Source organism: Janthinobacterium sp. 17J80-10, assembly GCF_004114795.1.
Lineage (GTDB): Bacteria > Pseudomonadota > Gammaproteobacteria > Burkholderiales > Burkholderiaceae_D > Paucimonas.
On sequence record NZ_CP035311.1, the window covers coordinates 1,307,927 to 1,365,597 of the forward strand.

A 57,671-nucleotide genomic window follows, 5' to 3' on the forward strand; every position below is an offset into this window, starting at 1 on the left:
CATCGACAAGGTCGAGGAACTGGTCGCCGATGCCCGGGAAAAGGGCGCGAAGGTGCTGGCCGGCGGCAGCCGCCATGCGCTGGGCGGCAGCTTTTACCAGCCGACGGTGTTGGGCGGCGTGACGCCTGGCATGCGCATGGCCCGCGAAGAAATCTTCGGGCCGGTGGCGCCGCTGTTCCGCTTCCGTGATGAAAGCGAAGCCGTGGCCATGGCCAACGATACCGAATTCGGCCTGGCCGCCTATGTGTATACACGCGACCTGGCGCGCTCGTGGCGCGTGACCGAAGCGCTCGAGTACGGCATGGTCGGCCTGAACACCGGCCTGATCTCCAACGAGGTCGGCCCCTTCGGCGGCGTCAAGCAATCCGGCATCGGCCGCGAAGGCTCGCGCTACGGCATCGAGGAATACCTGGAACTGAAATACGTCTGCGTCCAACTGTAAGCAACCGAATCGAGGAGCAAGCACCATGAATACTTTTGAATTCCGTACCGTCCCGGCGCTGCTGGTCGAATTTGGCGGCGCCCGTCGCCTGGGCGTGCTGTTGCGCGAGCGCTTCGCGCAAAAGAACCTGTGCCTGGTGACCGACGCCTTCCTGCACAAGAGCGGCATGCTGGCGCCGGCGCTGGCGAGCCTGGCCGAAGCCGGTTTCAATGTCCAGGTGATCGACGACGTGGTGGCCGACCCGCCCGACCATGTGGTGCTGAAGGCTGCGCAGCAGGCGCGCGACAGCGGCGCCGAGATCATTCTCGGCCTGGGCGGCGGCTCCTCGATGGATGTGGCCAAGCTGATTGCCGTGCTGGCAGGCTCGACCCAGCCGCTGTCGGCCATGTATGGCGTGGGCAACGTCACCGGCCCGCGCCTGCCGCTGGTGCAAATGCCAACCACTGCCGGCACCGGTTCCGAAGTTACGCCGATCTCGATCGTCACCACCGGCGCCACCACCAAGGCGGGCGTGGTATCGCCCCAGCTTTACGCCGACCTGACCATCCTCGACGCCGAGCTGACCATGGGCTTGCCGCCGAAGATCACGGCCGCCACCGGCATCGATGCCATTGTCCACGCCGTCGAAGCGTATACCACCCGGACCAAGAAGAATCCGCTGTCCGACATGCTGGCGCGCGAAGCCTTGCGGCTCTTGACCTCGAACCTGCTGAAGGCATTTACCAACGGCCAGGACCGCGCCGCGCGCGAAGGCATGCTGCTGGGCGCCATGCTGGCCGGCCAGGCCTTTGCCAATGCGCCGGTGGCGGCTGTCCATGCGCTGGCCTACCCGATCGGCGGCATTTTCCATGTGCCGCACGGCTTGTCGAATGCGCTGGTCTTGCCGCATGTGCTGCGTTTTAACGCCCCCGTGGCAGCGGCGCAGTATGCCGAGCTGGCAACCATTGCCGTGCCGGGCGCCAGCGGCAGCGACGAGGCCAAGACCGCGGCATTCATCGAGCACCTGGAAATGCTGGCACGCGAAACCGGCATCGAGCGCTGCCTGTCGCATGTGGGCATCGGCGCCGACGATATTCCGGCCTTGACCCGCGACGCGATGCTGCAGACGCGCCTGCTGGTCAACAATCCGCGCGACCTGAGCGAGGCCGACATCGCCGGAATTTACCAGGCTGCGCTGGAATGACGCAGAACACTTTTAACACCGTATTTACACAGGCGTTCGCGCCTCGAAACCACCAGGAGACCCTAATGAAGAAGACACTGAAGGCAACAGTATTGGCAGCATCGCTCGTGACAGCTTTCGGCATTGCGCCGCAGGCGAGCGCCCAGATTTCCGGCGATGTCGTCCGCATCGGCTTTATCACCGACCTGTCCGGCGTGTACACCGACATCGACGGCCCCGGCGGCGTGGAAGCCATCAAGATGGCGATTGCCGACTTCGGCGGCAAGGTCAATGGCAAGAAAATCGAACTGCTGGTGGCCGACCACCTGAACAAGACCGACATCGGTGCTGCCAAGGCGCGCGAATGGTTCGACCAGCAAGGCCTGGACATGCTGATCGGCGGCACCAATTCCGGCGTCGGCCTGGCCCTGGCGAAAGTGGCTGATGAAAAGAAAAAGCCTTACATCAACATCGGCGGCGCCACCGCGCGCCTGACCAATGAAGATTGCACGCCCTATACGGTTCACTATGCCTACGACACCGTGGCGCTGGCCCGCGGCACCGGCGGCGCCATCGTCAAGAACGGCGGCAAGAGCTGGTTCTTCCTGACGGCCGACTACGCCTTTGGCGCATCGCTTGAAAAAGACACCACGGCCGTGGTCAAGAGCAGCGGCGGCAATGTGGTCGGCCAGGTCAAGCACCCGCTGAACGCCTCCGACTTCTCGTCGTTCCTGCTGCAGGCGCAAGCATCCAAGGCGCAGATCCTGGGCCTGGCCAATGCCGGCGGCGACACCGTCAATTCGATCAAGGCCGCCAATGAATTCGGCATCACCAAGACCATGAAGCTGGCCGGTCTGCTGATGTTCATTAACGATGTCCATTCGCTGGGCCTGAACCTGACGCAGGGCATGTACCTGACCGATGGCTGGTACTGGGACCTGAATGCGGAAACCCGCGCCTGGTCCAAGCGCTACTTCGCCGTCATGAAGAAAGAGCCGTCGATGCTGCAGGCCGCCGACTATTCCTCGACCCTGCATTACCTCAATGCCGTCAAGGCCGCCGGCACGGACGATGCCGACAAGGTCATGGCACAGATGCGCGCGACCAAGGTCAACGATTTCTTCGCCAAGAACGGCACGATCCGCCCGGATGGCCAGATGGTGCACGAGATGTACCTGATGCAGGTGAAGACCCCGGCCGAATCGAAGTACCCATGGGATTACTACAAGGTCGTGCAGACGATTCCTGGCGAGCAGGCATTTACCACCAAGGCCGAAACCAAGTGCGCCTTGTGGAAATAAAAACCGATTAATTGAAGATTCTGGAGGAGATAAACATGAAACATCGCCTGATTGCGGCTGTCGCGTTGCTGTGTTGCGCGGCTGCCGTGCAAGCCAAGGACATCAAGATTGCCCACGTCTATACCAAGACGGGCCCGCTGGAAGTGTATGGGATGGAAACCCAGCGCGGCCTGATGATGGGATTGCAGTACGGTACCGGCGGCACCATGCAGGTCAATGGTAATGCCATCACCGTGATTGAAAAGGATGACCAGGGCAAGGCCGATGTCGCCCGTGGCCTGCTTGCCGCCGCTTATGGTGACGACAAGGTGGACCTGGCCGTGGGACCGACCAGTTCCGCCGTCTCGGTGGCGCTGGCGCCGATTGCCGAAGAATACAAGAAAATCCTGATCAACGAATCCGCCGTTGCCGACTCGATCACCGGCGACAAGTGGAATCGCTACATCTTCCGCACCGCGCGCAATTCGACCCAGGATGCGATCTCCAATGCCATCGTGATGGACAAGGAGGGCGTGACGATTGCAACCCTGGCGCAGGATTATGCGTTTGGCCGCGACGGCATCAAGGCCTTCAAGGAAAGCATCAAGAAGGCGAAAATCGTCCATGAGGAATACCTGCCAGCCAATACCGCCGACTTCACCGGTGGCGCGCAGCGCCTGCTGAATGCGCTGAAAGACAAGCCGGGCCGCAAGATCGTCTTCATTTACTGGGCCGGCGCGGGCAACCCGTTCAAGATCGTCGACACGATTCCGAAAAACGCCGGTATTGAAATTGCCACCGGCGGCGCCACCTTGCCGGCGCTGTATGGCCTGAAGGATTTTGCCGGCATGCAGGGTTCGACGTATTATTACTACGGTATTCCAAAGAACCCGATCAACAACTGGCTGACCACCGAGTACTACAAGCGCTACAAGACCCCGCCTGATTTCTTTACCGTCTGCGGCATGGTGGCAGGCCTGGCAATTGTCGAGGCATTGAAGAAGACCGGCGGCGATGCCAGCACGGAAAAGATGATCACTGCGCTGGAAGGCTTGAGCTTTGATACGCCCAAGGGCAAGCATACGATCCGCAAGGAAGACCATCAAGCCTTGCAGTCGATGTATCACTACAAGCTGAAAAACGATCCGGCGTTCGCCTGGGCCGTGCCTGAGCTGGTGCGTGAAATCAAGATCGAAGAAATGCCGCTGCCGATCCGCAACGTGAAGTAAAGTAGTAGCCGGCGCCGCTGGAGACCATCCGGCGCCGGTGTTTCACTATAATTATTGTCAGGGACGAGTGCGCGTATGCAAGCCTATAACGGATTGGTGGAAAAACAGTCGTTCACATTGCCGAGCTACACCACGGTGGGCGGCAGGGAGATCAAGGATCTCAAGGTGGGCTGGGAAAGCTACGGCCAGCTGAATGCGGCCAGGGACAATGCCATCCTGGTGCCGCATTATTATTCGGCCAACTCGCACGTGGCTGGCCGCTACCAGGCGGACGATGCCGCGCCCGGCTACTGGGACAGCATCATCGGCCCCGGCAAGCCGCTCGATACCGACCGTTACTTTGTCATCAGCGTCGATGCGCTGGTCAACATGAATTCCAAGGACGGCATCACCGTCACCACTGGCCCGGCGTCGACCAATCCCGCAACGGGCAAGCCGTACGGCCTGGATTTTCCGGTCGTGACGATCCGCGACTTCGTGCGGGTGCAACGCGCCTTGCTCGATTCGCTGGGCATCGTCCGCCTGGTTGCCGCGGCCGGCGTGTCGATGGGCGCCCTGCAATCCTACGAATGGGCTGCAGCCTATCCGGAAATGGTCGAGCGCGTCATCGCCGTCAATGGCACGCCGACGCAAAAGCCGTATGCCATCTGCAACCTGGAAAGCTGGATCTCGCCGATCAAGGCCGACGCCAACTGGAACAATGGTAATTACTATGGCGGCGCGGAACCGCTCGCCGGCGTCACGCAAGCCATGTTCAACGTGATCGTCGCCGCGCTGCATGCCGATGGCATCGCCGCCGCCTTCCAGTACCAGTGGGCCGATGCCGCCAGGAGCCCGCTCGATGCGATCTCCAACAACTTTCTGGTCAACCAGGCGTTCCAGGCCAATTGCGCGTTGCGCGCGCAAACCATGGTCGATGCCAACCACATGCTGTACATGACGCGCGCCAACCAGCTGTTCGTTGCCGGCACGCCCGGCAGCTCGGTCGATCCTGAACTGAAAAACATCCAGGCCAAAACGCTGGTCGTGCAGTACAGCAGCGATACGCTTTTCCCCGTGGCCGATGCTGCGGCACAAGTGGCGCGGCTGAAGGAAAACGGCACGGCGGCGGAACTGGTGGAAATTGCCTCGATGGGCGGCCACCTGGCCGGCGTCACCGAAATCGACAAGGCGAGCGAGGCCATCCGCGGCCATCTGGCGCGCTAGTTGGCGCGCATGTGCCGGCTTACATCTGCCGGAACAGGTGCGCGAACAGGCGGCTGACTGCCAGGGTTTCGCTGCGCCCGTGCAGGCGCAGCGAGAGCTTGCCGGCTTCGTCGCGCACGGCTGCAGCGATGCAGCGGGCGTTGACGACCGTGCCGCGGTGGATTTGCCAGAAGCGTTCCGGGTCCAGTTGCGGCAGCAATTCCTTCAGGCTGGTGCGGATCAGCGAATCGCCTTGCCCCGTCGCGACCGTGACGTACTTGTCCGTCGCTTCAAAATACACCACGTCGTCGATCGGGATCATGCGCACCTGGTTGCCGACGGCCGCGCGGATCATCGACAGGCGCGGCGCGCGCAGGCTGTCCAGCTGGGCGAGCATGCGTGCCAGGCCTTCATCCGCGCCACCGGTTTGCCGGGGCCCTTGCAGGCGCGCCGCCAGCCGTGACTTCAGGCGCTCGACCGTCTTGCCCAGGCGTTCGTCGCTGACGGGCTTGCAGACATAGTCGACTGCGGCCTGCTCGAAGGCGGCCAGTGCGAATTCGTCGTAGGCAGTGACGAATACCACCAGCGGGAAGGGCTGTGTTTGTGCGCCGTCCTGCGCCCCCTGGCCCCACGCATCGGCCAGTTCCTGCGCTGCTTCCAGGCCCGTCTTGCCGGGCATCTTGATATCCAAAAACAATACGTCCGGGCGCTCGTCGAGCGTCTTTTGCACGGCGGCGACGCCGTTCTCGGCCATGGCGACGATCTCCAGTTCCGGCCACAGGCGCCTGAGCGTGCCTGCCAGCGCCATGGCAAGGAGCGGTTCGTCTTCGGCGATCAGGGCGCGTATCGGGGTCATAGGATGCATCATAGCCGCGTCAGGTTGCCATGGGCAGGGTGAGGTGGGCGAGCGCGCCTGCGGGAAGGTTGGGCTGCAGGCGGAAGTCTGCCTGGTCACCGTACAGGGCGCGCAGGCGCTCGCGCACATTGTCCAGGCCCACGCCGGTGCCGGGCTGGCCCGGGGGCGCATCCAGGCCCAGGCCGGTGTCGGCGACGGTCAATTCGAGCATGCCGTCGATGCTGCGCGCCGAGACATCGATGCGGCCGCCGTCGATCTTGGGTTCGAGGCCATGCTTGATGGCGTTTTCCACCAGCGGCTGCAGCAGCATCGGCGGCAGCGGCAGATTGCGCAGTGGCTCCGGCAGGTCGAGCGCATAGGCCAGGCGCGGTCCCATGCGAATCGCCATCAGTTCCAGGTAGGCTTGCAGCAGGGCGAATTCCTGCCCCAGCGTGGTTTGCGGCGCGCGCGCGGCGGCCAGCGTGGCGCGCAGGTACTGGATCAGCTGGTCCAGCATGTGTTGCGCGCGCGGGGCGTCGAAGGCGATCAGCGCCTGCAGGTTGGCCAGGGTATTGAACAGCATGTGCGGCTCGATTTGCGCCTGCAGCAATTGCAGCTGGGCTTGCAGCGCCTGCTTTTCGATGGCGGCGGCACGCGCCTTTTCCAGGGCGGCTTGCGCTTCGAGGTATTGCAGCTTGCCGCGGCTCCAGAAAAACCAGGTGCCGAACAGGCAGGCCAGCAGCGTGACCACCAGGCTGGCGCCGGTATAGCGCATGTCGAGGGCGTGCGGCAGATGCGCGGGCATGCCGAGCAGCCATACCGCCAAGCCATGGCCGCCAAACCAGGCCAGCGGGACGGCCGCGACCACCAGCAGCAACAGCGACCAGTGCGGCTTGCCTTCGCCCCATAACACCAGCCGGCCGCCGCTGATTAGCACCACCGCCAGGATGCCGATGCACATCGAGAACACCAGGTTGGTCCCGAAGGATGAACCCAGCGGCGTCAGATAGGTAATGGCCAGCGCAATCAGCACATTGAAAGCGCCGGTGAACGCCGTGTCGATGGCCAGCCGGCGCAGGCGCGGGTGGCGGCTGGCCTGCGCGCTGATGCGCAACTTTTGGGTAGGGGTGGTCAAGCCTGCTGCTTCCTTATTTCCTGTTCGATCATGCGCTGTTTCCAGCGGCTGCCGTCGGCGCGCAAATAGACGGCCATGCCATGCATGGCCAAGCCGATGCCCCATCCGAAGATCGGGCCGAGCGGCCAGAAATGCCCGGGCGTGGTTAACTGGCTGAGCACGATCAGGCCGGTGTTGACTATGATATACACGCTCAGATGGATCCGGAAGCCGATCTTGCGTTCGACCTGGCGCGTGGCCTGGCGCAGGATTACGTTGTTGTCATCCATGGTTTTCTCCTTGTGAATGGTTAAATCAATCCAATTGCATTCATGACTGCGCCGCCTAACAGGCGTTGCGGCAACAAGGCCAGCACGCCGGCCACCGCCAGCCCGATATAGGCCCGGGTAACCCAGCGCCGGTGCGCCTGGACATTGCCCTTGTAAATGGATGCCACGGCCATGACGAGAACCACCAGCACCCAGGCCGATAGCAGGTGGATCCAGGACAGATGGCCCGAATGCCGGATCCAGAAGGAAGAAATGGCAGCCAGCGCCATCAGCAGCACCCAGACGCGGCCGAAAAGCCGGTGGCGCGGCGTGCCTTTCCTGGTTGCCAGCGTCAGTCCGCCCAGCAGCAGGGCGGCCAGGGCGGCGGCGAGATGGATTGCAATCGCTGGGGTAGGCATCATGACAAGTCTCCTGTAGGTAATCGGACAGGCGTATTGTCGGCAAACGCAAGGCTTGAAAAAACCGCAATGCGACGAAACGCCGTTTTCAGGGAGTGAAATGCAGGACCTGGCCGGGTGTTGTCGTTTTTTGTGGAAAATGCCGCACTCGGGGCAAAAAAATTGGATTTCGGCAATTCTCCATGAAAAAATGCACTACACTTTGTTTCTACACGACATAGCACCGGATAACTAAAAAGGATCCTTCATGACCATGAGACAGCTGCTGTTGAGCCTTGGCGTACTGACCGCCTCGATCGCCTCTCCCGCCTTCGCCCAGACTACCGCGCCGATCAAGGTCGGCATGAACTGCACTTATGAAGGCGGCTCCTCGGAGATGGGCATCAGCATGCGCGCTGCCTTGCGCATCGCCGTCAAGGAAATCAATGACGTGGGTGGCGTTGGCGGCCGCAAGATCGAGCTGGTCGAGCGCGACGACAAGGCCAAGCCGGATATCGGCGTGGCAGTGGCGGAAGACCTGGTCCACAAGGAAAAAGTGGTGGCCACCATCGGCTACTGCAATTCCGGCGTGGCAGCCAAGGCGGTGGATGTCTACCAGAAGGCCCGCGTGCCCCTGATTATCCCTGTTGCGACCGGCACGGCCATCACCAAGAAATTTGCCGGCGAATCCGAAAATTACGTCTTCCGTGTCGCGATGCCCGATGAAAAGCAGGTCGACTTCATCCTGCACGACCTGGTAGAAAAGCGCGGCCTGGACAAGGTTGCCGTGTTTGCGGACGACACCGGCTATGGCGAAGGCGGCTTGAAGGATGTCGAGCGTCTGCTGCAGAAACGCAATCTGAAGCCGGTTTTCGTGGCACGATTCAAGCAGGGCACGCCCGACCTGACGGCGCAGTTGAAAGAGGCGCGTGCCGCCGGCGCCAATGCGCTGTTTGTATATGCGCTCGGCCCCGACATGGCAACCGTCTCCAAGAGCCGCTCGGCAATTGGCTGGAGCGTGCAGCAAACCGGTCCCTGGACTGTCGCGTTCCGTAACCATATCGATACTGCCGGCGCTACCGCCGACGGCGCCGTCATGCCGCAGACCTTCATTCAGGACGGCGTGATGAACGAACGCGCCACTTCGCTGGTGCTGCAGTATGCCAGGCAGAACAACGTGAAAAACATTACCTGCGCGATGTGCGCGGCGCAAGCCTATGACTCGATGTTCATTCTCCTGAACGCGATGTTTCAGGCTAAGGACCTGACCGGTCCGGCCATCAAGGACGCTCTCGAAAACCTCGAGCAGCGTGTCGCCGGCGTGATCGGCATCTACCACAAGCCCTACAGCAAGGAAGACCACGAAGCCATGGATGGCTCGATCCTGGTGCTGGGCCAGGTCAAGCACGGCCTGGTGCAGTACGCTTATCCCAGCGATGTCAAGCGTTCGATCCTGGCGTCCCGCACCAAGGTGCAGCCGAAGAAGGCCATCACCCCGGTGGCAGCGACCAAGTAATTCCGGCCTTCGGGCAAACTCGCGGCACAATGAACGCCTGGCTGTGCCAGGCGTTTTTTTATTGGTGGTTCCTTACCTGAAACCCGATCATGTGGCCCTATCCTCAAGTCCTGGCGCACCGCGGCGGCGGCGCGCTCGCGCCGGAAAATACCATTGCAGCCCTGCGCTGCGGCCTGGCGCACGGCTATCGTGCCGTCGAATTCGACGTCATGCTGGCCGGCGACGGCATCCCCGTCGTGCTGCACGACCCGGAACTGGGCCGCACGGTCGCCGGCCGCGGCAAGGTGCCGGATTTTGCCGCGGCCGCGCTGCTGCGCATGGATGCGGGCGCCTGGTTTGGCCCGGCCTTTGCCGGCGAGACTGTGCCGGGTTATGCGGACGTGTTCCGTTTTTGCCTGGAACACGGCATCTGGATGAATGTCGAGATCAAGCCGGCGCCGGGCCATGAAGCCGCGACCGGGCGCACCGTGGCGGCGTTGACGGCGCAATGGCTGGGCGAGTGCGGTGCGGCGGCGGCACTGGCAGGCGGCTGGCAGGCGCCGCTGCTGTCGTCGTTTTCCTTTGACGCCCTGCTGGCAGCCCGGGATGCCGCCCCCGGCGTTGCGCGCGCCTTGCTGGTCGACGTTATTCCTCCTGACTGGCAGGCGCAGCTGGCGCAGGTCGGGGCGGTGGCCCTGCACACCAACCATAAAAACCTCACGCCGGCGCTGGCGGCGGCGGTCAGGGCGGCCGGCTATGGCCTGTTTTGCTATACCGTCAACGAGCCGGCGCGCGCCCGCGAAATCCGCGCCTGGGGCGTGGAGGCCTTCTGCACCGACCGCATCGACCTGATCGGCGCGGATTTTTATTGACCCCCCCGGCCGCCACCGTTTAATCCGCGTCAATCCCGGTCGTTACGTTTTGTTACCCGCTTTACAAGTTCTGCGTCGCCAACCGTTTGCCCAGCGGGTTAAATGTTGCATGGGCAATCTGCTCATCCCGATTCGATACAAAAGGAGAAACGATGAAAACGACGAAACTGATTCCTGTGCTGGTAGCAAGCCTTCTTGCGGTACCGGTTTTTGCGCAATCGCTGGCAGGCGCAGCCCGGGTCGACGTCAATCAGCAGGTGCGCATCGACAATGGTTTGGCGTCTGGCCAGTTGAATTCCCGCGAGGCCGCCAGGCTGGAGCACCAGCAAGGCAAGATCAGCCGGGTCGAAGCCAATGCCATGGCCGATGGCAAGGTGAATGCCGCCGAGCAGGCGCGTATCGACAAGCTGCAGGACAAGGCCAGCCGCGATATTTACCGGGAAAAGCATGATGGGCAGACCGGCAATCCCGGTTCGGCTTCCAGCCAGCGCATGCAGGCCGATGTGCAACGCAACATCCACCAGGAGCAGCGTATTGGCGCCGGCCTCAAGGATGGCTCGCTGACGACCCGCGAAGCGGCCCGGCTCGAGCGCGGCCAGGCCCGCGTCGAGCAGCGTGAAGCACGCGCCGGGCGTGACGGCGTGGTCGGCAAAGCCGAGCAGGCAGGCATCCAGCGCGCCGAAGCCCGCCAGTCGGTGCGGATTCACCACGAAAGGCATGATCGCCGCCACGGCGGCTAAATAAAAGCCCGCCGGTCTAAAAACCCGCCCGTCACCGGCGGGTTTTTTGTTTGTATATTTATAAGGTTTTGGCCTTCGGTAAGGCAGGGGTAATCACGTATAATCAAAGGTTTGCTGTGACCAGCTTCCGCCTAATTTTGCCGACAACATGAAATCATCCGAAATCCGCGAAAAGTTCCTCAAGTATTTTGAATCCAAGGGCCACACGATCGTCGCTTCCAGCCCTGTCGTGCCCGGTGATGATCCGACGCTGCTGTTTACCAACGCCGGCATGAACCAGTTCAAGGACGTGTTCCTCGGTTTCGACAAACGGCCTTACACGCGCGCGACCACGTCGCAGAAGTGCATCCGCGCCGGCGGCAAGCACAACGACCTGGAAAACGTCGGCTACACCGCGCGTCACCACACCTTCTTTGAAATGCTGGGCAACTTCAGCTTCGGCGACTATTTCAAGCAGGATGCCATCACCTACGCCTGGGAATTGCTGACCGACGTCTTCAAGCTGCCCAAGGAAAAGCTCTGGGTGACCGTGTACGCGGACGACGACGAGGCTTACGAAATCTGGAACAAGTCGGTCGGCGTGCCGGCCGAGCGGATTGTCCGCATCGGCGACAACAAGGGTGCGCGCTACGCTTCGGATAACTTCTGGATGATGGGCGACACCGGTCCCTGCGGCCCGTGCACCGAGATTTTCTATGACCACGGCCCGGACGTGGCTGGCGGCCCCCCGGGCTCGCCCGACGAAGACGGCGACCGCTACATCGAAGTCTGGAACAACGTGTTCATGCAGTTCAACCGCGACGAAGCGGGCGTCATGCATCCGTTGCCGAAGCCTTCCGTCGATACCGGCATGGGCCTGGAGCGCATCACCGCGGTGATGCAGCACGTGCACTCGAACTACGAGATCGATACCTTCGCCAACCTGCTGGCCGCAGCCAAGAAGGCCGTGGACGCGGCCGGCGGCGGCGACTGCGACAAGGATTCGCCTTCGCTCAAAGTCATTGCCGACCATATCCGCGCCTGCACCTTCACGGTGGTCGATGGCGTCATCCCCAGCAATGCCGGCCGCGGTTATGTCTTGCGCCGCATCGCCCGCCGCGCGATCCGCCACGGCTACAAGCTGGGCGCGCGCAAGCCATTCTTCCATGCGCTGGTGCCGGCCCTGGTGGCCGAGATGGGCGAGGCTTATCCGGAGCTGCGCCAGAACGAGAAGCGCGCCACCGAAGTGCTGAAGCAGGAAGAGGAAGCCTTCTTCCGCACCATCGCCAATGGCATGGAAATCCTCGACAACGCCCTGGCCTCGGGCGCGCAGTCGATCGACGGCGATACCGCATTCAAGCTGCATGACACCTACGGCTTCCCGGTGGACCTGACGGCGGACGTCTGCCGCGAGCGCGGCGTGACCGTGGACGAGGCGCGCTTCGAGCAGCTGCTGGGCGAGCAGCGCCAGCGCGCGCGCGAAGCCGGCAAGTTCAAGATGGCGCATGGCCTCGAGTACAGCGGCATCCCGACCACTTTCCATGGCTACGACAGCCTGGTGCATGAAGGCGCGAAGATCACCGCCATCTACGTTGACGGCACCCACGTGCACCATGCCAACGCCGGCGACGATGCCGTGATCGTGCTGGACAACACCCCCTTCTATGCCGAGAGCGGCGGCCAGGTCGGCGACACCGGCGAGCTGCGCAATGCCACCGCGCGCTTCCAGGTGGAAGACACCATCAAGATCCAGGCCGACGTGTTCGGCCACCACGGCAGCGTTGCCGAAGGCAGCATCGCGGTGGGCGACATCATCAATGCCCGCGTCGATGGCGAGCACCGCGCCCGGACCGTGCGCAACCACAGCGCCACCCACCTGATGCACAAGGCCCTGCGCGAAGTGCTGGGCGAACACGTGCAGCAGAAGGGTTCGCTGGTCAATGCCGAACGCACCCGTTTCGACTTTGCCCACAATGGCGCGCTGACTGCCGAGCAGTTGCGCAAGGTTGAGGCCATCGTCAATACCGAGATCCTCGCCAACGCCGCCACCCAGGCGCGCGTCATGGCCATCGACGAAGCGCAGAAGTCCGGCGCCATGATGCTGTTCGGCGAGAAGTACGGCGATGAAGTGCGCGTGCTCGACATCGGTTCTTCCCGCGAGCTGTGCGGCGGCACCCACGTGACCCGCACCGGCGATATCGGCCTGTTCAAGATCGTGGCGGAAAGCGGCGTTGCCGCCGGCGTGCGCCGCATCGAGGCGGTCACCGGCGAAAACGCCCTGGCCTACCTGCAATCGCTGGAAGCTACCGTCAACCAGGCGGCAGGCACGCTGAAGGCGACCCCGGCGGAGCTGTCGGCGCGCATCACCGGCGTGCTGGACCAGGTCAGGACGCTGGAAAAGGAACTGGCTGCCGTCAAGGGCAAGCTGGCTTCGGCCCAGGGCGATGAATTGCTGGCCCAGGCCATCGATGTCAAGGGCATCAAGGTGCTGGCGGCGACGCTGGAAGGCGCCGACGCCAAGACGCTGCGCGACACCATGGACAAGCTGAAGGACAAGCTGAAGAGCGCGGCCATCGTGCTGGCGGCGGTCGACGGCGGCAAGGTGCAGCTGGCTGCGGGCGTTACTGCCGACACCATCGGCAAGGTGAAGGCGGGCGACCTGGTCAACTTCGTCGCCCAGCAGGTGGGCGGCAAGGGCGGCGGCAAGCCTGACCTGGCGATGGCCGGCGGCACCGATCCGAGCGGCTTGCCCAAAGCCCTGCAGGGCGTCAGCGCCTGGGTTGCCGAGCGCCTGTAAGGCAGCCTGCGCGCAGGTATCCACTCCAGATGCGGCCATGAGCGAGACAGACGGCGGCTACCGGTATTGCCCAAGGTGCGCGGCGCCGCTCGTCTCTGCCGTATTGGGCGAGCGCGAGCGCCTGACGTGCCCGACCGGCCACTGGACGCACTGGGACAATCCCTTGCCGGTGCTGGCGGCGCTGGTCGAGTACGAGGGCAGCATTCTGCTCGCCCGCAATGCCGCCTGGCCGGAAAAGACCTTTTCGCTGATTACCGGCTTCATGGAGCGCGATGAAACGCCGGAAGCGGGCGCGGCGCGCGAACTGAAGGAAGAAACCAATCTCGATGCCGAGGCGGTGAGCCTGATCGGCGTGTATGAATTCATGCGCAAGAACGAACTGATCATTGCCTACCATGTGCAGGCGCGCGGGGAAGTGCGGCTGTCCGAGGAATTGCTCGAATACCGCCTGATCGCGCCGGAAAAGCTGCGCGCCTGGCGTACCGGCACCGGCTATGCCATGGCCGACTGGCTGCGCGGCCGCGGTTTTTCGCCAGAGTTTGTCGATTGGCCGTCAGCGTAGTGCCTTGTAACTTGCGGTCGGGGGCGGAGGATGCCGAATATTTCCATATGGTAAAGTTTGTTGCATTGCACTAGGCTGGATTCTTTTGCGGTAGAATCGTGGCAAGACCTCACGCCATTGTGCGAAAGCAGAATATGGAATTTCATAAAGAACTGGATGCCCGCGGACTGAATTGTCCCTTGCCGATCCTTAAGACAAAGAAAGCCCTGGCTGAAATGAAAAGCGGGGAAGTGTTACGCGTTGTTGCCACGGATCCCGGGTCGGTGCGGGATTTCCAGGCATTTTCTCGCCAGACCGGGAATCTCTTGCTCGACAAGTTTGAAGAAGAAAAAGATTTTATTTTCTACATGAAACGCAAGTAAGGCGGCATTCCCCCCGCTGCCGTGCCCCAGATACCGGCGTGATTATTCTGTCGCGCCGTCTTCCTTAAAAAAATCCTCTTTTTCCCTCTTCCCTAAACGGGAATAAATGCGTATTCTTATGCCCAATAAAAGAACGATCGTGCTAAAAATGGCTGGCACCCGGAATCCGGGGTGGGAAGCTCTTATAATCGACATGATCATTTTTTAATAATCCGATTTCTCTAAAGGTCTAAAGGCAAAGCTATGAAAGTCCTGGTTCCAGTCAAGCGCGTGGTCGATTACAACGTCAAGGTGCGCGTCAAGTCCGATGGTTCGGGCGTCGAACTCGCCAATGTCAAGATGTCGATGAACCCCTTCGATGAAATTGCGATGGAAGAAGCCGTGCGCCTGAAGGAAGCCGGCAAGGCCACCGAAGTCATCGCCGTCTCCTGCGGCGTGACCCAGTGCCAGGAAACCCTGCGCACCGCCATGGCGATTGGCGCCGACCGCGCCATCCTGGTGGAGACCGCAGCCGATCTGGAACTGCAGCCCCTGGCCGTGGCCAAGCTCCTGAAAGCCCTCGTCGACAAGGAAGGCCCGCAGCTGGTCATCCTCGGCAAGCAAGCCATCGATGACGACTGCAACCAGACTGGCCAGATGCTCGCCGCCCTCCTGGGCTGGGGCCAGGCTACCTTCGCCTCCAAGGTCGTGATCGAAGGCGACAAGGCCGTGGTCACCCGCGAAGTCGACGGCGGCCTCGAAACCCTGTCGCTGAGCCTGCCGGCCATCATCACAACCGACCTGCGCCTGAACGAGCCGCGCTACGTGACGCTGCCCAACATCATGAAGGCCAAGAAGAAGCAGCTCGATATCGTCAAGCCGGAAGACCTGGGCGTGGATGTGGCGCCGCGCCTGAAGACCCTGAAAGTGGTCGAGCCGCCCAAGCGCTCCGCCGGCATCATCGTGCCTGACGTGGCAACGCTGGTGGCCAAGCTCAAGACCGAAGCCAAGGTCGTTCAATAATCCCGCTGAACCGAATATAGATATAGGAAGACATCATGACTGCATTAGTCATTGCCGAACACGACAACGCTTCGCTCAAGAGCAGCACTGCCCATACCGTGACTGCCGCCGCCCAGTGCGGCGGTGACGTCCATGTCCTCGTAGCCGGCCACAACGCCGCCGGCGCCGCTGCCGCTGCCGCCCAGCTGGCGGGCGTGACCAAGGTGCTGGTGGCGGACGCCGCCTATTTTGCCGATGGCCTGGCCGAGAATGTCGCCGAGCAGGTGCTGGCGCTGGCGAAGGATTATTCGCACATCCTGGCGCCGGCCACCGCCTACGGCAAGAACATCGCGCCGCGCGTGGCGGCAAAGCTGGACGTGGGCCAGATTTCCGAAATCACCAAGGTCGACAGCCCCGATACCTTCGAGCGCCCGATCTACGCCGGCAACGCCATTGCCACCGTGCAGTCGAGCGACCCGGTCAAGGTGATTACCGTGCGCACCACCGGCTTTGATTCTGCTGCCGGCGGCGGCGCTGCCGCGACCGAAACCATTCCTTCGGTTGCGGACGCGGGCAAGTCGGCGTTCGTTGCGCGCGAAGTGGCGAAATCGGATCGTCCGGAACTGACCGCTGCCAAGGTGATCGTCTCGGGCGGGCGCGGCATGGGCTCGGGTGAAAGCTTCAAGATCCTCGAACCCCTGGCGGACCGCCTGAATGCCGCCATGGGCGCTTCGCGCGCAGCCGTCGATGCGGGCTATGTGCCCAACGACTGGCAAGTGGGCCAGACCGGCAAGATCGTCGCGCCCCAGCTGTACATTGCGGTGGGCATTTCCGGCGCCATCCAGCATCTGGCCGGCATGAAGGATTCGAAGGTCATCGTCGCCATCAACAAGGATGCCGAAGCACCGATCTTCTCGGTGGCCGATTACGGCATCGTCGGCGACCTGTTCGAGATCGTGCCGCAGCTGGTCAAGGAACTCGGCTGATTGGCCGCATGAAGCACTACACGAAGTAACCCAGCCGGGGTGCGCTGCCCTGGCTGGATAATAATGATTATCGGAGAAACGCATGGATTACCACGCGCCACTGAAAGACATGCAATTCGTCCTGAACGAATTGGCCGGACTGGCAGAAATCAATGCCTTGCCGGGATGTGAAGACGCCACCCCGGAAACGGTCGATGCGGTCCTGGAAGAAAACGCCCGCTTTTGCAGCGAAGTGGTATCCCCGCTGAATGTGCCGGGCGACCGCCAGCCGAGCAGCTGGCAGGATGGGCAGGTCACTACCACCAAGGGTTTCAAGGAAGCCTTCAAGGCCTATGGCGAAGCCGGCTGGCAAGGCGTGCAGCACCCGGTCGAATTCGGCGGCCAGGGCTTGCCGAAGCTGGTGGCGACCCCCTGCATGGAAATGCTGAACTCGGCCAACCTGTCGTTTGCGCTGTGCCCGCTGCTGACCGACGGCGCCATCGAGGCACTGATGACCGCAGGCACGCCTGAGCAGCAGCAAACCTATCTTGCCAACTTCATTTCCGGCAAATGGACCGGCACCATGAACCTGACCGAGCCGCAGGCCGGCTCGGATCTGGCGATGGTGCGCACGCGCGCCGAACCGCAGGGCGATGGCACCTACAAGTTGTTTGGCACCAAGATCTTCATCACCTATGGCGAGCATGACATGGCCGAGAATATCGTCCACCTCGTGCTGGCCCGCACCCCCGACGCGCCGCCGGGTGTGAAAGGCATTTCGCTGTTTATCGTGCCGAAATTCCTGGTCAATGCCGACGGCACGCCGGGTGCGCGCAATGATGTGCATTGCGTGTCCATCGAGCACAAGCTCGGCATCAAGGCCAGCCCGACCGCCGTGCTGCAGTTCGGCGACCATGGCGGCGCCATCGGCACCCTGATTGGCGAAGAAAACCGCGGCCTGGAATACATGTTCATCATGATGAATGCCGCGCGCTTTGCCGTCGGCATGCAGGGCATTTCAGTGGCGGAGCGCGCCTACCAGCAGGCAGTGCAATATGCCAGGGATCGCGTGCAGTCGCGCGACCTGGCAGGCTCGCCCGGGCCGGTGGCCATCATCCACCAGCCGGATGTGCGGCGCATGCTGATGAGCATGCGCGCCCAGACTGAAGCGGCGCGCGCGCTGGCGTATGTGACGGCGGCGGCGCACGATCTGGCGCTGCATCACCCGGACGCCCAGGTGCGCGCGGAAAAGCAGGCGTTTTACGAATACATGGTGCCGATCGTCAAGGGCTGGTCGACGGAACTGTCGGTCGATGTCGCTTCCACGGGCGTGCAGGTCCATGGCGGCATGGGCTTTATCGAAGAAACTGGTGCCGCGCAGTATTACCGCGATGCCCGTATCCTGCCGATCTATGAAGGCACGACGGCCATCCAGGCCAATGACCTAATTGGCCGCAAGACCGTGCGCGATGGTGGCGCCAATGCCCGCACCATCGTCGCCCAGGTACGCGCCACGGCGGCAGAACTGGCGGCAGCGCAGGCGCCCGACCTGCAGGCGATCGGACGGCAACTTGCTGCCGGCGCGGAAGCGCTGGACGCGGTGGTGAACTATGTCGCCGGCAATATCAAGTCCGATATCAAGGCCGTATTCGCCGGCAGCGTGCCGTACCTGAAAATGGCCGGCATCGTCCTGGGCGGCTGGCAAATGGGGCGGGCTGCGCTGGCGGCGGCGCGCCTGCAGCAGCAAGGGCAGGGCGACAAGGATTTTTATGCCGCCAAGATCGCCACTGCGCGCTTTTTTGCCGAGCATATCCTGCCGCAATCCGTCGCTTACCGAACAGAAATCGTTGAGGGGGCAAGCAGCGTGATGGCCTTGCGCGAAGACCAGTTCTAAACGGATGTTGTCGCCATAGCCAAGGCAGCCTGCGGGCTGCCTTTTTTCATGGTCCGCCCTCTGCGCCATATCAATCCCGCCTTGCGCATTCCCTCGTTTTCCGGCGTGCCTGACCTACACTGAATGCTGAGCTCTTTTCCGGGGAGTCCCATCATGAAACGTCTGGCGCTGAAATGGTTGATGATGGTAATGATGTGTGCCTGGCTGGCGCCGGCAGTGGCGGCCGACCTCGGGAAAAACGAGGAGACGGCAATCCAGAGCGCGGTGCAATTGCAGATCGAGGCGCTTGCCAATGACGACGCCGAGCGCGCGTTTGCCCTCACCACCGAAAACACGCGCAGCCGCCTTGGTTCGTCGCACAACTTTCTCAAGATGATCAAGGAGCAGTATGACCCGGTCTACCGGCATCGCATGGCCTTGTATGCATCGCCCCAGATGGTGCGGGGCAAGGTGTATCAGGTGGTGCGCCTGACCGATCTGGAAAGCCATGTCTGGGTGGCGGTCTACCTGATGCACAAGGATACGGAAGGGGCCTGGAAAATTGATGGATGCCAATTGATTCAAACCAAAACCGTTGCCATCTGATGCCCGCGGCATTGGGCCCGGGAAGGTGGCGCAGGAGAAGCAGATGACCCGCAAATATATCGATTGCCGCGAATATCCAAGCGACATGAATTGCAGTGTAATGATCAGCGCGGACAGCGATGAAGAATTGCTGGAAGCGTCGGTGCAGCATGCGGTGGCGGTGCACCAGCACCAGGATACGCCGGAGCTGCGTCAGCAAATCCGCCAGCTGTTCAAGGAAGGTTCGCCCGACATGTCCATGACCGGCGGCCTGGCTGGCCGCACGGGCATGGAGACAGATGCTCAGCGCAGCCGGCCGACGTAGTGCTGGTCGCCGTCCGGCTCTACCATCTTTCGCTCCGGCAGGGCTTGGCTGGCTTGAGGCGGTGAGTTTGCCGGAGCGGGTATCCTGGCAGGCGGCCTGGGTTCTGGCGCGATTGTCGTGCCAGGCGTCGCTGCCGCTGCCAGGCCTGCACTCAGGCGCGTCAGCAAGGGCGGCTTGGGCGGCGCCATGACAAACAAGCCATCGTCGCCGAAATAGATGGTTTCGAGCCGTTCGGCGATCCTGTCCAGGTCCGCATAGCCTGATTGTCTTGCAACCTGGATCAGATGGCGGCAGTAGGACGGATCGATGCGCATGTATTCGACATCGGTGATGCGGCCGGTTTCGCGCCGCAATGCAACGTGGAGGCGGCCCATCAGGGAAAACGCCTGGTTTTCCAGTTCCGCCATGTGTGCCATCTGATGTGCGCTCATGCTATTTGCTCCCCATGCTGAGAAATATCCAGGCCTTCACGTTCTTCCTCGGGCGCCACGCGCAAGCCGACCGTCACCTTGATGGCCGCGAGGATCAGCGCTGTTGCAACGCCGGAATACAGCACCGTGACGAAGACGCCGATCAGCTGTACATCCAGCGCCCCATACACGCCGCCAATGGCCTTGACGGCAAACACGCCGGTCAGCAGGGCGCCGACAATGCCGCCCACGGCGTGCACGCCGAAGACGTCGAGGGAATCGTCGTAGCGCAGGATCGATTTGAGGGTGGTGGCGCCCCAGTAGCAAGCCACGCCGGCAGCAGCGCCGATGGCGAAGGCGCCGGTAACGTCGACGAAGCCCGAGGCCGGCGTGATTGCGACCAGGCCGGCGATCGCACCCGATACCAGGCCGAGTACCGACGGCTTGCCGCGCGTCACCCATTCGGCAACCATCCAGGCCAGCGCGCCTACGGCGGCAGCCAGGTGCGTGACCAGTAGCGCCATGCCGGCGCGGCCATCGGCTGCCACGGCCGATCCGGCATTGAAGCCGAACCAGCCCACCCACAGGAGCGAGGCGCCGATGATGGTGAAGGTCAGGTTATGCGGCGGCATGGCTTCCCTGCCGAAGCCCTGGCGCTTGCCGAGCATGACTGCCGCGACCAGGCCGGAGACGCCGGCGTTGATATGGACCACGGTGCCGCCGGCAAAATCCAGCACGCCGCGCGCCGCCAGCCAGCCGCCCGGTTCCCAGACCCAGTGCGCAACCGGCGCATACACCAGCAGCGACCACAGTGCAGTGAAGATCAGCAGCGCGGAAAACTTCATGCGCTCGGCAAAGGCGCCGGTGATCAGCGCCGGCGTGATGATGGCAAAGGCCATCTGGAACATCAGGAACACGCTTTCCGGTACGGTGGGCGCGATGGGATGGACGCTGACCTTGCCGGCGTCCTTCAGGTAAGCCATGCCGTCCAGCATGACGCGGTCAAGGCCGCCGATGAATGCCGAGCCCGGGGTGAATGCCAGGCTGTAGCCGACGGCGACCCATACCACGGTCGCCACACAGCAGGCGGCAAAGCTGTGCGCCATGGTGCCCAGGACATTTTTTTTGCGCACCATGCCGGCATAGAAGAGCGCCAGGCCCGGTATGGTCATGAGCAGTACCAGTGCCGTCGAAGTCAAAAGCCATGCGGTATCGCCGGCGCTGATGCTGGCATGGTCGACCAGGGTGGACAGGCTCGCGGGCGGGGCGCCGGATTGCGCCAGTGCCGGCAGGCAGGCTGCTGAAAAAAGCAGAAAGAGCGCGGAAAGCGCCTGGGTATGAGGTCGTGCCATGAATCCCCCGGATGGTTGGTTTGCAGGTGCACAGTCGTGCGTATGTTTCCACATGAGCATTTTTTGTGCCATGCGACAACTAACGCCAGAACCGCGAAATCACCGGGAAACGTGCCCGAAAGGGCTTTGCCGCACCAACGGGGGGCCTGATGTTGGGGCAGCCTGTCTTAACCGTAGGCGCCGCCGGTAAACAACAGGTCGAGAGTGCGGGCCAGCACGGCAATGACACTGATTGCGCCAAGTCCGGTGGTTAATACCAGGACCAGTGCCAGCCAGCCGCTGGAGCGGGATTGCTTGCCCGAATCCGGGTTATGGGCCTGGTCCCACTTGTCGTCCGGCGTCAGCCCCAGCACCAGTGCCGTGACAAAGCCGGCAATGGCGGAAAGCACCAGCGGCGCGGCAGTCAGCAGCAGCGGTTGCTCGAACCATTGCCCTGTGACGAAGCCGGATACTGCCAGGCTGGACAGGTGCAGCCAGCCCCAGCGGTCGCCCAGCCCGTGCAGGTAAAACCGGTGCAGGCCGATGCCGCCAAAGAGCGTGGCCAGTAAAGTTGCGAAAGTTTTATTCTTGTGGCGGGATGTCATGAGGCGTCTTCGGGATGAAAGGGGCCGGCGCGGCACGGTGTGCCGGCGGCAAAGCGGGTACTTGCCAGACGGCATTGTAACGGTTCGGGCTGTTTTCCGCGCCGCTGGCGCAGCGTCTTGATTTTAAAGAGAATCGCCTTCTGTTCCCGGGAAAGCCGGATTGTCAGGAAGGCAGTTGTTTGTCGGGGCATAGTCCGCTATAATCTATGGCTTTTTCCGCGTACGTACACTTTTTGGAATTATTATGGTCGTGATTCGTTTATCCCGTGGTGGCGCCAAGAAGCGCCCATTCTTCAACATCGTTGCTGCCGATTCGCGTAACCGTCGCGACGGCCGCTTCATCGAGCGCATCGGTTTTTACAACCCGATCGCGGGCGACAAGGAAGAAGGCATCCGTATTGCCCAAGATCGTCTGACTTACTGGCAAGGCGTTGGCGCGCAACTGTCGCCGACCGTGGCCCGTCTGGTTGCAGGCGCTGGCAAGAAAGCCGCTGCTTAAGGTTTGACAGGCGTTTTGACTGGCAAGACCGCATCGGGGGTCGCGATCCCCGAAGATCTGGTGCTGGTGGGGCATATCACCGGTGCCTATGGCATTCAAGGCTGGGTCAGGATCAAGCCTTATTCGGCGGATGCCGACGCGCTGCTGCATGCCCGCACATGGTGGCTCGACAAGCCAGAAATGCGCGATGTCGAGGTGCAGCAGGCCAAGGACCATAGCGGCGATACGGTCGCCCGCCTGGTAGGCGTGGCCGATCGCAATGCCGCCGAGGCGCTCAAGGGCGCAGCCGTGTCGGTGTCGCGCCGGCATTTTCCAGCGCTGGATGAGGGCGAGTTCTACTGGATCGACCTGATCGGCCTGGCGGTGGAAAACCTGCAGGGCGAAGCGCTCGGACAGGTGGCAGACATGATGGACAATGGCGCGCATCCGATTCTGCGGGTGGCGCCGCCAGTCGAGCCGGGGCAAAAGCCCGGGCCGGAAATGCTGATTCCCTACGTCGGGCAATTTGTCCAGGCGGTGGATTTGGCAGGCAAAAAGATAACAGTGGACTGGGGCCGCGATTATTAGCAAGGCCCCGGCAGCCGGGATGGAAAGGTAAAGGGAAAAGCGGGATGCAATTCGATGTCGTCACGCTCTTCCCTGAAATGTTCGCCGCCATCACGCAATCCGGCATTACGCGACGTGCTTTCGAGCAGGGCAGGTGCGGCTTGTCGTTGTGGAATCCGCGCGATTTCACGACAGACAATTACCGTACGGTCGATGACCGGCCCTACGGCGGCGGTCCCGGCATGGTCATGCTGGCCAAGCCGCTGGAAGCTGCCATCGATAGTGCCAGGCAGCGCCAGCAAGCGCTGGGCGTGGCGCAGTCGAGGGTGATTTACCTGTCGCCGCAAGGACGGCCACTGACGCACGAGCGCGTCATGCAACTGACGGCGCAGCCGGGCCTGGTGCTCTTGTGCGGACGTTATGAAGCGGTGGACCAGCGTTTGCTGGACCGCTGCGTCGATGAGGAAATCAGCCTCGGCGATTTCGTGCTGTCGGGCGGCGAATTGCCGGCGATGGCGCTGATGGATGCAGTGATCCGGCAATTGCCGGGGGTGCTGCACGACGATGCCTCGGCAGTCGAGGACAGTTTCGTCAACGGCTTGCTGGATTGCCCGCACTATACGCGCCCGGAAGTGTATGAAGGCGTGGCGGTGCCGCCGGTACTGCTGGGCGGCCATCATGCCGAGATCGTCAAGTGGCGGCGCGAGCAGGCGCTGGCGGCAACCGCGGCAAAACGCCCGGACCTGATCGACAGGGCGCGCGCGGCAGGGCTGCTGACGAAGGCCGACGAGAGATTTATTGCGGGACTGATTTTCTCGTAGTTGCGGGACAGAGTTAAGCGAAGCGGTACTCTGTCCTCAACTGATTAAGGTGAGAGCGGTACTCTGTCCCCAACTGTATGTAACTGATTAGTAGTAGAAGTAGCAGTAAAGCGCGGATGTCCGCATCCGCATATTCAACCCCATCCTCTACCGGGATGAGTGGTGGCCCAGGCCACCCGGCGCCGGCAAGATGGTTACAGGAGCTAAAAATGGACTTGATCCAGCAACTCGAGCAAGAAGAGATTACCCGTCTCGGCAAGAACATCCCCGATTTCGCCCCGGGCGATACCGTCATCGTCAGCGTCAACGTGGTCGAAGGCACGCGCAAGCGCGCCCAGGCTTACGAAGGCGTGGTCATTTCGCGTCGCAACCGCGGTCTGAACTCGAACTTCATCGTCCGCAAGATTTCTTCGGGCGAAGGCGTCGAGCGTACGTTCCAGCTGTACTCCCCGCTGATCGCTTCGATCGAAGTCAAGCGTCGCGGCGATGTGCGCCGTGCCAAGCTGTACTACCTGCGTGAGCGTTCGGGCAAGTCCGCGCGTATCCGCGAAAAGCTGCCGAACCGCCGCACTGCGGCTGCGAAAGCCGCGGAATAATCCGGCTTGTCGTATCGATGAAAAGGGCGCCTTCGGGTGCCCTTTTTGTTTGTCGAACAAATTTTTCGCGCATCCTCTAGAATCGCAAGAGAATTGTTTATCTGGACAGGACGTCGTTTTGCCAAAGAGTGTTTTTGACCCCCGTGAAGTGGCGATCGAATCGATTGCCGGCGAAGCCGCCGTGGCGGCCGAGCGCCTGCGCGCCGACTGGCTGCGCCAGCGCTTCACGGCGCCGCCCGTCTGGACGCCGGAGCTGCATGCCGATTCGCGCCTGCGCGCTGCAGATGCGGCCGCCATGCCGGGCACGCCGGCTTCCGTGCTGATGCCGATCGTCCTGCGCGAAGCCGGCCCGACCCTCTTGCTGACGCAGCGTACCGCGCATCTGCACGACCATGCCGGCCAGGTCAGCCTGCCGGGCGGGCGCGTCGATCCGGGCGACCTTTCGGCCATCGACACCGCCTTGCGTGAAACCGAGGAAGAGGTCGGCCTGCACCGCGACCAGATCGAAGTCATCGGCATCTTGCCTGATTACCTGACCGTGACCGGCTATCGCGTCACGCCCGTGGTGTCGCTGGTGCAGCCGCCGTTCGACTTGCGGGCCGACCCTTTCGAGGTGGCGGAAATTTTCGAGGTGCCGCTGAGCTTCTTGATGGATGGCAGCAACCACCAGATCCGCAGCGCCGAACTTCCCGCACCCATCGGGCGGCGCAGCTTCTATGCCATGCCCTACGAGCGATTTTTCATCTGGGGGGCGACGGCGGCCATGCTGCGCAACCTCTACCATTTCCTGCGCGCTTGAGTTTGATTAAGATCGCATGCTGCGCTATCGTAGCGGTTGTATCGCGTGCATCAATTTACAAGAAAGCTTCCTGATGACTTTTTTTGCCATCCTTGTTGTCTTGCTGATCGAGCAAGTCCAGCCGCTGCGTGCCGATAATCCGGTCAGCGCTGCCTTGCGTACCCTGGCCCACCGCATGGAGGTGCGTTTCAATGCCGGCCAGGCGCAGCATGGCAAGATGGCCTGGTTTGCCACGCTGGCCGTCTTGGTGGTGCCAACGGCACTGATCTTCTGGCTGTGCGCCAGCCTGGGGTTCCTGGCCGAATTCGCCTGGACGGCGATCGTGGCCTACCTTACATTGGGTTTTCGTCATTACAGCCATTATTTCACGGCGATTCAGATTGCCCTCAGCTCCGGCGACGAGGAAGCCGCACGCAAGCTGCTGGCCGAATGGACCCGGCAAGACACGTCGTTGCTGAATAGCAGCGAGTTGTCGCGCATTGCCGTGGAAACGGCGCTGCTGACCACGCACCGCAATGTCTTTGGCGTGTTTTTCTGGCTCCTGCTGCCAGTCGGGCCGGCGTTTGCCGTGATGTACCGCGTTGCCGAATACCTGGCGCGCGCCTGGAATGAGCCGGAACACCTGAAGAATGAATCCTTTGGCCATTTCGCCACGCGCGCTTTTTACTGGATCGACTGGATTCCCTCGCGCCTGACGGCGATTGCCTTCGCCATTGTCGGCAATTTCGAGGACGCCATTTTCGCCTGGCGCAATTTCGCCTATCGCTGGGCGGACGAGGCAACCGGCGTCATCCTGTCGGCCGGCGGCGGCGCCCTTGGCGTGCGCCTGGGCACGCCGGCCGTCAGCGCAGCCAGCATGCTGCCGGCGGATGCCTCACTGGTCGATTCCACGCTGGAAGCCGAAGCGCCGCCGGGTGACGCGCCGCAGCCGCGTACCCTGCAAAGCACGGTCGGCCTTGTATGGCGCGCGCTCTTGTTGTGGATGCTGCTGTTGCTGCTGATCTCGATTGCCCACTGGGTCGGGTAAGGACTGCTTTTTCATATTGTGGTAAGTCATGTCATTGCGTGCGAGCATGCGATATAATGCGCCCAACGAATCCGCTACCTGACGAGCCGCCCGCATGGCTGAAAACGCCTCCCCATCCAAAGAAGCACGCGAGTTTTTTATCCAGGGTGTGACCAGTGACGGCAAGACCTTTCGCCCAAGTGACTGGGCCGAGCGCCTGTGCGGCGTGATGTCCTGCTTCGGCGAGGATGGTGCCCGCCAGGATGCGCATCTGCATTATTCCCGTTACGTTCGCCCCGCCTTGCTGGAAGGCGTCAAGTCCGTGGTCGTCAGTGAAGACTTGCGTGACATCGAGCCGCTGGCTTACCACTTCGTTCTCAATTTCGCCAAGGACAATGACTTGCGCGTCGTTGATGCCTGCCTGCTGCCCGAACCGGGGCAACGTCCCTGAGTCATCTGACGTCTGTTGCCGGTCACACCGGGCTTTACATTTACTTTCTTTGTTGCATTAAATAAGCTACCCTTGCAGGGCGAACGCTTGGCGGCATCCATCGCCAGGCGTTTATCTTGTGTCGTCCCGATCGCAGCACGAAACCCAGATCCTGCTCATGGCCGAGCCTGCTGAAAAAAAACGCTATCTGACTCCCGTGCCGCTCGCAGCCTGGCTGACCCTGGCGCTCGGCGTGGCCGTTGCCTTTTTTTTATTCCTGTCGCTGCGCGACCTTGAAGACAAGGCCCAGTCGGCGGAATTCCAGCAGCAGGCCAACCTCCGCGCCCTGCGCCTGGAGCAGGGCCTGGGCGAGGCGGTCAATGCCGCAGTGATCCTCAACCAGTTATTCGTGGTTAACGAGACGGTCAGCCGCGAACAATTCCACATTTTTACGCAGCCGCTGCTGCAGCGTCATCCCTATATCCAGGCGTTCAACTTTCATCGTATCGTTCCTGCCAGCGAACGCGCCGCTTACGAGGAAGCCATGCGGCAGAAATTCCCGGGCTTTGCGATGATGGAAATGGCCGACGGCAAACGGGTCCCTGCGCGCGCAAGAGAGCGCCATATCGTCGTCGATTACCTCGAGCCGATGCGGGGCAACGAAGCGGCGCTCGGCCTGGATGTGAGTACCCATGCGCACCTGGTGGAAAGCATGCGCCAGGCTGCCGACGCCGGCGCACCGACGGCGTCAGATCTGTTGCTGCTGGCGCAGGGCAAGGACGAGGCCCGACTCGGCTTCGAAGTGATCATCCCGGTGTACCGCAAAGGTGCGCTCCTGTCCGATGTGCAGTCGCGCAGGGATGCCTGGATCGGTGACGTCGCCGTGATTTTCAGTGTGCGCAACCTGATCGAGAAAGCGCTTGGCAGCGATGGCCTGTTGTCCGGGACGAGTCCGGATATCCGCGTCTACGCCGCCGCCAGTGCCGATGAATCCCGCCTGGCATATCGCAACAGCACCGAGGCGCCCGGGAATGCGGAAGAAGCAGGTTGGCACGCATGGATGCTGCCACACGCGGCCAAGCCGGTAGCGCATGGTTTTCTTGTCGCCGGCAAGCCGTGGCACATGGTGATAGCGCCGACGGCGCAGCCAGCCCTGTTCGGGCAATACGGCTCGTTCTATGTCCTGATCGGCGGCATCCTGTTCAGCTTGCTGGCTGCCGCCTATATCCATGCCCTGGTGACGCGGGAGCAGCGGGTGCGTCGCCTGGTGCAGGAACGCACCCACGAGGCGCATCTGGCCAACCGCTTGCTGCGCCAGGATATCGCCGCCCGGGAGCGCCTGGAAAAAGACCTGAAGCTGCGTAACCGCGCCATCGAAGCCAGCCCGAATGCCATCATCATCACCAGCGCGGAGGCGCCCGATTATCCGATCGAATATGTGAATCCGGCTTTCCTGCACATGACCGGCTACGCCGAGGAAGAAATCATCGGCCGCAGCATGCGTCTCCTGATGGGCACGGACAACAAGCAGCCGGCAATTGCCGAATTCAAGGCTGCCACCGTCGAGCAGCGCCCGGGCCATGCGACCATGCGCAGCTACCGCAAGGATGGCACCATGTTCTGGAATGACTTGTACACGTCGCCGGTGCGCGATGCCGATGGCAAGGTCACGCATTTCGTCGCCGCGCAGTACGACATCACCGACATGAAGCGCTACGAGGCCGAACTGGAAATCCGCGCCAACCAGGACACCCTGACAGGCCTGGCCAACCGCAACCTGTTGCGCGACCGCCTGGCGCAGGCACTGGCATTTGCCGCACGCTACGCGCACCCCGTATGGGTGGTGCACCTGGACCTCGATCGCTTCAAGTTCATCAACGATACGCTGGGCTTGTCGGCTGGCGACGAATTGCTCAAGCAGGTTGCCGTGCGCTTGCAAGCCTGTGCCCGCGATACCGACACGGTTGCGCGCCTGGCCGCCGACGAATTCGTGCTTGTGCTGCCACAGCGCAGCGATGAAAGCGCTGCCATCCATACGATGCAGCGCATCATGGAATCCGCAGCCGACCCCTATGTCATCGAGGGCCATGAGTTTTTTATCACCATCAGCGCCGGCATGGCGGTGTATCCCACCGATGGCGAGGATGCCGAAACGTTGATGCGCCACGCTGACGTCGCCATGTACCGCGCCAAGGAAACCGGCCGCAACAATTACCAGTTCTATACGCCCGCCATGAATGCGCGCGCGATGGAGCGCCTGCGCCTGGAGGGTGACCTGCGCGTGGCGCTGGAGCAGGGGCAGTTCGAATTGCACTTCCAGCCTCAGGTCAACCTGCATACCGGCAAGGTCCATGGCGTCGAAGCGCTGGTGCGCTGGCAGCATCCGACCTTCGGCACGGTGGCGCCGGCGCGTTTCATCGGCATGGCCGAGGAAACCGGCCTGATCGTGCCGCTGGGCGCCTGGGTGATCTGCGCCGCCTGCATCCAGGCCAAAGCCTGGCAGGATGCAGGCTTCGGCGAAATTCGCGTGGCCGTGAACCTCTCCACCCGCCAGTTCACGCAAAGCGACCTGGTCGATTCGATCTCCAATGTCTTGCGCGAATGCGGACTGGCGCCGCATTGCCTGGAAATCGAACTGACCGAGAGCATGATCATGGAAGATGTCGATCGCGCCATCGGTACCCTGCGCGCCCTGGCCGGCCTGGGCGTGCAAATCTCGGTGGATGATTTCGGCACCGGCTATTCCAGCCTGGCGTACCTCAAGCGCTTGCCGATCGACGTGTTGAAAATCGACCAGTCGTTCGTGCGCGATATTACCCTCGACCCCGACGATGCGGCGATCGTCGCCACCATCGTTTCGCTGGCGCACAGCCTGCGCCTGGAAGTCATTGCCGAAGGCGTGGAAACGGCGGAACAGCTGGAATTCCTGCGCGGGCATGGCTGCGATGCCATGCAGGGCTATTACTTCAGCAAGCCCCTGCCGGCGGATCAACTGGAAGAGCTATTGCGGTCGGGGAAGTGCCTGAAGGCGGGCGCCGCTGAAACGTCAGGCATTGGCTGAGCGGTTTTATTCCAGGAGCACGACCTGGAATCGGTAAAAAATATATTAAACAACAAGTTTTTTTACTTTTGCTTTGCTTTGCGAACAAAAGAAGACACTTTTTGCCGCTTATCGGAAAATTCCCGCCGTCAATGTCCCGAGGTAATGACATTGAATTTATCATCCACTACATTGTAAAAACGAAATAAAGGATTTTTGCCATGAAAAATTCCAGGGCGTATGGTGGTTTCACATTGGTCGAATTGATGATTACGGTGGCGATCATTGGTATTTTGGCTTCCATCGCGTTGCCTTCTTATAGAAATTATCTGGTGCGCGGCCGGATTCCCGATGCAACTGCCGGTCTGGCTGCCAAGCGGGTGCGGATGGAGCAGTTTTTTCAGGACAACAGGACTTACGTTGGTGCCCCTGATTGCGCCTCCGATGCCAATACGAGTAAATATTACACATTTAGCTGCGATGGCGCGGCAACGGCGAACGCCTTCATATTGCAAGCTGTGGGAGCGGGGCCAATGACAGGCTTTAAGTTTACCGTCGACCAGAATAATGCAAAAACGACTGAAATTACCGGTACGTCCGGCTGGACGGCGCATTCGCCGAATAACTGCTGGGTTAACAACAAGGGCGGGCAATGCTGAGGCGCATGCACATGCAGCGTGGTGTCAGCCTGATCGAGTTGATGGTCGGGTTGGCGATCATGGGCTTGTTGCTCGGTTTGGGCGTGCCTGGATTCCGCACTTTTTTACAGAATAGCCAGATTCGCAATGCTGCTGAGGCAATTCAAAATGGCCTGAGCCTGGCAAAGATCGAGGCGGTCAAGCGCAATACCAGTATCCATTTTGTATTGGGCACGGGAACAGCGTGGACCGTGTGCACCTCTGCTTCGACTACGTGCCCTGCGGCTGATGTCATTCAAGCCCGCCCGCAATCCGAAGGGGCAAAAAATGCCGTGCTGGCGGTGTCAGAGGTTGTCGCATCCACAAATGCGGCGGCAACGTCGCCAGCCTTTACAACGACCCTCACGTTCAACGGCTTGGGACGGGTAACAACTATCCCGGCCGGGAATAACGCCGTTTTTAACATCAGTAATACAACCGGCGGCGACTGCGTCACGGCAGGCGGCGAGATGCGCTGCCTGCGTGTCGTCGTGACATCGGCCGGGCAGGTGCGCATGTGCGATCCTGCCCGGCCTGTAACTACGCCCCCAGATCCCCAAGCTTGTTGAGGCGATTATGACCACGCCCCGTAAACCTGTTGCCTCCCCAAACAAGCAAGCCGGCATGATGCTGCTGGAATGCCTGATTGCGATACTTATTTTTTCATTCGGAATACTTGCGCTGATCGGCATGCAGACGATGGCGGTCAAGCAGGTTACTGATGCTAAATATCGCTCCGAAGCTGGCGTACTGGTCAGCCAGTTGTTTGGCTCGATGTGGGCAAGCAGGCAAACACCTGCAACACTACAAGACCAATTTGGCACAGACAAGCCTGCTTATGCCACCTGGGCAGCCAGCGTATCTGCTACCTTGCCAGGTGTAAACACTACGACGACCAAGCCAACAGTAACGATCACTGCGGACGGTGTGGTGACTGTCACAGTATTCTGGGCAGCGCCCAATGACGAGAAAAGCTACGCAGCGACCGGTAGCCATAAGTACGTTGCTGTCGCACAAATACGGTGAGGAAGATGCAAGTGCCACATAAAACCAAACGAGCGATACCTCACACCGGCGGTTTCAGTTTAGTTGAAATCATGGTTGCCCTGGTGATAGGCATGTTGGCTTGCATCGTGATGCTGCAGGTATTTGCGCTTTCGGAAGAGCGCAAGCGAACTTCTACAGGCGCAAGCGACGCTCAGAGTAACGGTGTCATGATGTTTTACCAGTTGCAGCGCGACATTGGGCAGGCAGGATTTGGTTTTAATTCTGCAACTGTGTTTAATTGCAATACGACCTGGAAAGTGGCGTCCGGTTCGGATATCGCTACGCCGATTCCTTTAGCGCCAGTCACCATCAACCCCCCTGCCACCATTGTTCCGGCAGGCGATGCCAATACTGATACCTTGTTGGTGATGTACGGTAATGGCAATGGCCAACCGCAGGGCGTCGAGATCAAGTTCGGCACAAGCGAATATACCGTCACCTTGCCGCTGGAATTCAAACAGAACGACCGGGTCATTGCTGCTGCAGGTGGCTGTGGTGCCGCCAGCCTGTTTATCGATCAAGTTACTCAAGACATTACGCAAGTCTCGGACAAGGTAAAAGTGGCAACGGGCTTTGCTGGCGACATGCTCTATAACCTCGGGCAGTCGCCCACGGTACTTGCGTATCGTATACACAAGGGCAATCTGACGGTATGTGATTATCTCGTAAATGACTGCAGCCTGGACGCCAAGAAAGACGATGCGTCCATTTGGACGCCAATTGCCCCCAATGTTGTCAGCCTCCGTGCGCAATATGGGCGTGATACAACCGGGACAATGGATAACATCCCGGACGTCTACCACCAGATAACACCTGGCAGCGCCAGCGATACGAGCGGCATCGCCGCCGGATGCGGGTGGGCGCGGATTCCCGCCGTGCGCCTGGCGCTGGTGACACGCAGCGGCCAGTACGACAAGGAAGAAGTGACGGCCAGCGCCCCTACCTGGGCAGCGAGCGCGGCCGACAATCCGGCCGGCAGCACAGCAGCAGCCATTAATCTTTCAGGTAATACGGACTGGAAACATTATCGCTATAAGACATTCGAGGGCTTGATGCCAATTCGCAATGTCACTTGGCTGGGAGTACCACAAGGATGTTAAGCAAAAAATCCCCAATGGCTTATTACAGGAAGCCGCTCATCAGGCAGGACGGCATTGTGTTGGTCATTGCCTTGATTGTCCTGGTGGCGCTGACATTGAGTGGCATTGCGCTGATGCGCTCGGTCGATACTGGCAATCTGATCGCCGGTAACATGGCTTTTCAGCAATCAGCTGTGCGCTCCGGCGATGTCGGGGTGGAAGCAGCGGTTACCTGGCTGGACGGGGTCAAGGGCGGCGCCGATCCTGCCCAACTGAATGCTTCGGATTCCACCAATGGTTATGTTGCAATGATCGAAAATCCGGCTTCCGGGCAATCCTGGGATGCCTTCTGGACCGCGACATTAGCCGCCAAGGCAGTCTCCCTGGCGCAGGATGAAGCCGGTAACACTGTCTCCTACATCATTCACCGCATGTGCGCCACAACCGGCATTAAGGCGGGTGCCAGTTGTTCTGACTCGGCGGCGGTAAAAGCGACGGCTGCGAATGCGGAAGAGGGCGGGCAAGTCCAGCTGAATACGACTTCCGCTGTTTATTTCAGGATCACTGTTCGCACTGCCGGACCGCGGGGGACAGTGAGCTATGTTCAGGCGGTAGTTGCAGCGTAAAAAAATAATTGAACGATCGGGAAATCTAACACTGCTTGTGTCGCTAGATGCGTTACACATTCGGGAGGCTGCGATGAATAACAAACACTATCTCAAATCAATCAATTATGTGTTGATTGCTCTAATTTGTTCTGCGGGGGCGCAGGCGGCGGAGACCGATCTTTCGACCGAACCGCTGAATACCTATTCGGCAGCATCCTCGACGGATGTGAAACCCAACATCATGTTTATCCTGGATAACTCCGGGAGTATGGATTGGGAACACATGCCGGATAATTCTGCCGACGCCGGCAGCGCAGTTCCTTTTACTTATGGCTATTACGGCTACCGCAGCAGCCAGTGCAACGGCGTCTATTATAATTCCGGCATCACTTACAAACTGCCCGTGAAAGCTGACGGCAGTGCCTATCCCAATGCGAGCTTCACCGGGGCGCTTCCGGACGGCTTCAAAGCGGCCACCTCCGGCGGCAGCAACGACCCGGTTAACCTGAGTACCAGCTTCAAGGCCGAGACGGACGGCACAGGAGTGGCTGCCTATTATTTTAGATACACGGGTACGCAAACTACTGAAAAACTGAAAAATTATTACGTCTCGACCAGTACGTTTTCCAAAGAGTGCAGCAGTGCGAAAGATACAGCGCCAGGCAATGCCGTCTTCACCAAAGTGACGGTGGCGGCGAGCGAGCAGCAGAACTTTGCAAACTGGTATAGCTATTACCGTAACCGCATGCTGATGATGAAGAGCGCATCCGGTCTGGCGTTCAAGAGCGTGGGTGACAAGTTCCGCGTCGGCTTCATGACCATCAATAATGCGACCGGCACCAAGGATTTCCTTAATATCAAGGACTTCAACAGCACACAAAAAGCGGCCTGGTATGATTCCCTTTACGCCACTAACCCAAGTGGCAGCACGCCATTACGGGATGCACTGGCCGATGCCGGGCGAATCTATGCAGGGAAATTGGCATCAAAAAATGGGGTCACAGTTGAAGACCCATTGCAATACTCTTGCCAGCAAAATTACGCCATTCTTTCCACCGATGGTTTCTGGAATACCGGTGCCGGGGCGAAGCTGGACGGCAGCACCGCAGTAGGGAATCAGGATGGTGCTTTGGCGCGGCCATATAACGATGGCGGCAATTCTCAGCTTCAAACCAAAACCAGCACGCTGCAATCGCAAACAATCACGACGCAGCCGCGCATTCGTACAAGCAAGTTGCAATCGCAAACAGTCACCCTGCAGCCGCAAATCAGCACCAGTAATCTGCAATCGCAAACAATCACCCTGCAGCCGCAAACCAGCACCAGTAATTTGCAAACAAAAACCAGAACGAATGTAAGCGCGCCTTCCATTCAGGCGCGAACAAAAGCCAACTCATCTGCGGCCTGGTCGAGCTGGACGGATGTGCCGTCATGTACTCCCGTTAGTTCTGGCTATCCGCGAAGAGAGTGCCAAGTTCCGAAGAGCACCTCTTCTGATTCGGGTGCCAGCTATACAGCCTGGTTCTACGACACTGCCTGTAGTGTCGACAATTCGGGTTCTACCCGGACTGCGTGCTCGGGCAGCGTGCCGATCTGGGGTAGCTGGACCAACACTGCCAGCTGTACTACCAACGCCAGCACGCAATGTCAATACACTGCATGGACTGGCTATGCCGACACGGCATCCTGCACCGCCGTTCCCCGGTCGACCAGCTCGCCCTATACCGTGGGGACAGCCGTGCAATGCAACACTGTGACTACGCTCGGACCATGGGTCAATGCAGCATCGTGTACAACTTCAAGCACGCAAAATTGCCAATATACCGGCTGGACTGGCTTTGCCAATGCCGCCTCCTGTACGCCGCAACCAAGATCGACCACATCGCCTTATACGGTGGGGACCGCGGCGCAATGCAATACTGTGACTGTCCTCGGACCATGGGTTGATGCAGCATCCTGCGCAACTTCAGCTTCGCAAAATTGCCAATATACTGCCTGGACTGGCTATTCCAATGTGACGTCATGTACGGCGGCGCCGCAATCGACAGCCTCGCCCTACACTGTGGGCGTCGCGGCCGAGTGTAATCCGCTTGTGACCTTGGGGACATGGACCAATGCGGCCTCTTGCACAGCATCAAGCACAGAAAATTGTCAATATACTGCCTGGTCCGCCAGCTGGTCTAACGTCGCAAGTTGTACCGAGGTTGCGCAATCGTCTGGACCGAGTTACACGGTAGGAACTGCAAGACAATGTCAAGCCATCGCTACCAGCGGCAATTCCGATACCTTGGCTGACGTGGCGGCATACTATTACAAAACCGACTTGCGCAATTCGACTGCAACTGGTGCTGATGCGACCGGAACGTGTGATGGCCCGATCCTGACTGCCGGTGTTCCCAACGATTTGTGCGCAAATAATGTGCCGGCAAACGGCGATGATACTGCCGTCACTCAGCACATGACGACATTTACGCTGGGCTTGGGGGTGCGTGGCCGCATGGTGTATTCGCCGACTTACAAGACGGATACCAGCGGCGATTATTTTGACGTCGCAAAAGGGAATGCGCCCGATGCTGCCAGTGGGGTTTGCTCCTGGCAAGCTAGTGGGAAATGCAACTGGCCAACGCCAGGCATGGATGCCTCCTCTCAAGGCAAAATTGAAAACGTCGATGATCTCTGGCATGCAGCGGTCAATGGCCATGGCACGTATTTCAGCGCTGTTGACCCCGATTCTCTTGCCAACGGCTTGATGTCAGCCCTGCAGACAATCATCAACACGCCACGGCCAGGTACGGCGGCGGCGGCGGCCAGCAGTAACCCGAACGTCAGTGCCAGCGATAACTATGTCTTCAGCTCGTCCTATCGTTCACTGGAATGGTTTGGTGAATTGATTCGTCAAAGGATTGATCCTGAAACTGCGGTGTTGTCCAAGCAGAACTGGTCGGCCATGCAATTGCTGGATTGCGCGACGACGCCATGGAGCGCAGGAAAGCCTGGCGGTTATAAAACCGGTGAAGTCTATAATCAGGGCGGGAGGTGTTATCTGGTTAAAAAAGACTACATTCCCGGATTGACGTTTGACGAAGCCAGCGTCGATACGACCAATTCTACGGTGATCAACGTGGATGAAACTGCCGCTTCCAAAGTGCCGGCGGTGCCTTTGGCAAGCCGTTCCATTTACACGAAGGGCAGCAGCGGACTGATTCCTTTTACCTGGAGTTCCCTGGTGGATGCCACTCTGGATGGTTACTTCAAGAAGGCACATATCGCTTATGTTTCTGCAACGCAAGGCCTCAGCCAGTTCTGTACACCAGCGGGTTCCTTGTGTCTAAGTGCAACGCAGCAAGATAACTTTACCCTTGCGACCAGTGGCGCCGCTGGTGAGGCACTGGTAAATTTCCTGCGCGGAGATCGCAGCAATGAAGGGACTTTTTTCCGCAAACGCACCCATGTACTTGGCGATATTGTTTCGTCCGAGGCCAGGTACGTGCAGGCACCTTTGTTCAACTATGCTGATGCCGCTTATGGCGACTTTAAAGCCTTGAGGAAGACCCGGGCTGGCCGAGTCTATGTGGGCGGAAATGACGGCATGCTGCATGCGTTCGATGCAGAAACCGGCCAGGAGTCGTGGGCTTATATTCCAAGCATGGTGTTGCCGAACCTGTACAAGCTGGCGGATAAAAAGTACTCGGATCCGGACATGCATCAGTATTTTGTCGATGGCACACCGGAAACCGGTGATATCTGCCCGAATGCGCCAGGCAGTTCGTGTACTGCGGCGCAATGGAAGACAATTCTGGTAGGCGGCCTGAATCGCGGCGGCAAGGGCTACTATGCGCTCGATGTTACCAATCCTGCATCACCCCAATTGTTGTGGGAATTTACCGATACCAATCTTGGTTATAGCTATGGCAATCCCAAAATTACCAAACTGAAAGATGGCACCTGGGTAGTATTGCTCACTTCGGGTTACAACAATGCAGATGGCAAGGGTCGCTTGTATGTGCTGAATGCCAATACCGGCACACTTATCAGAAGCATCGCCACCAGTGCCGGCAGCGCCGCATCGCCAAGCGGCCTGGCCCGCATCAGCGCCCATGCCCGCGAGCCGATGACCAACAATACTATCCAGGCAGCCTATGGCGGCGACGTCTTGGGTAACCTGTGGCGTTTCGATGTCAATAATGACTATGGCGTTGCCGGTTACGATGCGCATTTGCTGATCAGTTTCCAGGATGCGTCAGGCAATCCGCAACCCATTACTGTCAAGCCATTGGAAGTCACCGTGAATGGCAAGCCAGTCGTGTATGCCGGCACAGGGCGCTATCTCGGCAAGAGCGACGTGGGCGACACCAACAAGCACACGTTCTACGCAGTGCGGGATAACCTGGATGCCACGACACTGGCGACGCCACGCAGTCTTGGCAGCGGTTTCGTGAAACAGGTATTAACCGCCGATACATGCCCGGCAGGCTCGCCGGAGTCGGTTTGCAAAACGGGGCAGGTCGTGCGCACCAGTACGAACAACCCGGTGAATTGGGCAAGTGACAAGGGCTGGTATGTGGATTTCCTGACAGCCGGCGAACGCTCCAGCACCGACCCGGATCTGGGCCTCGGCACGCTCCTGTTCACAACCATCACGCCGGATGGCGCCAGTGCCAACGCTTGCGGCAAGCCCGACGGCGCATCTGCCAGTTATCTGTATTCCCTGAATTATCTGACCGGCGGTCCGGTCTCGGGAAATGCAGGCATCAGCGGCGTCAGCCTCGGAAATGGTCTGGTGACGCGTCCTGTCATGATCAGGTTGCCATCGGGTAAAGTCGTTGCGCTGGTCCGGTCTTCCGGCGGGTCGAAGCCAGTGGACGATGATCCAAGTTCGACTGACCAAGGCAGTACATTCGTTCCTGGCGTGACGACGAATGAAGCGGGTGTCGCCGGTGTTCGCAGAGTGTCATGGCGGGAGTTGCCGACGCATTAACCAGTTACGCCCGATGGGGGGCTTGCGCCTCCCGTCGGGCGGCGTGAATGGATAATTGCAAGTGCAGTTTTTATAGTGCGAAACCAGCGCCTTCATCTCTTGCCATTGCTGGGTGCGGTCGTGTTGCATATGGCCGTGGCATTTGTCTTAAACAATTGCATTGAGAGTGGCGGGGCCACTGCTTCGCAGCGCGCAAATCCTCGAACAATGGTGGCGTATATTAAGGCGGCTGGGGAAACTGCGAGCGTAATGGATGCGGTGCGTGAGACACCGATCGCGGCCGATACCCTGACGCGCAGGAGCCTCCACCCACCCGAGCCTGGCCAGGATCAGCACACCGTTCCCCAAGACATTCACGATCAGGATGCTGCAAACCAGCGCCAGTCGCCACCGTTCGACATGCCGGGGGACGTTTCCCCTCTGTTGCCGGCCGTGCTGCCCATGCCTGCCCGCTATTTTGAGCCGAAGGACTTGACGGAAAAGCCGCGTGTTTCACAGGATAATCCCGCGGGCCTCAGCTTGTTGGTGCCTGATATCTCGCCACAGCCGGCCATTGTTCGCCTGCTGATCAATGAGCAGGGCGAGGTTGACAGGGTGGAAGTGGAAAATTCCCAGTTGTCGGAACAGGCGGAACGTTTCGTTATCGATGCGTTCGCGAAAATAAGATTTACTCCTGGGAAAGTTGGTGACTTGCCCGTAAAAAGCTTGTTAAGGATCGAAGTGACACTGGAAAGCGCGGTGTCGCCACCCGCTTCCACGTCAATTCTTTCTGTCACGCCCATACAGCAACTTTACTGATCCAGTCCAGGGGGCCATGATGCCGAATCCGGCATCATGCATCACTGGTTTTCAGTTTGTGATATTTTTAATTGTTACTCTATTGATTTGTCGTCATCGTGTGTTCCTCTTCGCGCGGTCTTCAACATGCATCGGACAAGCCATGAAAAATATCAGAACCGAGAGCGACACCTTCGGCCCCATCGCCGTCCCGGCCGACCAGCTATGGGGCGCCCAGACCCAGCGCTCGCTTGAGCACTTCCACATTTCCAGCGAACGCATGCCGCCGGAACTGATCCATGGCCTGGTCGAAGTCAAGCGTGCCTGCGCCAAGGTCAACGCCGAGCTGCAGCGCCTGGACACGGCCAAGGCCGACGCCATACGGCAGGCAGCCGACGAGGTCATCGCCGGCCAGCATGCGGATAACTTCCCGCTTTCAATATGGCAAACCGGTTCCGGCACGCAGACCAACATGAATGTCAACGAGGTGCTGGCCAACCGCGCTTCCGAAATCCTGGGCGGGGAGCGCGGCCAGAAGCGCCTGGTGCACCCGAACGACGATGTCAATCTCGGGCAGTCTTCCAACGATATTTTCCCGACTGCCATGCACGTTGCGGCTAGCGTGGCGCTCACGCAGGCGCTGCTGCCGTCGCTGCGCGCACTGTCCGCGAGCCTGGCGCAAAAGGCAGGCGCTTTCGCCGGCATCGTCAAGATCGGCCGCACCCATTTGCAGGATGCCACGCCGCTTACCCTGGAGCAGGAGTTTTCCGGTTATGTCGCCCAGCTCAGGCACGCTGATGCCGCGATTGTCGCCGCATTGCCGTTGCTGCAAGAACTGGCGGCAGGCGGCACGGCGGTGGGCACCGGCCTGAATACCACCGCCGACTTCGGCGACCGCGTTGCCGCTGAATTATCGGCGCGCCTGCAGCAGCCCTTTTCGAGCGCGGCCAACAAGTTCGCTGCGCTGGCCGGGCACGAAGCCCTGCTGTTCGCGCATGGCGCCCTGAAAACGCTGGCGGGCGCGCTCATGAAGATCGCCAACGATGTGCGCTGGCTGGCTTCCGGGCCGCGTTCCGGCCTGGGCGAAATCAGCATCCCGGAAAACGAACCGGGCAGTTCCATCATGCCCGGCAAGGTCAACCCGACCCAGGCCGAGGCGCTGACCATGCTGTGCTGCCAGGTGTTCGGCAACGATGTCGCAATCAACATCGGCGGCGCCTCCGGCAACTTCGAGCTGAATGTATTCAAGCCGATGATCGCGCATAATTTTTTGCAAAGCGTGCGCCTGCTTGCCGATGGCATGAAGAGTTTCGAGGAACATTGCGTGCGCGGCATCCAGGCGAACGAGGCGCGCATTGCCGAATTGATGGAACGCTCATTGATGCTGGTGACGGCGCTGGCGCCGCACATCGGCTATGATCGCGCCGCGCAGATCGCCAAGCAGGCGCACCACGACGGCACCACCCTGAAGGAAACGGCGCTGGCGCTGGGCTATGTGACGGAAGACGAGTTTCAGCGCTGGGTGCTGCCGGAGCGCATGACGCGGCCGGATTGACAAGTCCGGTTGCGCAACGCCGCGGCACTCCGTGCCAATGCGTCTGCGGAACCTTGTGCCTGCGCGACAGGTCTGTCTGTGGTTATACTACCGCAGGACATTGTCAGGCAATCCATGGCGAAGCACGAGAAACTCATATTTGTCGATCTTGAAACGACCGGCGCCAATCCCATCGTCGACCGCATCACCGAAATCGGCATCGTCGAAGTGCAGGGGGAGCAGGTCACGCACTGGTCGACGCTGGTCAACCCGGAAGTCCCGATTCCGCCATTTATCCAGAACCTGACCGGCATTTCCGATGCCATGGTCGCCACTGCGCCGGCGTTCGGCGAGCTTGCCGAGGAAGTGCTGGCGCGCCTGCAGGGCGGTTTGTTCATCGCCCATAACGCGCGCTTCGATTATGGTTTTTTGCGCAATGCCTTCAAGGCGGCCGGCCACAGCCTGCGTGCCGACGTGCTGTGTACCGTCAAGCTGTCGCGCAAGCTCTTTCCCGAGCACGCCAAGCATAATCTCGACGCCCTGGTGCAGCGCCACGAATTGCAGGCGATGGGGCGTCACCGCGCCCTGGCCGATGCCGACCTCTTGTGGCAATTATGGCGCAAGCTCGAGCGCGAGGTGGCGCCCGAAGATTTTTCGTCGGCGCTGGCGCAACTGCTGCAACGCCCCAGCACGCCGACCCACCTGGCGCCTGAAGTGCTCGATGAAATGCCGGACACGCCCGGCGTCTACCTGTTTTACGGCGAAAACGATGCGCTGCTCTATGTGGGCAAAAGCGTGCGCCTGCGCCAGCGCGTGCTGTCGCATTTCAACGGCGACCACAAGCTGTTCCAGGACATGCGCATGTCGCAGCAGATCCATCGGCTGGAATGGCGCGAAACCGGCGGCGAACTGGGGGCGCTGTTGCTTGAGGCGCAACTGATCAAGGACCGCCAGCCAATCCATAACCGGGTACTCCGGCGCCAGCGCGAACTGTGTGCCTGGCAGCTGCCGTCGCCGGACAATGCGCAGGAGGCGCCGGCACTGGCCTATGCCCGCGATGTCGATTTTGCATCGACAGAAAACCTGTATGGCTTGTTCAGCTCGCGCAAGAAGGCCGAGGCAAGCTTGCGTGAAATCGCCGAATCTCACCAGTTGTGCCTGGTCATGCTGGGGCTGGAAAACAGGGTGCAGGCCGGCAAGCCCTGTTTTGCCCACCAGCTGCGGCGTTGCAGCGGCGCCTGCTGCGGCAAGGAGCCGCAGGCGCTGCACCAGGCTCGGCTGATGGCAGCGCTCGCAAGCCTCAAGCTGACGACCTGGCCTTATCAGGGGCCGATCGCGCTTGTCGAGGGCACGCCTGGCAGTACATCCCGGCAAGCCCATGTGGTGCATAACTGGTGCTATCTTGGCAGTGCCAACGCGGAAGAGGATATCTGGGCGCTGCTCGAGCACTCGCCGGCACGGCCGGCTTTTGACGTGGATACTTACAAGATCCTGTTGCGCGCCTTGCGCCTGGGGAAGGTGAAAGTGCGCCCATTGCCGCGCCCGTCAGAACCGGCTGCCGCCTGATTCATTTCTTTCTTGTCAACAAGGACTGATTCCCCGCATAATCTGGACACTTTTTCATTTTAGCAATATTGTCCGTTTATACAGGGAGGTTCCTTGGCTCGACATCATTGCGGCGCAGAAAACGCCGACAACGCCAAATTTTGTATTGCGTGTGGCGAAAAGCTGACTGCAGCAGAAAATCCCTGCCTGTCTTGTGGTGCGCCCAACAAGCCGGGCGCCAAGTTTTGCGGCAAGTGCGGCACGGGCATGAGTGCTACTATCGCAGCGACAGACGTGCCGGCCCCCGAGCCTGTGCCGCAGCCGGCAACCGAATCGATGTTTTCGCCGGCTCCGGTGGTGCAAACGGTAATGGCATCGACTGCGCGCGTTACTCCTGCGCCGGAAAAGACGCTGGAAACCATTTCCGATGCACCAAGGTCAGGCAAGAGCGGCGTCATGGTGCTTGGCGGTGCGGTGCTGGTGGCCGTGCTGGCCGGTGCCGGTTGGTGGTTCTCTGGCAAGAACGAAAATGTGCTGCCGGAAGCGGGTGTCGAAGTGAGCGCCAGCCAGGCGGTGGCGCAGCCGGTGCAGGCGCCACCGCCTGCGACGGTAACCGCAGCTGCAGCGGAGCCGGCTCCGCCGAAACCGGAAGCGGTACAAGCGCCGGTCGCCGCAACTGCCGATGCCAGCCCCCAGGTCATCGACAAGCCGCTCGAGGCAGACAAGAGCGCCCAGCCCGCGGCCGAGGACAAGGCGCGCCGCCTGCGCGAAGAAAAAGCCCGCCGCAAGGCCGAGCAGGATGCGCAGCGCCTCGAGGCAGAAAAAGTGCGCCAGCGTGAGGCAGAAGATCGTGCACGCGCCGAGCAACGCGCGCGCGCCGACGAGGCAGCGCGTCGCGCGCAGCAGCCGCAACAGGCGCAGCAGGCCGCATCCGGCTCGGTCCAGCAAACCTGCGGCAAATACACATCGGCCATCTCCCGCAGCCTGTGCGAAACCAGGGAATGCGCTCGTCCCAGCCTGTACGACACGGCTTACTGTGTCGAATTCCGCAAACGCTATGGCAATGGCGAGGAACAGCGCTTCTGACCGCATCCTTTTGCCCAGTCGACTTCGATAAAATTACTGCCCTGGAAAGGTTACAAGCATGAACCAGCATTCCGCCTCGTCGCGCAGCGCGCCGCTCCTGTCGGCACTCGATTCCCTGTTGGGGGCGATCAGCGCCTACCGCAATATTCATGCGATCGCCCTGATGGGCCTGACCTTTCTCGCGGCAATTGGCGTGATGGCGATCTTCACGCTGCTCGCCAAGGCTGCCGGCAGCCCGGCGCTTGCCGGGCTAGGTGGCTTGCTGGCGGCATTTGTCGGCCTGTATGGCGCCAATGCCGTGGGCATCATGATGATGCGCGAAGCCCAGGGGCAGGAGCAATGCAGCATTGCCGATGCGGTGCTGCAGTCCCTGTTTACCACGCACCGCCTGATCGCCGTCGCGATCCTGGAAGGCATGATCGTGCTGGCCGCGGTCGTCGTCGTCCTGCTCGTACTGTTGCTGTGCAAGATACCGGGCCTGGGGCCGCTCCTGTTCGCCTTCGCCTTCCCGGTGGGTGCGGTATTGCTGGGCATGCTGGTCTTCGCCCTTTTCTATGTGATGCTGCCGCTGGCGGGCCCTGCAGTCTGGTCGGGCAGCACAGTGTTCCAGGTGCTGGCACGGCTGAACGTGCTGGCCCGCCGCCGCCTGCTGGAAGTGGTCAGCCAGCAAATTATTCTTTTCTTTATCGTCGGTTTTATCGCGAGTATCATTTTCGCGATGATCATGATTGGCTTTGGCATGGTCACTTCGCTGTCCGCAGCGATCCTGGATTTCCAGAACGTGGGCATGATGGCCTTCGGTGGCATGATGCACGGTGGTGGCGGTTCCTACGTCGCAGCCGGCGCCATTGGCGCAGGTTTCCTGTTTGCCGTCGCCGCCGTGATACCGGCATTGATCGCCACCAAGGGAGTTTGCCTCGTGTATCTGAACACGACACGCGGACTGGATTTCGCCCAGGCCGAGGCGGAACTGGAAAGCGGTGTGGCTGCGGTCAAGGCCAAGGCCGACCAGGCCCGCGAGCGTGCCCGGCAGATGGCGGAGAAGCAAACGAATTCGCATGCCGCCAGTGCTGCGCCTGCCGCATCGGGCGTAGCGGCGGCGGCACCGGCAGACTTGGCTTGCCCGAGCTGCCATGCGCCTGTTGCTGCGGATGACCGCTTCTGCGGCGAGTGCGGCCACAAGCTGCAATAAGCGCGTATGCGCCGAGGAGTAATCATGCGATTTTGTACCAGCTGCGGCCACGGCAATGACGACGACAGCGCCTTTTGCCAGGCGTGCGGAGCGGCATTGCGGCCGAAGGCAGCGGCTGTCATGCAGTCCGCAACGCCACGGGGGCCGGCCGGTGGTAAGCGCCGCCTGGCCATCGCCGGCAGTGTCATTGCAGTCTTGATTGCTGCCGGCGCCTGGTTTTTCCTGGCGCCGCCTGCCGCATCCGAGCGCAATTTTGCGGCATCCTCGAGCCACAGCCAGAGCGCGGGCGGACAGTGGAAAGTCGCGGATACCGAAACGCAGGGCTGGTGGCCGCGCATCAAGAACTATTTTTCCGCAGTTGTCGGCGGCAATCCGCTGATCGGAAAGTGGGAAACCAGCATGATGGGTGTCATCATGCTGCAGTATGAATTCACTGCGGACACCATGCGCGTGGGCGATGCCGTCACGCCGGTGCGTTATGAAGTCAGGGACAACGAGGTCGTGGTTTACCCGGAAGGGCAGGGGGCCGGGCTGATCGTCAAGGTGATTGATCAAGACAACATTGAGCTCAATTTTGGTGTGGCGGCGGTAAAATTCAGGCGCGTCAGGTAAGGCAGGGCAGACTGGCATTGCCTGCCCTGCATATTTTCATGGAGCGAGTCTCATGCTGATCAATTGCGCTGCCTACCAGGACGGCCGGAAACTGGCCGATATCCCGGTTGAAAAAATCAGTGATTACATTGCCCGCGGCGATTGCTTCGTCTGGGTGGCGTTGAAGGATGCCGAGCCGGCCGAACTGGAGGTGATGCGGCGAGAATTCGGCTTGCACGAACTGGCCGTCGAAGATGCGCATCATGGCCATCAGAGCCCGAAGGTCGAGGAATATGGTTCCTCGCTGTTTGTCGTGGTCAAGATGGTCGAACTGGTCGAGGGGGTGCTGCAGGTGGGCGAACTCGATATTTTCATCGGCGAGAATTACGTCCTGTCGGTTCGCAGCCATAGCCAGCAGGGATTTCTCGGCGTGCGCGAACGCTGTGAACGCGAGCCGCACCTGCTCGCCCATGGGCCCTCGTTCGTCGTGTATGCGTTGATGGACGCCGTGGTCGACCGCTACTTCCCCGTGATCGAGTCGCTCGAGGATGAACTGGAGCGGATCGAGGACAGCATGTTCGAGCGGGCAGCCGAGCGGTCCAACATCGAGCATCTCTATCAGCTCAAGCGCAAGGTCATGATCTTGAAGCATATCGTGTCGCCCCTGATGGAATCGGTCGGCAAGCTGTTCGGCGGCCGGGTGCCGGCCTTGTTCGACGATTCGCAGAATTATTTCCGCGACGTCTACGACCATCTGTATCGCATCAATAATTCCATCGAAGTCATCCGCGACACCATCAACACTGCGATCCAGGTCAACCTGTCGATGGTGGCCATCGATGAAAGCGTGGTGAACAAGCGCCTGGCGGCCTGGGCGGCCATTTTTGCTGTGGCCACCGCCTTTGCGGGCATCTGGGGCATGAATTTCAAGTTCATGCCCGAGCTTGACTGGAAATACGGGTATCCGGTTGCGCTGGCGCTGATGGTGAGCGTGTGCGGCTACCTGTACATGCGTTTTCGCAAGGCGCGCTGGCTGTAGCCATGAACGATCGCGTCGCAGTCCATCCTGGTTTCGAAGCGTTGCCGGCTACTTACCAGGCGCGGTTTGCCGAAGCCGCTGCAGAGGGGGGATTTTTTTTCAGCCTGGACTGGTTCGCCAATCTGCACCGTACCGCACTGGCGCAGACGGCCGTGCGCATCTACGGCGTGGAGAGCGGCGACGGCGCATTGCGCCTGGCACTGCCCCTGATCCACCGAAAATCCGTTTCCGGATTGGCCGCGCCGCGCGAACTGGCTGCTTGCGCTAATTTTTATTCCTCCCTGTTTGGCCCCATGCTTGCGCCGGATGCGGCGCCGCGCCAGCAGGATTTTTTACTGCTGGCGCAAGCCATCGCCGGCGAGACGCCGGCATGCGACGCCGTCAACCTGCATCCCATGGATATCGATGCGCCTTTCTTCGGCATGTGCGTCGCCGGCTTTCGCCAGGCCGGCATGGCGGTGCAGACCTATTTTTGCTTCGGCAACTGGTACCTGCAAGTAAATGGCCGCAGCTACCGCGAATATGCCGAAAGTTTGCCGTCCCGCCTGAAAAATACCCTGGCGCGCAAGTCGCGCCAGATTGCAGCGAGCCATGATGTGCGCCTGACCATCCTGACCGGCGAGGCGCAGGTGGCAGAGGGGATCGCCGCTTTCGAGCGTGTCTATCGCTCCAGCTGGAAGCCGGCCGAGGCGCATCCCGACTTCATTCCCGGCCTGATCCGCCTGTGCGCCCGCCAGGGCTGGTTGCGCCTCGGTCTCGCGCATGTCGATGGCGAGCCGGCAGCGGCCCAGCTCTGGATTGTCAGCCACGGTGTGGCATCGATCTACAAGCTTGCCTATGACGAGCGCTTTGCCTCCCTGTCGATCGGCTCGCTCCTGACGGCGCACCTCATGCAGCACGTGATCGATGTCGACCGGGTCAGGGAAGTGGATTACCTGACTGGTGACGATGCCTACAAGCGCGACTGGATGTCGCATCGCCGCGAACGCTGGGGCATGATGGCCTTCCAATTGCGCACTCCGCGCGGCTTGCTGGCGGCGGCGCGCCATATCGGCGGGCACCGGCTGAAGCGTTTGTGGCAGCGGCTGGCCCGCTCAAGCTGACATTCTTGCGGCAGTATTTCCACTCGGAAATTTCATTGTAACTTCTTGTTTCCTGATGCATACATTGCTATGGGAAAGCCCGGAAAAATGGTGTAATCTCGCCCACGGGTATTGCATTTATGAAAATATTGCCGAGGTTGAAAGAATATGTCCACGTTCATGATCAAGCGCACCATGTCTCTGACTGCCATCGCAGCCGCCATTGCCCTGGGAGGCAGCCTGGCCGGATGTGGCAAGGAAGATGTGCAAAAGCTGCTGGCCGAAGCCAGGCAATATGAGCAGAAAGGCGAGCACAAGGCGGCCGTCATCCAGCTGAAAAATGCCCTGCAAAAAAATCCTGAAGATCGCGATGTGCGCTACATGCTCGGCACGATCTACCTCAAGACCGGTGACGGCGCCTCCGCAGAAAAAGAACTGCGCAAAGCGGTCAGCCTGGGCATGGATGCCACCCAGGCCTTGCCGGACTTGGCCAAGTCGCTGTCGCTGCAGGGACAATTCCAGAAGGTGCTCGATGAAACGCAGAGCGCCGACACCAAGGCGAATGCCGTCATCGCCAGCCTGCGCGGCAATGCGTATCTTTCGCTCGGCAAGAAAGACCAGGCGCGCGAATCGCTGGAGCAAGCCTTGCTCGCCAAGGCGGACTATCCCGAGGCCTTGATCGGTCTTGCCAGGCTGGCGCTGTCGCAGGGCGACGTGGCCGGCGCCAACCGCCTGATCGAGCAAGCCACCAGCAAAAATCCTCAGCATGTCGAGTCCTGGCTTTTCAAGGGGGATCTTGAACGCGCGCAAAACCGCGTGGATCCGGCGCTGGCGGCTTACGGCCAAGTCCTGGCAATCAAGCCGGGCGACGCCGCCGCGCATATCGCCCGCGCGTATGTCCAGATCGGCAGCGGCAAGCCCAAGGAAGCGCAGGCCGATATTGATGCTGCCAAAAAAACCAATCCGAATGGATTGCTGGTGTTTTATACCCAGGCATTGCTCGACTTTAGCCAGAAAAAGCATGCTGCCGCGCTGGATTCGCTGCAGCAGGTCTTGCGTGCCGCGCCGGAACACATGCCCAGCGTCTTGCTGGCGGGCGCCGTGCAATTTGCCCTCGGATCAAACGAGCAGGCTGAACAGCATTTAAAGAAATATCTCGAACAGCATCCGGGCAACTTGTATGCGCGCAAGCTGCTGGCATCGGCCCTGATGAAAAACGGCCAGACGCCAAGGGCGATTGCGACCCTGGCGCCGGCTCTGAAGGAAGAGTCGAAGGATGCCCACCTGTACATGCTGGCGGGCGAAGCGCACATGCAGGCGCGGGACTTCACCAAGGCAAACGAATACTTTGAAAAAGCCAATGCACTGGCGCCCAACACCGCGCTGGTGCATACCGCGCTGGGCATGAGCAAGCTGGGGCAGGGCGAAAACGAGCGCGCCATCGCCGAGCTGGAAAAGGCTGCCAACCTCGATGCCAGGACACCGCAAGCCGGCATCCTGCTGGTCATGACGCACTTGCGCCAGAAAGAATATGACAAGGCCTTGTCGGCGGTGCTCAAGCTGGAAAAAGAACAGCCGGACAATCCCATTGTCCACAACCTGAAGGGCGGGGTCTACGTCGGCCGCAAGGAACTCGCGAATGCGCGGGCCAGCTTCGAGAAGGCGGTAACGCTTCAGCCTGGCTATTTCGCAGCCGTGCAAAACCTGGCCCAGCTCGATATGCAAAACAAGCAGCCGGAAGCGGCCAGGAAGCGCTATCTAACGCTGCTGGAGCAGGACAAGAAAAACCTCCAGGCCATGCTTGCCCTGGCGAGCCTGAGCCAGGCGCAAGGCATGAATGACGAGGTCAAGACCTGGCTGGAACGCGCCGTGGCTGACCATCCTGATGCCGTGCAGCCGGCGGCATTGCTGGTCGGGCATTACCTGCGCGCCGGTGACAAGCCAAAGGCATTGACGCTCGCCGCCAAACTGCAAAGCACGCATCCGGACGATCCGAAATTTCTCGGCGTGCTGGCCGATACGCAATTGGCCAATGGCGACCAGCGCGCAGCGCTGGAAAGCTTCAACAAGCTTGCCGTATTGCAGCCGGAATCGGCCCAGGTGCAATACCGCATCGCCAGCACGAACCTGGCGATGAAGGATGAGGTCGCTGCCAGGTCAGCACTGAAAAAATCGCAAAATCTCGACCCCGCCTTTTTCCCGGCGCAGCTGGCACTGGCCGGCCTGGAAGTGCAGAAGGAACGTTTCGAGGATGCGCTGGTGATCGCGCGCCAGATGCAAAAGCAAAAAGGCGGGCAAGCGATGGGCCACGCCCTCGAAGGCGACATCCTGATGGCGCAAAAGAAGCCGGCGCAAGCCATCGGTGCCTACGAACGTGGCGCGGCCATCGAGCCGAATGGTTTGCTCTTCGTAAAAATGCACGGTGCCCTGGTACAGGCTGGCAAGGGCGCCGATGCCGATGCACGGATTGGACAGTGGTTGAAGGACAACCCCTCGGACACGCGCGCGCGTCTTTACGTGGCGAATTACAAGCTGCTGTCAAAGCAGAACAAGGCCGCGATCGAACAATTGCAGACCGTGGTCAAGCTTGAGCCGCAAAATGCGCTGGCCTTGAATAATCTGGCCTGGGCGCTGGGGCAGGAAAAAGATCCGCGCGCCCTGCAGTATGCCGAGCAGGCTTACAAGCTGGCGCCTGAAAATCCTGCGGTGCTCGATACCCTGGGGTGGATGCTTGCGGAAAAAGGGGATGTCGCGCGCGGCTTGCCGATGTTGCAAAAAGCCAGCGGCCTGGCACCCGCCTCTGCGGATATCCGCTATCACTATGCGCAAGCGCTGCTCAAGTCAGGCGACAAGGGCCTTGCACGCAAGGAAATCGAACAATTGCTGGTCAATACCAAGGGATCTGCCAAAGAAGAGGAAGCCCGCGCATTGCTGAAGCAATTGTAATTTATCAACGGGATGCTTCTAAGCATCCTGTCAATTCCGGGGCCAGCTCTTCTTGAAAAAAGAACAGTTGGCCTCGTGTCATTTCGGGCCCGTGCAGGGCATTTTTGCTTGATTGCAAATGCATTTTGCCACGCGTTAATCAAGCCCTTTCCTTCTTGATACGTCCGGTTCCTCTTTTATTTCTCTTCTGCCAGCGTTTCTTTCAAGGGCTGCAATACTTTGCAGCTTTTTTCAGCAAATATCCTCCAAGAAATATATCTCGCAGGAACTTAATTCCAAACAGCAAGGTCTGTAAGGGGCTTGTAAGCAGGAAACGATGAATGACAAGCGTCCATGACCCGGACGTAACTCAAAAGAAACATTCATTTTGATAACGCACCCTTTTCAGATTTTTACCTTGTGTAAAGGATTCTGAGGATCATTCCAGGAGCAGAATATTTTGAATCAACTCGTCTCAACTACCCGTCATACCAAGGCCCCTCAAGCGGTCGTCATTACAGAAAAAAAATCGAAGCGCCGCGGCGTTAAAAAGATGCTGGTCGGCTTTACATTTGGCCTGACCGCCATGTCGTCTTTCGCGGTCACCATCGATGAAGTCATTTCCGACATGAGTTCCAAGAGCGAAGTGATCGCCATCGATCCGCGCTACGAATGGCAATACCAGCCGGCGATCGTCATGCATGCGCCGCGCGGCGATGCCATCCCCAGCTGGTGGACCGGTAACCGTCCGACCTGGACCTATGATGTGCTGACCTGGTTCACGACCCAGGAAGCGCAGGGCAATGCCGCAACCAATACCCGCGTTCAGGTTTCCAACCTGCGCTTCTATGTGCTGTCGCAGTCGACCCGCACCTGGAAGCAGCTTGATACCAAGGCCGCCCCGTACTCGGAAGAGTGGAGCTATCCATTCAACTACGTAGGCGGCGGTTCGCCGCGCAACGAATCTACCGGCGGCGTTTCGATCAAGCCGGATTATCCGAACTTCTACCACGGCTACGGCAATCCGATTTCCATCGATCCGACGGATGTGCGTGCCGTGTATGTCTCCATGGATTTCAAACTGGCGGTGGACAACACCAGCAAGCCGGATGACCGCGACAGCGCGAAATACGTCGTGAATGCCGGCGCCGACTACTGGCCGGGCAATGGCCAGGCAACCTGGAGCCTGGGTTATGCGCCGGGCATCGGTACCGGCCGCACCAAGCTGGCGACCAAGGACTGGCGTACCGCGACCCTGATCGTGCCGAACAAGAACTACGGCGCGACGATGGAAGAATTGCGCACCAATCCGCCGCCTTCGGTGACCGGGGGCAGTGGCACGACCGCATCGACGACCACCACCACCAAGGCAGCGGTGACGACCACGGCAGCCACGACCACGACCACCAAGGCCGCCACCACGACCACCAAGTCGGCGACCACGACCACTGGCGGCAGCGTGACCACCACGGCCAGCGTCACTACTACCACGGCGCCGACCAATACCGGCACCTCCGACACCCCGGTGTCGACCACGGCTTATGGCGCGATCATTGCCAAGCATTCGGGCAAGTGCGTGGACGTCTCGGCCAATTCGACCGCCAATGGCGGCGCGATCGTGCAATGGTCTTGCAATAGCCAGGATAACCAGAAGTGGGCCATGCGTGACATGGGCGGTTCGCAGTACCAGGTCGTGGCCAAAAGCAGCGGCAAGTGCCTGGATACCCGCGGTTCGACTTCCAATGGCGCTGCCATCGTGCAGAATGCCTGCGCCAACAGCGCCCAGCAGCTGTGGACGCGCCGCACCTCGGCCAGCGGTCACTCGCAACTGGTTTCCGCCTCGAGCGGCAAGTGCCTGAATGTGCGTGGATTCTCCTCGCGTGATGGTGCCATCATCGAGCAGAACGCCTGTACCAACAGCGACAGCCAGTACTGGACCCTGCCGGCATCGGCGCCGGTGGCAACCACTCCGGCTCCGAGCACGCCGGCACCCGCTACGCCGGTATTGACGGCAGCGCAAAGCGTCACCGCCAAGCATTCGGGCAAGTGCCTGGATCTGGCTGGCTGGTCGACCGCCAACGGCGTGCAGATGCAGCAATGGACGTGCAACAGCGGCACCAACCAGCAATGGCTGTTCAAGGATGTCGGCAATGCGCGTTACCAGATCGTCTCGAAAACCAGCGGCAAGTGCCTGGATGTGAAGGACGGCAATACCGCCGATGGCGCAATAGTCCAGCAGAATGATTGCCAGGCCAGCGCGACCAAGCAGCAATGGACCTTCGTGCCTGAAGCCGGCGGCTACAACAGGCTGAAATCGGTGGCCACCAGCAAGTGCCTGGACGTTTCTGCCATGTCGACTGCAGATGGCGCCAAGCTGGTGCAGTGGAGCTGCGGTGCCACCAACGTTGCAAGCGGCGACAACCAGCGCTGGATGATCAAGTAATCACCTTGGTTGCGCACATTTGATCATGTGCCTGAACCACGCCAGTTTCCTGGCGTGGTTTTTTTTCGCCTGCGGTTGTATCAATGCATTTCGCCCAGCAGCCGATGCGCCAGGGCCTTGGCTTCTTCCAGGGCTTCCTGTGCCGTATCCGACATCGCATTGACGGTACAGGGATCGGCATCGCTGTCTGTTTCTCCCATGGGCATGAGTAAAACCACACCCTGATATTTACCGTTTGGTAATCTCTGGATATCCGCCTCGGCTTTCCAGGCTGCTTTGGTATAGGTGATGGCCGCCATGATGGTATCTTTCACTAGAAACGAATACGCACAAAACCAGCTGGCTGCGCTCGTTTTGGCGTCAAGCCTGCTCGTTAGAGCCAGAAATGTCATGGCGGTTTCAAATTTGATATTAATCAATACTTACCCACAGCAACTGTTATCAAGTCTGTGGATAACTCTGTGGGTGAGTAGGTAAGCCATTGAAATATAAGTAAATATTATCCCTGTCTCGCAAATGCGCAGATGCGCCGCGCCACCTTTGCTGGTACCGGCGCAAATGAAATGGCTGGCTTTATGCGGTTCTGGCTTTGACCAGGGTTTCAAAGCGCTGCATGACATCGGCAACGCCTGCCTGCAGCTGGCGCAATGCGTCCACGTCGGGATTGGGCGGAGCAAAGGCGCTCCATAGCAATTCGGTGACCTGGCGCGCGGCGGTTTCCAGGTTGGGTACACGCCCGCTGGTAATGCAATCCCACAAAATATGTTCCATCGAGCCATAAGCCATGTCGCGCATCAGACGTAACGGCATGTCATTGCGTAACTCCCCGGACGCGCGGGCGGAGGACAATACGCCCATGAGCGGCGCAGTGTAGCGGCGTTGCAGGTCGGCGATGCGTTGTGAAAAGCCCGTGTCCGGGCTGCGGCCTTCACTCAACACCAGTGCACACAAGCCCTTGCCATCGCGGATCAGGGTGTTCAGATGCTTGTAGACAATATAGCCGAGCCTGGCGCGCGTCCCCTGAATCAAGGGCACCTCGTTTTCGAGTTGTGCGCTGATTTCGTCATACCAGTCGCTGATGACTTGCATGCACAGTTCACGTTTGCTGCCGAAATACGTGAAAACCGTTGCTTCGGAAATCCCCAGGCGCTGGGCAATTTCCAGGGTGGTGGATTTTTCGTAGCCGAATTCGGAAAACACGTCCCGGGCGGTGGCCAGTACCGCTTCCACGCGCTTTTGCGATTTGGGCGTCAGGGCAGCGCGACGTTCCTGGAAAGAAGAGGATTTTGACATGGTAAAAATTTTGTGAGTATTGCTCAATTGAGGCTTGCTTAATTTAATTATGCTGATATTATCACGCTAAGAAAAGTGAATTTGAAAAAATCATTTTTGTTTCTGAGTATCACTTATGTTAGGCGAGTGCTCGTCGTTGCCCAAGGAAACCACATGCAAGTCATTAAATCCCAATTGAACCCCCGCTCGGAAGAGTTCCGGGCCAATGCCAAGCAAATGCAAACGCTGGTGGACGAGCTGCGTGCCAAGTCCGCACAGATTGCCAAGGGCGGCGGCGATGCTGCACGGCAAAAGCATCTGGCGCGTGGCAAGCTGTTGCCGCGCGACCGTGTCGATCAGCTGATCGATCCGGGCACACCCTTCCTGGAAATCGGCCAGCTTGCGGCCAATGGCATGTATGACGGCGATGCGCCTGCCGCCGGCGTGATCGCCGGCATCGGCCGGGTGCAGGGCCAGGAATGCCTGATCATCGCCAACGACGCCACCGTCAAGGGCGGCACCTATTACCCGATGACGGTCAAGAAGCACTTGCGCGGCCAGGAAATCGCCGAGCAAAACAATCTTCCCTGCATCTACCTGGTCGATTCCGGCGGCGCTTTCCTGCCCAAGCAGGATGAAATCTTCCCGGACCGCGACCATTTTGGCCGCATCTTTTACAACCAGGCCAACATGTCGGCCAAGGGCATCCCGCAAATTGCCGTGGTGATGGGGTCCTGTACCGCCGGCGGGGCTTACGTGCCCGCCATGAGTGACGAGACCGTGATCGTCAAGAACCAGGGCACCATTTTCCTGGGCGGCCCGCCGCTGGTGAAGGCGGCAACCGGCGAGATCGTCAGCTCGGAAGACCTGGGCGGCGGCGATGTGCATACACGCATCTCCGGCGTGGCCGATCATCTGGCCGAAAACGACAGCCATGCGCTGTTCCTGGCGCGCCGTATCGTCGCCAGCCTGAACCGCACCAAGGCGCCGACCGTGAAGCTCGAAACCTCGGAAGAGCCGCTCTACGATCCCCAGGAAATCTACGGCATCATTCCGACGGACACCCGCAAGCCTTTCGACGTGCGCGAGGTCATCGCCCGCGTGGTCGACGGTTCGCGTTTCGATGAATTCAAGGCGCGCTACGGCACCACGCTCGTGACCGGCTTTGCGCACCTGTACGGCATGCCTGTCGGGATTGTCGCCAACAATGGCATCCTGTTTGGCGAGTCCGCGCTGAAGGGCGCGCACTTCATCGAGCTGTGCGCGCAGCGCGGCGTGCCGCTGCTGTTCCTGCAAAATATCACCGGCTTCATGGTTGGCCGCAAGTATGAAAACGAAGGCATCGCCAAGCATGGCGCCAAGCTGGTGACGGCAGTGGCAACTGCACAGGTGCCGAAGATCACCATGGTGATCGGCGGCTCCTTCGGCGCCGGCAACTACGGCATGTGCGGCCGCTCCTACAGCCCGCGCTTCATGTTCACCTGGCCGAATTCGCGCATCAGCGTGATGGGCGGCGAGCAGGCGGCCGGCGTGCTGGCAACCGTGCGCCGCGAGGGTGTCGAAGGCAAGGGCGGCATCTGGACACCGGAGCAGGAAGAAGCCATCAAGGCGCCGATCCGCGACCAGTTCGAGTTGCAGAGCAATCCCTACTACGCCACCGCGCGCCTGTGGGACGACGGCATCGTCGACCCGGCCCAGGCGCGCCGCACGCTCGGCCTGTCGCTGTCGGCGACGCTGAACGCGCCGATCCCGCAAACCCGCTTCGGCGTCTTCCGCATGTGAGGCCGGCATGACTTATACAACAATCGAAATCGAACGCCGCGGCGCCGCCGACGCCAGCGTCGCCTGGCTCTGGATGAATCGCGCCGAAGTGCACAATGCCTTCGACGAAACCCTGATTGCCGAACTCACCGACGCGCTGTCGGCGCTCGGCGATGACGCCAGCGTGCGCGCCATCGTGCTGGCCGGCCGCGGCAAGAGCTTTTCCGCCGGTGCCGACCTGAACTGGATGAAGCGCCAGGGCAGCGCCCCGGTGGAAGACAATGTCGCCGACTCGCGCCGCCTGGCCGAGCTGTTCCGCACGCTGTCGGAGTGCGCCAAGCCGACCATCGCCCGCGTGCATGGCGCGGCCATGGGCGGCGGCATGGGTCTGGCCGCGGCCTGCGATATTTGCGTCGCTTCGACCCAGGCGTCGTTTGCCACCTCCGAAGTCAAGCTGGGCATCATTCCTGCCGTGATCAGCCCGTATGTGGTGCGCGCCATCGGCGAGCGCCAGTCGTACCGCTATTTCCAGACCGCCGAGCGCATCGTCGCCGCGCGCGCCCGGGAAATCGGCCTGGCCCATGAAGTCGCCGAGCCGGAGCAGCTCGACGCCCAGGTCGACGCCATCGTTGGCGCCTTGCTGGCGGGCGGCCCGCAGGCGCAGGCCGCATCGGCCGACCTGATCCGCGCGGTGGCCAACCGGCCAATTACCGCTGCGCTGATCGACGACACCGCACATCGCATCGCGAAAACACGGGCAACCCCGGAAGCCCGCGAAGGCTTGACGGCGTTCCTCGAAAAACGCCCCGCTGCATGGACAAGAAACTGAGGAAAACAAGCATGTTCACGAAAATTCTGATTGCAAACCGCGGCGAAATCGCCTGCCGCGTCATCAAGACCGCACGCCGCATGGGTATCGCGACGGTGGCCGTGTATTCCGAGGCGGACGCCAACGCGCGCCATGTGCGCATGGCCGACGAAGCCGTGCTGATCGGCGGCGCCGAAGCGCGCGCCTCATACCTGGTGGCCGAGCGCATCCTCGAAGCCGCAAAGCAGACCGGCGCGCAGGCGATCCATCCCGGCTATGGCTTCCTGTCTGAAAATGAAGAATTCGCCGAAGCCTGCGAGCAGGCCGGCGTGGTCTTTATCGGGCCGCCGGCGTCCGCCATCCGGGCCATGGGCTCGAAATCGGCTGCCAAGGCGCTGATGGACAAGGCCGGCGTGCCGCTGACCCCTGGTTACCATGGCGACCGCCAGGAACCGGAGTTTCTCGCTGAGCAGGCGCAAGGCATTGGTTACCCTGTCCTGATCAAGGCTTCCGCCGGCGGCGGCGGCAAGGGCATGCGCCGCGTCGATGCGGCAGCTGACTTCGCTGCGGCGCTGGCATCCTGCAAGCGCGAAGCGATCAACGCTTTCGGCGACGACCACGTGCTGGTGGAAAAATACGTGTTGAAGCCGCGCCACATCGAGATCCAGGTGTTCGGCGATACCAAGGGCAACTGCGTCTATCTCTTCGAGCGCGACTGCTCGGTGCAGCGCCGCCACCAGAAGGTGCTGGAAGAAGCGCCGGCTCCCGGCATGACGCCGGAGCGCCGCGCCGCCATGGGCAAGGCCGCGGTCGATGCCGCCAAGGCAGTTGGCTATGTCGGCGCCGGCACGGTGGAATTCATCGCCAACCAGGACGGCAGCTTCTATTTCATGGAAATGAACACCCGCCTGCAGGTGGAGCATCCGGTCACCGAAATGATCACCGGCCTCGACCTGGTGGAATGGCAATTGCGCGTGGCCTCTGGCGAACCGCTGCCGCTGGCGCAGAGCCAGCTCGCCATCCACGGCCACGCCATCGAAGCGCGCGTCTATGCCGAGGAGCCGGAAAAAGGCTTCCTGCCATCCACCGGGCGCCTGTTGCACCTGGCGCCGCCGACCGAGTCCGATCATGTGCGTATCGACACCGGCGTCGAGCAGGGCGACGAAATCACGCCTTATTACGATCCGATGATCGCCAAGCTGATTGTCTGGGACCACGACCGCGACCAGGCGCTGGCGCGCATGCGCAAGGCTCTGACGCAGTATCGCGTGGTAGGCGTGGCCAACAATATCGAATTCCTGACGCGCCTGGTGACTTGCCCGTCGTTTGCCAACGCCGATCTTGACACCGGCCTGATCGAGCGTGAGGAAGCGACCCTGTTCCCTGCGGCCGCAGCCGTGCCCGAGACCGCCTGGCTGCTCGCCGTGTTGGCGGAATTGCTCCATGAAGCCGGTGCCGCGGAAAAATCGGTCGAGCGCGGTTCGCCCTGGCTTGGGCTGGACGGCTGGCGCCTGAATGGCCGTGGCCAACGCACCATCGCCCTGCGTCATGGCGAAGTGCGCCAGGACGTCGGCGTGACTGCCGCGGCCGGCGGATGGGAACTGTCGGTCGGCGACAGCCGCGTATTTGCACGCGGCGTCCTGCAAGGCAACGGCAAGCTGCATGCCCAACTGGGCGAGCGCCGCGTGCACGCC

General features: G+C 60.6%; 52 protein-coding genes (2 of these 52 running past the window's edge). 43 read left to right on the plus strand and 9 right to left on the minus strand.

The window, feature by feature from the left end; translation table 11 throughout:
• The 5 genes from EKL02_RS05940 to EKL02_RS05960 all read left to right on the plus strand — a co-directional run.
• A protein-coding gene (locus EKL02_RS05940; protein ID WP_128901188.1) for an NAD-dependent succinate-semialdehyde dehydrogenase crosses the window boundary here: on the plus strand, nucleotides 1–442 show its 3' portion. 1,007 nt of this gene lie to the left of the window's left edge; the window shows 442 of its 1,449 coding nt (coding positions 1,008–1,449); the start codon falls outside the window, past its left edge; it ends in the stop codon at nucleotides 440–442.
• Nucleotides 443–467: 25 nt separating this feature from the next.
• Entirely contained in the window at nucleotides 468–1,625 is a 1,158-nt protein-coding gene (locus EKL02_RS05945; protein ID WP_128901189.1) for an iron-containing alcohol dehydrogenase, read from the plus strand.
• 65 nt (nucleotides 1,626–1,690) lie between these two features.
• Nucleotides 1,691–2,905, plus strand: coding sequence for an ABC transporter substrate-binding protein (locus tag EKL02_RS05950; RefSeq protein WP_128901190.1), 1,215 nt, complete (start codon nucleotides 1,691–1,693; stop codon nucleotides 2,903–2,905).
• A 35-nt stretch (nucleotides 2,906–2,940) separates the two neighbouring features.
• Complete coding sequence (locus EKL02_RS05955; protein WP_128901191.1) at nucleotides 2,941–4,113, plus strand: substrate-binding domain-containing protein; 1,173 nt, start codon at nucleotides 2,941–2,943, stop codon at nucleotides 4,111–4,113.
• A 75-nt stretch (nucleotides 4,114–4,188) separates the two neighbouring features.
• Nucleotides 4,189–5,319: a homoserine O-acetyltransferase gene (locus EKL02_RS05960; protein WP_128901192.1), complete on the plus strand. Its 1,131-nt coding sequence runs from the start codon at nucleotides 4,189–4,191 to the stop codon at nucleotides 5,317–5,319.
• Between the two features lie 19 nt (nucleotides 5,320–5,338).
• Here EKL02_RS05960 and EKL02_RS05965 read toward each other — a convergent pair whose 3' ends face one another.
• Genes EKL02_RS05965 through EKL02_RS05980 form a run of 4 tightly spaced genes read right to left on the minus strand, consistent with a single transcriptional unit; the run spans nucleotide 5,339 to nucleotide 7,938 of the window.
• Nucleotides 5,339–6,154, minus strand: a complete 816-nt coding sequence (locus tag EKL02_RS05965; protein ID WP_128901193.1) for a LytTR family DNA-binding domain-containing protein — start codon at nucleotides 6,152–6,154, stop codon at nucleotides 5,339–5,341.
• 19 nt (nucleotides 6,155–6,173) lie between these two features.
• Complete coding sequence (locus EKL02_RS05970) at nucleotides 6,174–7,268, minus strand: histidine kinase (RefSeq protein ID WP_241687802.1); 1,095 nt, start codon at nucleotides 7,266–7,268, stop codon at nucleotides 6,174–6,176.
• On the minus strand, nucleotides 7,265–7,537 hold the full coding sequence (locus EKL02_RS05975) for a 2TM domain-containing protein (RefSeq protein ID WP_128901195.1): 273 nt from the start codon (nucleotides 7,535–7,537) through the stop codon (nucleotides 7,265–7,267). The genes EKL02_RS05970 and EKL02_RS05975 overlap by 4 nt, the downstream gene beginning before the upstream one ends.
• Before the next feature lie 20 nt (nucleotides 7,538–7,557).
• Entirely contained in the window at nucleotides 7,558–7,938 is a 381-nt protein-coding gene (locus tag EKL02_RS05980; protein WP_128901196.1) for a DUF2306 domain-containing protein, read from the minus strand.
• Nucleotides 7,939–8,182: 244 nt separating this feature from the next.
• Here EKL02_RS05980 and EKL02_RS05985 point away from each other — a divergent pair, with 244 nt between their 5' ends.
• The 11 genes from EKL02_RS05985 (at nucleotide 8,183) to EKL02_RS06035 (ending at nucleotide 19,450) form a co-directional block, all read left to right on the plus strand.
• Nucleotides 8,183–9,430, plus strand: a complete 1,248-nt coding sequence (locus EKL02_RS05985) for an ABC transporter substrate-binding protein (protein WP_128901197.1) — start codon at nucleotides 8,183–8,185, stop codon at nucleotides 9,428–9,430.
• An 89-nt stretch (nucleotides 9,431–9,519) separates the two neighbouring features.
• A complete protein-coding gene (gene ugpQ, locus EKL02_RS05990; protein ID WP_128901198.1) occupies nucleotides 9,520–10,281 on the plus strand; it encodes a glycerophosphodiester phosphodiesterase in 762 nt (253 codons plus the stop codon).
• 152 nt (nucleotides 10,282–10,433) lie between these two features.
• Nucleotides 10,434–11,021 carry a hypothetical protein gene (locus tag EKL02_RS05995; protein ID WP_128901199.1) on the plus strand — a complete coding sequence of 196 codons (588 nt, stop codon included), beginning with the start codon at nucleotides 10,434–10,436 and terminating at the stop codon, nucleotides 11,019–11,021.
• 148 nt (nucleotides 11,022–11,169) lie between these two features.
• Entirely contained in the window at nucleotides 11,170–13,797 is a 2,628-nt protein-coding gene (alaS, locus tag EKL02_RS06000) for an alanine--tRNA ligase (protein ID WP_128901200.1), read from the plus strand.
• Nucleotides 13,798–13,834: 37 nt separating this feature from the next.
• The gene (locus EKL02_RS06005) at nucleotides 13,835–14,359 is read left to right on the plus strand and encodes an NUDIX domain-containing protein (RefSeq protein WP_128901201.1); all 525 of its coding nucleotides are present in this window, start codon (nucleotides 13,835–13,837) and stop codon (nucleotides 14,357–14,359) included.
• Between the two features lie 134 nt (nucleotides 14,360–14,493).
• Nucleotides 14,494–14,721 carry a sulfurtransferase TusA family protein gene (locus EKL02_RS06010; protein WP_128903400.1) on the plus strand — a complete coding sequence of 76 codons (228 nt, stop codon included), beginning with the start codon at nucleotides 14,494–14,496 and terminating at the stop codon, nucleotides 14,719–14,721.
• A 243-nt stretch (nucleotides 14,722–14,964) separates the two neighbouring features.
• The gene (locus EKL02_RS06015) at nucleotides 14,965–15,723 is read left to right on the plus strand and encodes an electron transfer flavoprotein subunit beta/FixA family protein (RefSeq protein WP_128901202.1); all 759 of its coding nucleotides are present in this window, start codon (nucleotides 14,965–14,967) and stop codon (nucleotides 15,721–15,723) included.
• Nucleotides 15,724–15,758: 35 nt separating this feature from the next.
• Nucleotides 15,759–16,688, plus strand: a complete 930-nt coding sequence (locus tag EKL02_RS06020) for an FAD-binding protein (protein WP_128901203.1) — start codon at nucleotides 15,759–15,761, stop codon at nucleotides 16,686–16,688.
• Nucleotides 16,689–16,770: 82 nt separating this feature from the next.
• Entirely contained in the window at nucleotides 16,771–18,561 is a 1,791-nt protein-coding gene (locus EKL02_RS06025; protein WP_128901204.1) for an acyl-CoA dehydrogenase, read from the plus strand.
• Nucleotides 18,562–18,714: 153 nt separating this feature from the next.
• Nucleotides 18,715–19,146 (plus strand): DUF4864 domain-containing protein, encoded by a 432-nt coding sequence (locus EKL02_RS06030; RefSeq protein WP_164931963.1) that lies wholly within the window; start codon nucleotides 18,715–18,717, stop codon nucleotides 19,144–19,146.
• Nucleotides 19,147–19,189: 43 nt separating this feature from the next.
• A complete protein-coding gene (locus EKL02_RS06035; RefSeq protein WP_128901206.1) occupies nucleotides 19,190–19,450 on the plus strand; it encodes a DUF1059 domain-containing protein in 261 nt (86 codons plus the stop codon).
• Here EKL02_RS06035 and EKL02_RS06040 read toward each other — a convergent pair.
• The 3 genes from EKL02_RS06040 to EKL02_RS06050 all read right to left on the minus strand — a co-directional run bounded on the left by EKL02_RS06040 (nucleotide 19,429) and on the right by EKL02_RS06050 (nucleotide 21,796).
• Nucleotides 19,429–19,881, minus strand: coding sequence for a hypothetical protein (locus EKL02_RS06040; protein ID WP_128901207.1), 453 nt, complete (start codon nucleotides 19,879–19,881; stop codon nucleotides 19,429–19,431). The two genes, EKL02_RS06035 and EKL02_RS06040, sit on opposite strands and share 22 nt — an antisense overlap.
• Nucleotides 19,878–21,212, minus strand: a complete 1,335-nt coding sequence (locus EKL02_RS06045; RefSeq protein WP_128901208.1) for an ammonium transporter — start codon at nucleotides 21,210–21,212, stop codon at nucleotides 19,878–19,880. The genes EKL02_RS06040 and EKL02_RS06045 overlap by 4 nt, the downstream gene beginning before the upstream one ends.
• Before the next feature lie 167 nt (nucleotides 21,213–21,379).
• Nucleotides 21,380–21,796 carry an NINE protein gene (locus tag EKL02_RS06050; protein ID WP_128901209.1) on the minus strand — a complete coding sequence of 139 codons (417 nt, stop codon included), beginning with the start codon at nucleotides 21,794–21,796 and terminating at the stop codon, nucleotides 21,380–21,382.
• 244 nt (nucleotides 21,797–22,040) lie between these two features.
• Between EKL02_RS06050 and rpsP the strand changes: the two genes are divergently transcribed.
• The 24 genes from rpsP (at nucleotide 22,041) to EKL02_RS06170 (ending at nucleotide 52,136) form a co-directional block, all read left to right on the plus strand.
• Nucleotides 22,041–22,295, plus strand: a complete 255-nt coding sequence (gene rpsP, locus EKL02_RS06055) for a 30S ribosomal protein S16 (protein ID WP_128901210.1) — start codon at nucleotides 22,041–22,043, stop codon at nucleotides 22,293–22,295.
• A gap of 15 nt (nucleotides 22,296–22,310) precedes the next feature.
• Nucleotides 22,311–22,862 carry a ribosome maturation factor RimM gene (gene rimM / locus EKL02_RS06060; RefSeq protein WP_128901211.1) on the plus strand — a complete coding sequence of 184 codons (552 nt, stop codon included), beginning with the start codon at nucleotides 22,311–22,313 and terminating at the stop codon, nucleotides 22,860–22,862.
• A gap of 44 nt (nucleotides 22,863–22,906) precedes the next feature.
• Complete coding sequence (trmD, locus tag EKL02_RS06065) at nucleotides 22,907–23,662, plus strand: tRNA (guanosine(37)-N1)-methyltransferase TrmD (RefSeq protein WP_128901212.1); 756 nt, start codon at nucleotides 22,907–22,909, stop codon at nucleotides 23,660–23,662.
• A gap of 209 nt (nucleotides 23,663–23,871) precedes the next feature.
• Complete coding sequence (rplS, locus tag EKL02_RS06070; protein WP_128901213.1) at nucleotides 23,872–24,258, plus strand: 50S ribosomal protein L19; 387 nt, start codon at nucleotides 23,872–23,874, stop codon at nucleotides 24,256–24,258.
• A gap of 118 nt (nucleotides 24,259–24,376) precedes the next feature.
• Nucleotides 24,377–25,057 (plus strand): CoA pyrophosphatase, encoded by a 681-nt coding sequence (locus EKL02_RS06075; RefSeq protein ID WP_241687803.1) that lies wholly within the window; start codon nucleotides 24,377–24,379, stop codon nucleotides 25,055–25,057.
• 73 nt (nucleotides 25,058–25,130) lie between these two features.
• On the plus strand, nucleotides 25,131–26,084 hold the full coding sequence (locus EKL02_RS06080) for a CobD/CbiB family protein (protein WP_128901215.1): 954 nt from the start codon (nucleotides 25,131–25,133) through the stop codon (nucleotides 26,082–26,084).
• A gap of 94 nt (nucleotides 26,085–26,178) precedes the next feature.
• Nucleotides 26,179–26,514, plus strand: coding sequence for a DUF3579 domain-containing protein (locus EKL02_RS06085; protein ID WP_128901216.1), 336 nt, complete (start codon nucleotides 26,179–26,181; stop codon nucleotides 26,512–26,514).
• A gap of 118 nt (nucleotides 26,515–26,632) precedes the next feature.
• Nucleotides 26,633–29,554 carry an EAL domain-containing protein gene (locus EKL02_RS06090; protein WP_347232098.1) on the plus strand — a complete coding sequence of 974 codons (2,922 nt, stop codon included), beginning with the start codon at nucleotides 26,633–26,635 and terminating at the stop codon, nucleotides 29,552–29,554.
• A gap of 200 nt (nucleotides 29,555–29,754) precedes the next feature.
• Nucleotides 29,755–30,192 (plus strand): type IV pilin protein, encoded by a 438-nt coding sequence (locus EKL02_RS06095; RefSeq protein WP_128901217.1) that lies wholly within the window; start codon nucleotides 29,755–29,757, stop codon nucleotides 30,190–30,192.
• Between the two features lie 11 nt (nucleotides 30,193–30,203).
• Nucleotides 30,204–30,779, plus strand: a complete 576-nt coding sequence (locus tag EKL02_RS06100) for a GspH/FimT family pseudopilin (RefSeq protein WP_164931964.1) — start codon at nucleotides 30,204–30,206, stop codon at nucleotides 30,777–30,779.
• Between the two features lie 7 nt (nucleotides 30,780–30,786).
• Nucleotides 30,787–31,236, plus strand: coding sequence for a type IV pilus modification protein PilV (gene pilV / locus EKL02_RS06105; RefSeq protein ID WP_128901218.1), 450 nt, complete (start codon nucleotides 30,787–30,789; stop codon nucleotides 31,234–31,236).
• An 11-nt stretch (nucleotides 31,237–31,247) separates the two neighbouring features.
• On the plus strand, nucleotides 31,248–32,357 hold the full coding sequence (locus EKL02_RS06110) for a PilW family protein (RefSeq protein WP_164931965.1): 1,110 nt from the start codon (nucleotides 31,248–31,250) through the stop codon (nucleotides 32,355–32,357).
• Between the two features lie 14 nt (nucleotides 32,358–32,371).
• Nucleotides 32,372–32,962, plus strand: coding sequence for a hypothetical protein (locus EKL02_RS06115; protein ID WP_128901219.1), 591 nt, complete (start codon nucleotides 32,372–32,374; stop codon nucleotides 32,960–32,962).
• A 73-nt stretch (nucleotides 32,963–33,035) separates the two neighbouring features.
• Complete coding sequence (locus tag EKL02_RS06120) at nucleotides 33,036–37,922, plus strand: PilC/PilY family type IV pilus protein (protein WP_128901220.1); 4,887 nt, start codon at nucleotides 33,036–33,038, stop codon at nucleotides 37,920–37,922.
• Nucleotides 37,923–38,171: 249 nt separating this feature from the next.
• Complete coding sequence (locus EKL02_RS06125; protein WP_128901221.1) at nucleotides 38,172–38,720, plus strand: hypothetical protein; 549 nt, start codon at nucleotides 38,172–38,174, stop codon at nucleotides 38,718–38,720.
• Nucleotides 38,721–38,862: 142 nt separating this feature from the next.
• The gene (gene fumC / locus EKL02_RS06130; protein WP_128901222.1) at nucleotides 38,863–40,254 is read left to right on the plus strand and encodes a class II fumarate hydratase; all 1,392 of its coding nucleotides are present in this window, start codon (nucleotides 38,863–38,865) and stop codon (nucleotides 40,252–40,254) included.
• 114 nt (nucleotides 40,255–40,368) lie between these two features.
• Nucleotides 40,369–41,799 carry a 3'-5' exonuclease family protein gene (locus tag EKL02_RS06135; protein ID WP_128901223.1) on the plus strand — a complete coding sequence of 477 codons (1,431 nt, stop codon included), beginning with the start codon at nucleotides 40,369–40,371 and terminating at the stop codon, nucleotides 41,797–41,799.
• A 93-nt stretch (nucleotides 41,800–41,892) separates the two neighbouring features.
• A complete protein-coding gene (locus tag EKL02_RS06140; RefSeq protein WP_164931966.1) occupies nucleotides 41,893–42,864 on the plus strand; it encodes a zinc ribbon domain-containing protein in 972 nt (323 codons plus the stop codon).
• Nucleotides 42,865–42,922: 58 nt separating this feature from the next.
• Nucleotides 42,923–44,056, plus strand: coding sequence for a zinc ribbon domain-containing protein (locus tag EKL02_RS06145; protein ID WP_128901225.1), 1,134 nt, complete (start codon nucleotides 42,923–42,925; stop codon nucleotides 44,054–44,056).
• A 24-nt stretch (nucleotides 44,057–44,080) separates the two neighbouring features.
• Complete coding sequence (locus tag EKL02_RS06150; RefSeq protein ID WP_164931967.1) at nucleotides 44,081–44,668, plus strand: zinc ribbon domain-containing protein; 588 nt, start codon at nucleotides 44,081–44,083, stop codon at nucleotides 44,666–44,668.
• Nucleotides 44,669–44,720: 52 nt separating this feature from the next.
• Entirely contained in the window at nucleotides 44,721–45,686 is a 966-nt protein-coding gene (gene corA / locus EKL02_RS06155; RefSeq protein ID WP_128901227.1) for a magnesium/cobalt transporter CorA, read from the plus strand.
• A 2-nt stretch (nucleotides 45,687–45,688) separates the two neighbouring features.
• Nucleotides 45,689–46,789 (plus strand): GNAT family N-acetyltransferase, encoded by a 1,101-nt coding sequence (locus EKL02_RS06160; RefSeq protein WP_128901228.1) that lies wholly within the window; start codon nucleotides 45,689–45,691, stop codon nucleotides 46,787–46,789.
• Between the two features lie 147 nt (nucleotides 46,790–46,936).
• Nucleotides 46,937–49,714, plus strand: coding sequence for an XrtA/PEP-CTERM system TPR-repeat protein PrsT (gene prsT / locus EKL02_RS06165; RefSeq protein WP_128901229.1), 2,778 nt, complete (start codon nucleotides 46,937–46,939; stop codon nucleotides 49,712–49,714).
• Between the two features lie 439 nt (nucleotides 49,715–50,153).
• Nucleotides 50,154–52,136, plus strand: a complete 1,983-nt coding sequence (locus EKL02_RS06170) for an RICIN domain-containing protein (RefSeq protein WP_128901230.1) — start codon at nucleotides 50,154–50,156, stop codon at nucleotides 52,134–52,136.
• Between the two features lie 80 nt (nucleotides 52,137–52,216).
• Here EKL02_RS06170 and EKL02_RS18500 read toward each other — a convergent pair whose 3' ends face one another.
• Together EKL02_RS18500 and EKL02_RS06180 are read right to left on the minus strand one after the other, a co-directional pair.
• Entirely contained in the window at nucleotides 52,217–52,555 is a 339-nt protein-coding gene (locus EKL02_RS18500) for a hypothetical protein (protein WP_241687804.1), read from the minus strand.
• A gap of 154 nt (nucleotides 52,556–52,709) precedes the next feature.
• Nucleotides 52,710–53,429, minus strand: coding sequence for a TetR/AcrR family transcriptional regulator (locus tag EKL02_RS06180; RefSeq protein WP_128901231.1), 720 nt, complete (start codon nucleotides 53,427–53,429; stop codon nucleotides 52,710–52,712).
• A 153-nt stretch (nucleotides 53,430–53,582) separates the two neighbouring features.
• Here EKL02_RS06180 and EKL02_RS06185 point away from each other — a divergent pair, with 153 nt between their 5' ends.
• The 3 genes in view from EKL02_RS06185 to EKL02_RS06195 are tightly spaced (at most 11 nt apart) and all read left to right on the plus strand, a layout consistent with a single transcriptional unit that may run on beyond the window.
• Entirely contained in the window at nucleotides 53,583–55,190 is a 1,608-nt protein-coding gene (locus tag EKL02_RS06185) for a carboxyl transferase domain-containing protein (RefSeq protein WP_128901232.1), read from the plus strand.
• 7 nt (nucleotides 55,191–55,197) lie between these two features.
• A complete protein-coding gene (locus tag EKL02_RS06190; protein ID WP_128901233.1) occupies nucleotides 55,198–55,998 on the plus strand; it encodes an enoyl-CoA hydratase/isomerase family protein in 801 nt (266 codons plus the stop codon).
• A gap of 11 nt (nucleotides 55,999–56,009) precedes the next feature.
• On the plus strand, nucleotides 56,010–57,671 hold the 5' portion of the coding sequence (locus tag EKL02_RS06195) for an acetyl/propionyl/methylcrotonyl-CoA carboxylase subunit alpha (RefSeq protein ID WP_128901234.1). The gene runs 327 nt beyond the window's last position; only the first 1,662 of its 1,989 coding nucleotides appear in the window; it begins with the start codon at nucleotides 56,010–56,012; its stop codon lies off the right edge, out of view.

Excerpts from the sequence above, each read along its gene's own strand:
- EKL02_RS05995 (WP_128901199.1), top strand. The coding sequence starts at position 10,434 with ATGAAAACGACGAAACTGATTCCTGTGCTGGTAGCAAGCCTTCTTGCG.
- EKL02_RS06025 (WP_128901204.1), top strand. The coding sequence starts at position 16,771 with ATGGATTACCACGCGCCACTGAAAGACATGCAATTCGTCCTGAACGAA.
- EKL02_RS06010 (WP_128903400.1), top strand. The coding sequence starts at position 14,494 with ATGGAATTTCATAAAGAACTGGATGCCCGCGGACTGAATTGTCCCTTG.
- alaS (WP_128901200.1), top strand. The coding sequence starts at position 11,170 with ATGAAATCATCCGAAATCCGCGAAAAGTTCCTCAAGTATTTTGAATCC.
- EKL02_RS06035 (WP_128901206.1), top strand. The coding sequence starts at position 19,190 with ATGACCCGCAAATATATCGATTGCCGCGAATATCCAAGCGACATGAAT.
- EKL02_RS06030 (WP_164931963.1), top strand. The coding sequence starts at position 18,715 with ATGAAACGTCTGGCGCTGAAATGGTTGATGATGGTAATGATGTGTGCC.
- EKL02_RS06100 (WP_164931964.1), top strand. The coding sequence starts at position 30,204 with ATGCAGCGTGGTGTCAGCCTGATCGAGTTGATGGTCGGGTTGGCGATC.
- EKL02_RS05965 (WP_128901193.1), bottom strand. The coding sequence starts at position 6,154 with ATGACCCCGATACGCGCCCTGATCGCCGAAGACGAACCGCTCCTTGCC.
- EKL02_RS06050 (WP_128901209.1), bottom strand. The coding sequence starts at position 21,796 with ATGACATCCCGCCACAAGAATAAAACTTTCGCAACTTTACTGGCCACG.
- EKL02_RS06040 (WP_128901207.1), bottom strand. The coding sequence starts at position 19,881 with ATGAGCGCACATCAGATGGCACACATGGCGGAACTGGAAAACCAGGCG.
- EKL02_RS06190 (WP_128901233.1), top strand. The coding sequence starts at position 55,198 with ATGACTTATACAACAATCGAAATCGAACGCCGCGGCGCCGCCGACGCC.
- EKL02_RS06125 (WP_128901221.1), top strand. The coding sequence starts at position 38,172 with ATGGATGCGGTGCGTGAGACACCGATCGCGGCCGATACCCTGACGCGC.
- ugpQ (WP_128901198.1), top strand. The coding sequence starts at position 9,520 with ATGTGGCCCTATCCTCAAGTCCTGGCGCACCGCGGCGGCGGCGCGCTC.
- EKL02_RS06020 (WP_128901203.1), top strand. The coding sequence starts at position 15,759 with ATGACTGCATTAGTCATTGCCGAACACGACAACGCTTCGCTCAAGAGC.
- EKL02_RS06160 (WP_128901228.1), top strand. The coding sequence starts at position 45,689 with ATGAACGATCGCGTCGCAGTCCATCCTGGTTTCGAAGCGTTGCCGGCT.
- EKL02_RS05950 (WP_128901190.1), top strand. The coding sequence starts at position 1,691 with ATGAAGAAGACACTGAAGGCAACAGTATTGGCAGCATCGCTCGTGACA.
- EKL02_RS05985 (WP_128901197.1), top strand. The coding sequence starts at position 8,183 with ATGACCATGAGACAGCTGCTGTTGAGCCTTGGCGTACTGACCGCCTCG.
- fumC (WP_128901222.1), top strand. The coding sequence starts at position 38,863 with ATGAAAAATATCAGAACCGAGAGCGACACCTTCGGCCCCATCGCCGTC.
- EKL02_RS06080 (WP_128901215.1), top strand. The coding sequence starts at position 25,131 with ATGACTTTTTTTGCCATCCTTGTTGTCTTGCTGATCGAGCAAGTCCAG.
- EKL02_RS05945 (WP_128901189.1), top strand. The coding sequence starts at position 468 with ATGAATACTTTTGAATTCCGTACCGTCCCGGCGCTGCTGGTCGAATTT.
- EKL02_RS06185 (WP_128901232.1), top strand. The coding sequence starts at position 53,583 with ATGCAAGTCATTAAATCCCAATTGAACCCCCGCTCGGAAGAGTTCCGG.
- EKL02_RS06180 (WP_128901231.1), bottom strand. The coding sequence starts at position 53,429 with ATGTCAAAATCCTCTTCTTTCCAGGAACGTCGCGCTGCCCTGACGCCC.
- EKL02_RS06085 (WP_128901216.1), top strand. The coding sequence starts at position 26,179 with ATGGCTGAAAACGCCTCCCCATCCAAAGAAGCACGCGAGTTTTTTATC.
- EKL02_RS05975 (WP_128901195.1), bottom strand. The coding sequence starts at position 7,537 with ATGGATGACAACAACGTAATCCTGCGCCAGGCCACGCGCCAGGTCGAA.
- EKL02_RS06115 (WP_128901219.1), top strand. The coding sequence starts at position 32,372 with ATGGCTTATTACAGGAAGCCGCTCATCAGGCAGGACGGCATTGTGTTG.
- EKL02_RS06135 (WP_128901223.1), top strand. The coding sequence starts at position 40,369 with ATGGCGAAGCACGAGAAACTCATATTTGTCGATCTTGAAACGACCGGC.
- EKL02_RS05980 (WP_128901196.1), bottom strand. The coding sequence starts at position 7,938 with ATGATGCCTACCCCAGCGATTGCAATCCATCTCGCCGCCGCCCTGGCC.
- EKL02_RS06015 (WP_128901202.1), top strand. The coding sequence starts at position 14,965 with ATGAAAGTCCTGGTTCCAGTCAAGCGCGTGGTCGATTACAACGTCAAG.
- EKL02_RS06120 (WP_128901220.1), top strand. The coding sequence starts at position 33,036 with ATGAATAACAAACACTATCTCAAATCAATCAATTATGTGTTGATTGCT.
- EKL02_RS06095 (WP_128901217.1), top strand. The coding sequence starts at position 29,755 with ATGAAAAATTCCAGGGCGTATGGTGGTTTCACATTGGTCGAATTGATG.
- EKL02_RS05955 (WP_128901191.1), top strand. The coding sequence starts at position 2,941 with ATGAAACATCGCCTGATTGCGGCTGTCGCGTTGCTGTGTTGCGCGGCT.
- EKL02_RS06045 (WP_128901208.1), bottom strand. The coding sequence starts at position 21,212 with ATGGCACGACCTCATACCCAGGCGCTTTCCGCGCTCTTTCTGCTTTTT.
- EKL02_RS06150 (WP_164931967.1), top strand. The coding sequence starts at position 44,081 with ATGCGATTTTGTACCAGCTGCGGCCACGGCAATGACGACGACAGCGCC.
- corA (WP_128901227.1), top strand. The coding sequence starts at position 44,721 with ATGCTGATCAATTGCGCTGCCTACCAGGACGGCCGGAAACTGGCCGAT.
- rpsP (WP_128901210.1), top strand. The coding sequence starts at position 22,041 with ATGGTCGTGATTCGTTTATCCCGTGGTGGCGCCAAGAAGCGCCCATTC.
- EKL02_RS06145 (WP_128901225.1), top strand. The coding sequence starts at position 42,923 with ATGAACCAGCATTCCGCCTCGTCGCGCAGCGCGCCGCTCCTGTCGGCA.
- prsT (WP_128901229.1), top strand. The coding sequence starts at position 46,937 with ATGTCCACGTTCATGATCAAGCGCACCATGTCTCTGACTGCCATCGCA.
- EKL02_RS05960 (WP_128901192.1), top strand. The coding sequence starts at position 4,189 with ATGCAAGCCTATAACGGATTGGTGGAAAAACAGTCGTTCACATTGCCG.
- trmD (WP_128901212.1), top strand. The coding sequence starts at position 22,907 with ATGCAATTCGATGTCGTCACGCTCTTCCCTGAAATGTTCGCCGCCATC.
- pilV (WP_128901218.1), top strand. The coding sequence starts at position 30,787 with ATGACCACGCCCCGTAAACCTGTTGCCTCCCCAAACAAGCAAGCCGGC.
- rplS (WP_128901213.1), top strand. The coding sequence starts at position 23,872 with ATGGACTTGATCCAGCAACTCGAGCAAGAAGAGATTACCCGTCTCGGC.
- EKL02_RS06005 (WP_128901201.1), top strand. The coding sequence starts at position 13,835 with ATGAGCGAGACAGACGGCGGCTACCGGTATTGCCCAAGGTGCGCGGCG.